The 57671-nt window shown below is 41.9% G+C and carries 41 protein-coding genes and 2 pseudogenes (1 of these 43 running past the window's edge); 15 read left to right on the top strand and 28 right to left on the bottom strand.

The window, feature by feature from the left end:
• Nucleotides 1-412 precede the first annotated feature (412 nt).
• The 3 genes from PBV53_RS02695 to PBV53_RS02685 form a co-directional block, all read right to left on the bottom strand.
• On the bottom strand, nucleotides 413-1084 hold the full coding sequence (locus PBV53_RS02695; RefSeq protein ID WP_270095631.1) for a hypothetical protein: 672 nt from the start codon (nucleotides 1082-1084) through the stop codon (nucleotides 413-415).
• Nucleotides 1085-1164: 80 nt separating this feature from the next.
• On the bottom strand, nucleotides 1165-2886 hold the full coding sequence (locus PBV53_RS02690) for a hypothetical protein (RefSeq protein WP_270095630.1): 1722 nt from the start codon (nucleotides 2884-2886) through the stop codon (nucleotides 1165-1167).
• Between the two features lie 66 nt (nucleotides 2887-2952).
• Complete coding sequence (locus PBV53_RS02685; protein WP_270095629.1) at nucleotides 2953-5196, bottom strand: hypothetical protein; 2244 nt, start codon at nucleotides 5194-5196, stop codon at nucleotides 2953-2955.
• A gap of 435 nt (nucleotides 5197-5631) precedes the next feature.
• Between PBV53_RS02685 and PBV53_RS02680 the strand changes: the two are divergent.
• Nucleotides 5632-5787, top strand: a pseudogene (locus tag PBV53_RS02680) (IS5/IS1182 family transposase); the annotation flags it as partial.
• A 576-nt stretch (nucleotides 5788-6363) separates the two neighbouring features.
• Here the strand turns inward: PBV53_RS02680 and PBV53_RS02675 are convergent.
• The 6 genes from PBV53_RS02675 to PBV53_RS02650 form a co-directional block, all read right to left on the bottom strand.
• Nucleotides 6364-7074, bottom strand: coding sequence for a hypothetical protein (locus PBV53_RS02675; RefSeq protein ID WP_270095628.1), 711 nt, complete (start codon nucleotides 7072-7074; stop codon nucleotides 6364-6366).
• Between the two features lie 80 nt (nucleotides 7075-7154).
• Nucleotides 7155-8900, bottom strand: coding sequence for a hypothetical protein (locus PBV53_RS02670; protein ID WP_270095627.1), 1746 nt, complete (start codon nucleotides 8898-8900; stop codon nucleotides 7155-7157).
• 63 nt (nucleotides 8901-8963) lie between these two features.
• A complete protein-coding gene (locus PBV53_RS02665) occupies nucleotides 8964-11183 on the bottom strand; it encodes a hypothetical protein (protein WP_270095626.1) in 2220 nt (739 codons plus the stop codon).
• Nucleotides 11184-11656: 473 nt separating this feature from the next.
• Nucleotides 11657-12052 (bottom strand): Mov34/MPN/PAD-1 family protein, encoded by a 396-nt coding sequence (locus PBV53_RS02660; protein ID WP_270095625.1) that lies wholly within the window; start codon nucleotides 12050-12052, stop codon nucleotides 11657-11659.
• A gap of 95 nt (nucleotides 12053-12147) precedes the next feature.
• Nucleotides 12148-13560 (bottom strand): TIGR00297 family protein, encoded by a 1413-nt coding sequence (locus PBV53_RS02655; protein ID WP_270095624.1) that lies wholly within the window; start codon nucleotides 13558-13560, stop codon nucleotides 12148-12150.
• 53 nt (nucleotides 13561-13613) lie between these two features.
• Complete coding sequence (locus tag PBV53_RS02650; RefSeq protein WP_270095623.1) at nucleotides 13614-14351, bottom strand: NAD-dependent protein deacylase; 738 nt, start codon at nucleotides 14349-14351, stop codon at nucleotides 13614-13616.
• A 160-nt stretch (nucleotides 14352-14511) separates the two neighbouring features.
• On the opposite strand from PBV53_RS02650, the gene PBV53_RS02645 reads away from it, so the two are divergent.
• The gene (locus tag PBV53_RS02645; protein WP_270095622.1) at nucleotides 14512-15774 is read left to right on the top strand and encodes a diaminopimelate decarboxylase; all 1263 of its coding nucleotides are present in this window, start codon (nucleotides 14512-14514) and stop codon (nucleotides 15772-15774) included.
• 137 nt (nucleotides 15775-15911) lie between these two features.
• On the opposite strand, the gene PBV53_RS02640 is transcribed toward PBV53_RS02645, so the two are convergent.
• From PBV53_RS02640 to PBV53_RS02625, 4 genes are all read right to left on the bottom strand, one after another.
• The gene (locus tag PBV53_RS02640; RefSeq protein WP_270095621.1) at nucleotides 15912-19052 is read right to left on the bottom strand and encodes a tetratricopeptide repeat protein; all 3141 of its coding nucleotides are present in this window, start codon (nucleotides 19050-19052) and stop codon (nucleotides 15912-15914) included.
• 289 nt (nucleotides 19053-19341) lie between these two features.
• Nucleotides 19342-19638, bottom strand: coding sequence for a carboxymuconolactone decarboxylase family protein (locus PBV53_RS02635; protein ID WP_270095620.1), 297 nt, complete (start codon nucleotides 19636-19638; stop codon nucleotides 19342-19344).
• Between the two features lie 223 nt (nucleotides 19639-19861).
• Nucleotides 19862-20143 carry an Sso10a family chromatin protein gene (gene sso10a / locus PBV53_RS02630; RefSeq protein ID WP_270095619.1) on the bottom strand — a complete coding sequence of 94 codons (282 nt, stop codon included), beginning with the start codon at nucleotides 20141-20143 and terminating at the stop codon, nucleotides 19862-19864.
• Complete coding sequence (locus PBV53_RS02625) at nucleotides 20140-20916, bottom strand: hypothetical protein (RefSeq protein WP_270095618.1); 777 nt, start codon at nucleotides 20914-20916, stop codon at nucleotides 20140-20142. The genes sso10a and PBV53_RS02625 overlap by 4 nt, the downstream gene beginning before the upstream one ends.
• Before the next feature lie 100 nt (nucleotides 20917-21016).
• Between PBV53_RS02625 and PBV53_RS02620 the strand changes: the two genes are divergently transcribed.
• From PBV53_RS02620 to PBV53_RS02610, 3 genes are read left to right on the top strand one after another with little or no spacing between them, the layout of a single operon-like run.
• On the top strand, nucleotides 21017-21745 hold the full coding sequence (locus PBV53_RS02620; RefSeq protein WP_270095617.1) for an ABC transporter ATP-binding protein: 729 nt from the start codon (nucleotides 21017-21019) through the stop codon (nucleotides 21743-21745).
• Nucleotides 21746-21762: 17 nt separating this feature from the next.
• The gene (locus PBV53_RS02615) at nucleotides 21763-23022 is read left to right on the top strand and encodes a COG1361 S-layer family protein (protein WP_270095616.1); all 1260 of its coding nucleotides are present in this window, start codon (nucleotides 21763-21765) and stop codon (nucleotides 23020-23022) included.
• A 26-nt stretch (nucleotides 23023-23048) separates the two neighbouring features.
• Nucleotides 23049-24356: an ABC transporter permease gene (locus PBV53_RS02610; RefSeq protein WP_270095615.1), complete on the top strand. Its 1308-nt coding sequence runs from the start codon at nucleotides 23049-23051 to the stop codon at nucleotides 24354-24356.
• Nucleotides 24357-24776: 420 nt separating this feature from the next.
• Here the strand turns inward: PBV53_RS02610 and PBV53_RS02605 are convergent, their stop codons facing one another.
• Nucleotides 24777-25646 carry a DMT family transporter gene (locus PBV53_RS02605; protein ID WP_270095614.1) on the bottom strand — a complete coding sequence of 290 codons (870 nt, stop codon included), beginning with the start codon at nucleotides 25644-25646 and terminating at the stop codon, nucleotides 24777-24779.
• A gap of 116 nt (nucleotides 25647-25762) precedes the next feature.
• Here PBV53_RS02605 and pncB point away from each other — a divergent pair, with 116 nt between their 5' ends.
• Both pncB and PBV53_RS02595 read left to right on the top strand, forming a co-directional pair.
• Nucleotides 25763-26974 carry a nicotinate phosphoribosyltransferase gene (gene pncB, locus PBV53_RS02600; RefSeq protein WP_270095613.1) on the top strand — a complete coding sequence of 404 codons (1212 nt, stop codon included), beginning with the start codon at nucleotides 25763-25765 and terminating at the stop codon, nucleotides 26972-26974.
• Between the two features lie 247 nt (nucleotides 26975-27221).
• The gene (locus tag PBV53_RS02595; protein WP_270095612.1) at nucleotides 27222-29753 is read left to right on the top strand and encodes a bifunctional aconitate hydratase 2/2-methylisocitrate dehydratase; all 2532 of its coding nucleotides are present in this window, start codon (nucleotides 27222-27224) and stop codon (nucleotides 29751-29753) included.
• A gap of 217 nt (nucleotides 29754-29970) precedes the next feature.
• Here PBV53_RS02595 and PBV53_RS02590 read toward each other — a convergent pair whose 3' ends face one another.
• Nucleotides 29971-30300 carry an aconitase family protein gene (locus PBV53_RS02590; protein ID WP_270095611.1) on the bottom strand — a complete coding sequence of 110 codons (330 nt, stop codon included), beginning with the start codon at nucleotides 30298-30300 and terminating at the stop codon, nucleotides 29971-29973.
• Between the two features lie 39 nt (nucleotides 30301-30339).
• On the opposite strand from PBV53_RS02590, the gene PBV53_RS02585 reads away from it, so the two are divergent.
• From PBV53_RS02585 to tnpB, 5 genes and pseudogenes are all read left to right on the top strand, one after another.
• Entirely contained in the window at nucleotides 30340-30732 is a 393-nt protein-coding gene (locus tag PBV53_RS02585; RefSeq protein ID WP_270095610.1) for an alpha-hydroxy-acid oxidizing protein, read from the top strand.
• A gap of 205 nt (nucleotides 30733-30937) precedes the next feature.
• Nucleotides 30938-31309 carry a VOC family protein gene (locus PBV53_RS02580; protein WP_270095609.1) on the top strand — a complete coding sequence of 124 codons (372 nt, stop codon included), beginning with the start codon at nucleotides 30938-30940 and terminating at the stop codon, nucleotides 31307-31309.
• A 46-nt stretch (nucleotides 31310-31355) separates the two neighbouring features.
• Nucleotides 31356-33080, top strand: coding sequence for a 2-oxoacid:acceptor oxidoreductase subunit alpha (locus PBV53_RS02575; RefSeq protein WP_270095608.1), 1725 nt, complete (start codon nucleotides 31356-31358; stop codon nucleotides 33078-33080).
• A 1-nt stretch (nucleotide 33081) separates the two neighbouring features.
• Nucleotides 33082-33936 carry a 2-oxoacid:ferredoxin oxidoreductase subunit beta gene (locus PBV53_RS02570; protein WP_270095607.1) on the top strand — a complete coding sequence of 285 codons (855 nt, stop codon included), beginning with the start codon at nucleotides 33082-33084 and terminating at the stop codon, nucleotides 33934-33936.
• A gap of 144 nt (nucleotides 33937-34080) precedes the next feature.
• Nucleotides 34081-35192 (top strand): annotated as a pseudogene (tnpB, locus tag PBV53_RS02565) (IS200/IS605 family element RNA-guided endonuclease TnpB).
• A 92-nt stretch (nucleotides 35193-35284) separates the two neighbouring features.
• Here the strand turns inward: tnpB and PBV53_RS02560 are convergent.
• Both PBV53_RS02560 and PBV53_RS02555 read right to left on the bottom strand, forming a co-directional pair.
• Nucleotides 35285-35929 carry a LysE family transporter gene (locus tag PBV53_RS02560; protein WP_270095606.1) on the bottom strand — a complete coding sequence of 215 codons (645 nt, stop codon included), beginning with the start codon at nucleotides 35927-35929 and terminating at the stop codon, nucleotides 35285-35287.
• A gap of 106 nt (nucleotides 35930-36035) precedes the next feature.
• Nucleotides 36036-36869 (bottom strand): hypothetical protein, encoded by an 834-nt coding sequence (locus PBV53_RS02555; protein WP_270095605.1) that lies wholly within the window; start codon nucleotides 36867-36869, stop codon nucleotides 36036-36038.
• 112 nt (nucleotides 36870-36981) lie between these two features.
• On the opposite strand from PBV53_RS02555, the gene PBV53_RS02550 reads away from it, so the two are divergent.
• Together PBV53_RS02550 and PBV53_RS02545 are read left to right on the top strand one after the other, a co-directional pair.
• On the top strand, nucleotides 36982-37107 hold the full coding sequence (locus tag PBV53_RS02550) for a hypothetical protein (protein WP_270095604.1): 126 nt from the start codon (nucleotides 36982-36984) through the stop codon (nucleotides 37105-37107).
• A gap of 237 nt (nucleotides 37108-37344) precedes the next feature.
• Nucleotides 37345-37482: a hypothetical protein gene (locus PBV53_RS02545; protein ID WP_270095603.1), complete on the top strand. Its 138-nt coding sequence runs from the start codon at nucleotides 37345-37347 to the stop codon at nucleotides 37480-37482.
• A gap of 218 nt (nucleotides 37483-37700) precedes the next feature.
• Here PBV53_RS02545 and PBV53_RS02540 read toward each other — a convergent pair whose 3' ends face one another.
• A complete protein-coding gene (locus PBV53_RS02540; protein WP_270095602.1) occupies nucleotides 37701-40364 on the bottom strand; it encodes a cation-translocating P-type ATPase in 2664 nt (887 codons plus the stop codon).
• 314 nt (nucleotides 40365-40678) lie between these two features.
• On the opposite strand from PBV53_RS02540, the gene PBV53_RS02535 reads away from it, so the two are divergent.
• The gene (locus PBV53_RS02535; RefSeq protein ID WP_270095601.1) at nucleotides 40679-45187 is read left to right on the top strand and encodes a S8 family serine peptidase; all 4509 of its coding nucleotides are present in this window, start codon (nucleotides 40679-40681) and stop codon (nucleotides 45185-45187) included.
• A gap of 60 nt (nucleotides 45188-45247) precedes the next feature.
• Here the strand turns inward: PBV53_RS02535 and PBV53_RS02530 are convergent, their stop codons facing one another.
• The 10 genes from PBV53_RS02530 to PBV53_RS02485 all read right to left on the bottom strand — a co-directional run.
• Complete coding sequence (locus PBV53_RS02530) at nucleotides 45248-46069, bottom strand: ATP-binding response regulator (RefSeq protein ID WP_270095600.1); 822 nt, start codon at nucleotides 46067-46069, stop codon at nucleotides 45248-45250.
• A 177-nt stretch (nucleotides 46070-46246) separates the two neighbouring features.
• Nucleotides 46247-47557: a TldD/PmbA family protein gene (locus PBV53_RS02525; protein ID WP_270095599.1), complete on the bottom strand. Its 1311-nt coding sequence runs from the start codon at nucleotides 47555-47557 to the stop codon at nucleotides 46247-46249.
• A 1-nt stretch (nucleotide 47558) separates the two neighbouring features.
• Nucleotides 47559-48890, bottom strand: coding sequence for a TldD/PmbA family protein (locus PBV53_RS02520; RefSeq protein WP_270095598.1), 1332 nt, complete (start codon nucleotides 48888-48890; stop codon nucleotides 47559-47561).
• The gene (gene lonB / locus PBV53_RS02515) at nucleotides 48883-50796 is read right to left on the bottom strand and encodes an ATP-dependent protease LonB (RefSeq protein ID WP_270095597.1); all 1914 of its coding nucleotides are present in this window, start codon (nucleotides 50794-50796) and stop codon (nucleotides 48883-48885) included. Before lonB ends, PBV53_RS02520 begins: the two co-directional genes overlap by 8 nt.
• 473 nt (nucleotides 50797-51269) lie before the next feature.
• The gene (gene purE, locus PBV53_RS02510; protein ID WP_270095596.1) at nucleotides 51270-51659 is read right to left on the bottom strand and encodes a 5-(carboxyamino)imidazole ribonucleotide mutase; all 390 of its coding nucleotides are present in this window, start codon (nucleotides 51657-51659) and stop codon (nucleotides 51270-51272) included.
• A gap of 11 nt (nucleotides 51660-51670) precedes the next feature.
• Complete coding sequence (locus PBV53_RS02505) at nucleotides 51671-51958, bottom strand: chorismate mutase (protein ID WP_270095595.1); 288 nt, start codon at nucleotides 51956-51958, stop codon at nucleotides 51671-51673.
• A gap of 15 nt (nucleotides 51959-51973) precedes the next feature.
• Nucleotides 51974-52837, bottom strand: coding sequence for a shikimate kinase (locus tag PBV53_RS02500; protein WP_270095594.1), 864 nt, complete (start codon nucleotides 52835-52837; stop codon nucleotides 51974-51976).
• 48 nt (nucleotides 52838-52885) lie between these two features.
• Complete coding sequence (locus PBV53_RS02495) at nucleotides 52886-54817, bottom strand: hydantoinase/oxoprolinase N-terminal domain-containing protein (protein ID WP_270095593.1); 1932 nt, start codon at nucleotides 54815-54817, stop codon at nucleotides 52886-52888.
• A 266-nt stretch (nucleotides 54818-55083) separates the two neighbouring features.
• Entirely contained in the window at nucleotides 55084-57009 is a 1926-nt protein-coding gene (locus PBV53_RS02490; protein WP_270095592.1) for a hydantoinase/oxoprolinase N-terminal domain-containing protein, read from the bottom strand.
• Between the two features lie 149 nt (nucleotides 57010-57158).
• On the bottom strand, nucleotides 57159-57671 hold the 3' portion of the coding sequence (locus PBV53_RS02485; protein ID WP_270095591.1) for a HemK2/MTQ2 family protein methyltransferase. The gene runs 96 nt beyond the window's last position; the window shows 513 of its 609 coding nt (coding positions 97-609); the start codon falls outside the window, past its right edge; the stop codon is at nucleotides 57159-57161.

Genomic DNA, 57671 nt, shown 5'->3' with positions numbered 1-57671 from the left:
CCATGTGACTTTGCGATCAATTACACCAATGATCTTAATGGTAAAACAAATGTTTCCAATTCAGAGTATTTACGAGGACAAGGAAAAAGTCAACGACCTCATTCGATTCATATATCTCACTGTAAATTATTGACAAAATAAAAGGTTTACACCATCTGCTTTATCTATAAAAAAAGCAAACCAAAAATTGGTCCTCTCACTAATTCATTTATTTGATAATACAAGAAGTAAAAATAAACTCGCCTGTAAACTTATAACTGGAAAAGTAAATATCTGAATTTGTTGGATTTTCCATAGATCTTATCTGTCGGGTTTTTGGAAGATGTAGCATGATTTAGAAAATCGCTATCATCTTCCTTTCTATATGGAGCTTTATTTGTTTTACTTTTCTTTTTCAAATGAAATTTTTTATTTACTTTTTGCGTTTAACAATGATAATTGCACCTACTAATGAAACCAGTATCAAACCGAATATCCCAGTAACAAGTGCAGAGGACTCTGCTTCTGATGACGGTACATTCTCGTTTGTAGTTTCAATTTCAGCCCCATCTCCTGCTAAAGCAATGCTCTCAACTGAATTTTCCTCTGAGACATCCTGAATTCCAGAGTTATCCTGGACTTCTGAATCACCAGAGTATCCGCCCATTGATCCGGATGAAGCTTTTTTCTCAGGTGTTGTCTCAGGTACGACAGGAACTGATGATGCAAGGATTGTAGTTACTGTGGCACCCGGGACTGCACTTGTGAGGTCAACAAGGTCTGTTTCGACAGCATTCACATAGAACTTAAGATTCTCATAATCATCGGGTTCACTGGTTATTAACAACCTGTTAGTAGGTAAATCGCCATATATTCCTTCAGATCCTACGGTGGTTGTACCAACTGTCTTTTCCCCAAGTTTGACTGTAATTTCAGTTCCCACAGGTGCTAATTCTCCATCAATTGTAACTTCTCCCCCCACACTTAACGGAAATGAAGGAATAGCTTCAGAAGCAGCACTTACAGGAATCGTTGCCATTGCAAATAATAATAAGAATATCTGTAAGATTATTGTGTATTTTGTAAAGCTCTTTTTCTGGATCATAGAATCACCCTTTAATAAAAAATAAATTAGGCGAGTTAAAAACTCACCTGTATTTTTCGACTTTCGGTCTCATACCTCCATTAGAACCCTGCAAGGAGATCTTCCTGAGTTACAAATACCCAGAATCCCTCGTATGGGCTCATATCGAAGACGTCTGTTCCTACATGGACACCAGCGATAACTCCAGTTTGACCATTGTGGCCTATCTGTTCATAGGTCGCGGTTGCAGGGTCATAAGGACCTTTGACCTGCGTGTAAGATTCGTCTATCGAACCAAGTGCAATTTCAGCTGGCAGAACAGTTATGGAATCGGTATAACCGATAGCATTCCATCCTGGATACACTGTCATTACAGGTGGCACTGATGGCGTAATTGGTTCAAGAAGTTCGCTTGAGATCAGCTGATCAGCGCTTTCGTTGCTCTCGATCCAGTATGCTTTCAGTGGCTCGAAGTCGGTAGGTATTTCCCAGATACCGCCTGAATTGTTCCAGTACATCAGATTAGTGTAGTTGATATCCGCAAGGACAAATTCAACACTGCTGTTGTTCAATGCGAATGGCACTGATATGAAGTTCCAGTTAGGCTCGATTACAATACCTAGTTCTGGTTCTGGAACTACTTCCTCCACTACATTCATCTGAGTGTCACAGTCAATTGCCTGGAGTCCAGGAGCTGCTACTGCAAGGTCGAACACACCATCAAAGGTGTATGTTCCTATTGCTGCAGCTCCAGGGATTGTGACATCATAGCTTAACTGTGTGACACCTGGTGCTGAGTTGATGAAAATCCAGTTTACTGTATTTGTGTCCTCGACTGCCCCACCATCAGATGGATTGCTTACTAACCATCCTGCAGGTACATTGTCCTCGATGACGGTCTTATCTGCACCAACTAATGTAAGGTCCAGAAGCACAGTTATTGTGTCACCTGGGTTGGCACTTGTTGGAAGGTCTCTGCAGACATTTAGATCGTCAACTGGTCCTGGTCCTGCTTCTTCGACATTCATCTGAGTGTCACAGTCAATTGTCTGGAGGCCAGGAGCTGCTACTGCCAGATCGAACTCTCCATCAAAGTTGTATGTTCCTGCTGCATCTCCAGGGATTGTGACATCGTAGGTTAACTGGTTGTCACTTGGTGCTGAGTTGATGAAAATCCAGTTTACTGTATTTGTATCCTCGACCGCCCCACCATCAGATGGATTGCTTACTACCCATCCTGCAGGTACATTGTCCTCGATGACAGTCTTATCTGCACCAACTAATGTAAGGTCCAGAATCACAGTTATTGTGTCACCTGGGTTGGCACTTGTTGGAAGGTCTCTGCAGACATTTAAATCGTCAACTGGTCCCGGTCCTGGTCCTGGTGCTGCTTCGACATCCATCTGAAGGTCACAGGTAATTGCCTGGAGGCCAGGAGCTGCTACTGCCAGATCGAACACTCCATCAAAGGCGTATGTTCCTGCTGCATCTCCAGGGATTGTGACATCATAGGTTAGCTGGTTGTCACCTGGTGCTGCACCTGTGTTTGCCCAAGTTACTGTATCAGTGCCAACAATAAATCCACCATCAGATGGATTGCTTACTACCCATCCTGCAGGTACATTGTCCTCGATGACGGTCTTATCAGCGCCATCTAATTCAATAATGTTCAGCTCCACAGTTATTGTGTCACCTGGGTTGGCACTTATTGGAAGTTCCCTGCAGACATTAGGATCTGCTGCTGCTGCGGAGATCATCGAAAGTGTAACCAGACACATTAAACTTAGGATCCCAAACAATTTGATAGTCTTTGCTATTTTCATATTGAACCCCCCATAAATCGAATGAGAGAGAGATTTCCTCTCTCCACACTCAATTTACAGTTTTATTTAACAATATGATCCACCTGTACGGTATAGATCAATTACTTCATTTACTGTTCCAATGTCTGTTTGTGCTGTGCGGTATGCATCGATTGTGGTGTTTACCTCTCCAATGGTGATTATACCATCTTCGTTTGCATCATATGCATGGTAGTCACATTCATCATCAGGTTCTTCACCATTCTCGCAGATAAGTTCTGGTGGAATGAAGAGTCTGATATCCTGGTGGGTCACAGCGAAGTCATCTTCACAGAACTGATCATTGATGCTCAGGTAAAGAGCGTCAACACAGGTCCAGTCACCACTGCAGTCGTTATCAAACATACTGACTGTGAATGGTGTGCTTTCGCATGGCAAGTCAACACATGGGTCATTGCCGTCAATATCTACGTATGGCACAACAGCCAAGAGGTCAAGATCAGACACTGTAACGTAGAGGTCTGAAGGCATCAAAGTGTCACCGAGGTCAAGATCGTGCTGTGTCATGACTTTAGTGTTGTTTGGATAGAATGCTTCCTTGATGCTAACATCAGTAAGTCTGACATCATAGAGAGTTACATCGCCGGATTCATCCATATCAATGTACACGTGGTCAACGCCTTCGGTGAATTCACCGTCATTGTTCCTGTCAACGAACATTATGAGATCATAGTTGCTGAATACAGGAGTAACTGCATACTCAACATCAATGTCAGCACATGTTACTTTGGTACCACATTCTGGCCAGTCTTCCATTCCAAAGAATGGACTGTTTGGATCATTTACAGGTACATAGAGTCTGAGGTCACCTACTGTTACACCAAGATCCATTATCTCGTCAGTGATCTGCTGGATGTATAGTTTATCTGGACAGGTCCAGGTTCCAGTGCAGTCAGAGTCAATGTATCCGAGGTAGAAATTCAGTGGGTTGTATGTATCGCCTATACCAATGCCTTTGAGTTCATCTCCAACATCAGCATCGTTGGATTCTACAACTGCCCATGCATCGTATACGAATGCGTTAGGGAATCCTGGAAGGAAAGATTCAACTTCAACCAGCCTGATATCACCTGCATCTACAACATCATTGTCGGCAACGTCAATGTAGACTGCGTCGCCGAGAGTGTATCCCTCGAGACCGTCTGTCTCAACATACCTGACAAGAGTCTGGTCTGACCATGTAAGGTCATGTCCAAGATCGAATTCATCACATACCTTTACCTTGGTGTTTGGTCCATAGTGTGTGGAGACTTCTGTGAGTCTGATATCACCGAAGGATACGAAATTGTCGGCATCCATATCAACATACCATTCAGTTTCGCCACCAAAGCTGTAGAATGCAAGCTTTGCGTCGAGGTTCTGCATTAACATGTAGGTTGCATCATGGTCACCCTGTACGACCTTTGTACCACATTCTGGGATACATTCATCATCTTCAGGGATGTAGACTCTGGTGTCACCAATTGTGACGCACTGATCAAATCCTTCTGCACCAAAGTGATTATTTACTTTTACTGTTGTTTCATTCACTGGTGCTGCTTCCTCTACAACACAGTGAGGCTGGATGAGGTAGAGTTTGTCATCAAGGCTCCAGTCGTTGCTGTCATCCGCGTCTACCCATTTCATGAGTTCAGATGCTACACCGTTACCGATTGAGAAAAGCTCCATTCCCTTAGCTGGGTGAGCAGCATTTACTCTGTCCCATGCATTTCCATATGTTCCCTGTGCCTCTACAAATTCACCGGCATCGAACTCTTCAAGGGAGTAGACATCGACTGCTGCGATATCTGTCTGTAGTATGTCACCGACAGAAACAAAACCATCATCATCAAGATCATAGACTACACCATCATAAAGATCATACATACCGTTGTCATTCACATCGACGTATGATATTGGAGCATCGTATACAGTCTCAATTACATCGAGGTTGTCCATGTCGTTTGGCATAACCTTGGTGTTAGGCTCGTAATTTGTATGCCAGTTGGAAAGACGGACATCATTAGCTGTAATGATCTCCTGACCCTGACCATTTGTGTCGAATTCCATGTCAACATATACATAGCCATGGAGTGTCTTTACAATCCGGGCCTCGGAATTATAAAGTACAAAAGTAGTTTCTTTGTCACATTGTTCAACTGGGGTACCACATGGCTTTGCCCAGCAACATACATCTTCTGCTGGCTCTTCCTCGCCAGTTCCTGGTGCAATTGCTATACCAGACATAGCAAGGCATAACATTGCAACAATAAGAATTGTTTTAATTTGCATTCCTTTTACCTCCAACTTGAGATTTCGTTTCGTTCAGAGCGGTCAAAATGGATGCAGTTTACCTGGACATATTATATGCCCTGGTGAAAGGTCTTTTTGATCCTCCAATAAGGAGGTTAATATATCAAACACAGTAAACACTCTCGCAACGTACCAAATTACGATAGCCAAACTGCACCATACCCGTACCACTACAATACTAAGTTGTCCAGCAGAGCATATAAACTTCAAAGAACACAGGATTCGGATGGAAAGTAAGTACTCGTGGTAAGTACTCGTGGTAAGTACGCATGGTAAGTGTTCAAAAATTTTATGTATGACGAATCCCAATTGCAATTGGATGGAGGCGGAACAACATCTTTGTCTATTAAAGAGAATCCTGATAAATTCTCACAGGAAATACAAAGTTTATACATATTTGAATAAGCTACTATTATGCCCTTAACTAATTTTGATTTTAAAAAAGAGTACAAGCATCTTGAAAATCTCGGTAAGAAGCTATCTGAGATCGAATCTCCCATGGATTGAAGAACGTTTAGTTCGATTATAGCAGAAATGTATAACAGAAAAACGTCAGGTGCCAAACCAAATTCATTATTTCACTAAATTCAGTTCAAACCCGCATAAACGCAATCATAAGATACCTTGTGAAACATCACTCCGTTATTATATTCGAAAATACGATGTGGGACAACTCATAGACTCAAATAACAAGATCCTTATACAGCTACTTCTTTGAAATTCAAAATTTAGCCATAAATATGACTATACAATTGATTACACAAATAATCTTTACATGATAAAACAAATGTTTCCAATTCAAATTATGTACGATACATGAAAAAGTCAACAAACTCATTCTATTCATACATTTCACTTTACATCATTAACAAAAATAGATGATTTGAACTATCTACCCTACTGCAAAAAAAAGCAAAACAACAATTGGTTACGTCACTACTATATGTGTCTGATAATACAAGAAATAAATGTAAAATCACCTGAAAGGCTATAAATGGGAAGGTAAAGATCCGTATGTTGGATTTCCATAGATCTTATCTGTCGGGTTTTTGGAAGATGTAGCATGATTTAGAAAATCGCTATCATCTTCCTTCTTTTATGGAGCTTTATTTGTTTTACTTTTCTTTTTCAAATGAAATTTTTTATTTACTTTTTGCGCTTAACAATGATAATTGCGCCTACCAATGAAACCAGTATCAAACCGAATATCCCAGTAACAAGCGCAGAGGACTCTGCTTCTGATGATGGTACATTCTCGTTTGTAGTTTCAATTTCAGCCCCATCTCCTGCTAAAGCAATGCTCTCAAATGTATTTTCCTCATCTGAATTATCCTGGACTTCTGCATCATCCAATGATGATGATGATGAACTTGATGATGAACTTGATGATGGAGATGAACTAAAACTTGAGGATCCACTTGAGGATTCGGCAACTGTTTTATCAGCTGGTTTTTCACTTACAGCAGGGGCTGATGATGTAAGAATTGTAGTTACTGTGGCTCCCGGAACTGCATTTGTGAGGTCAACAAGGTCTGTTTCGACACCATTCACATAGAACTCAAGATTCTCATAATCATCGGGTTCACTGGTTACTAACAACCTGTTAGTAGGTAAATCGCCATATATTCCTTCAGATCCTACGGTGGTTGTACCAACTGTCTTTTCCCCAAGTTTGACTGTAATTTCAGTTCCCACAGGTGCTAATTCTCCATCAATTGTAACTTCTCCTCCCACACTTAACGGAAATGATGGAATAGCTTCAGAAGCAGCACTTACAGGGATCGTTGCCATTGCAAATAATAATAAGAATATCTGTAAGATTATTGTGTATTTTGTAAAGCTCTTTTTCTGGATCATAGAATCACCCTTTAATAAAAAATAAATTAGGCGAGTTAAAAACTCACCTGTATTTTTCGACTTTCTGTATCACACCTCCATTAGAACCCTGCAATGGTGTCTTCCTGAGTTACATATACCCAGAATCCCTCATATGGGCCCATATCGAAGATGTCTGTTCCTACATGGATACCAGAGATCACTCCAGTTTCACCATTGTGTCCGATCTGTTCATACATACCGTTTGCTGAGTCATAAGGACCTATGACAACCATGTATGATTCGTCTATCGAACCGAGCATCAGTTCAGCTGGCAGGATAGCCATGGAATCGGTGTAACCGATAGCATTCCATCCAGGATACACTGTCATGGTAGGTGGCACAGCTGGTGTAAGTGGTTCAAGAATCTCGCTTGAGATCAGCTGATCAACGCTCTCATTGCTCTCGATCCAGTATGCTTTCAGTGGTTCGAATTCGGTAGGTATTTCCCAGATAGCGCCTGAAGTGTTCCAGTACAACAGATTATTGTAGTTGATGTCCGCAAGGACAAATTCAACACTGCTGTTGTTCAGTGCGAATGGCACTGACATGAAGTTCCAGCAAGGCTCGATCACAATAGGATCATAGTCTGCTACTGGACATTCTGGTTCTTCAGGTACTTCCACTACATTCATCTGAGTGTCACAGGTAATTGTCTGGAGTCCAGGAGCTGCTACTGCCAGATCGAACTCTCCACCAAAGGTGTATGGTCCTACTGCTGCATCTCCAGGGATTGTGACATCATAGGTTAACTGTGTGACACCTGGTGCTGAGTTGATGAAAATCCAGTTTACTGTATTTGTGTCCTCGATCGACCCACCATCAGATGGATTGCTTACTAACCATCCTGCAGGTACATTGTCCTCGATGACGGTCTTATCTGCACCAACTAATGTAAGGTCCAGAAGCACAGTTATTGTGTCACCTGGGTTGGCACTTGTTGGAAGGTCTCTGCAGACATTTAGATCGTCAACTGGCCCTGGTCCTGCTTCTTCGACATTCATCTGAGTGTCACAGTCAATTGTCTGGAGGCCAGGAGCTGCTACTGCCAGATCGAACTCTCCATCAAAGTTGTATGTTCCTGCTGCATCTCCAGGGATTGTGACATCGTAGGTTAACTGGTTGTCACTTGGTGCTGAGTTGATGAAAATCCAGTTTACTGTATTTGTATCCTCGACCGCCCCACCATCAGATGGATTGCTTACTACCCATCCTGCAGGTACATTGTCCTCGATGACAGTCTTATCTGCACCAACTAATGTAAGGTCCAGAATCACAGTTATTGTGTCACCTGGGTTGGCACTTGTTGGAAGGTCTCTGCAGACATTTAGGTCGTCAGCTGGTCCTGGTCCTGGTCCTGGTCCTGGCACTGGTTCTTCGACGACATCCATCTGTGTTTCACAGGTAATTGCCTGGAGGCCAGGAGCTGCTACTGCCAGATCGAACACTCCATCAAAGGCGTATGTTCCTGCTGCATCTCCAGGGATTGTGACATCATAGGTTAGCTGGTTGTCACCTGGTGCTGCACCTGTGTTTGCCCAAGTTACTGTATCAGTGCCAACAATAAATCCACCATCAGATGGATTGCTTACTACCCATCCTGCAGGTACATTGTCCTCGATGACGGTCTTATCAGCGCCATCTAATTCCATGTTCAGCTCCACAGTTATTGTGTCACCAGGGTTGGCACTTATTGGAAGTTCTCTGCAGACAGTAGGATTTGCTGCTGCTGCGGAGATCATCGAAAGTGTAACCAGACACACTAAACTTAGGATCCCAAACAATTTGATAGTCTTTGCTATTTTCATATTGAACCCCCCATAAATCGAATGAGAGAGATTTCCTCTCTCTACACTCAATTTACAGTTTATTTAACAATATGATCCACCCATGCGGTATAGATCAATTATTTCATTTACTGTTCCAATGTCTGTTTGTGCTGTGCGGTATGCATCGATTGTGGTGTTTACCTCTCCAATGGTGATTATACCATCTTCGTTTGCATCATATGCATGGTAGTCACATTCATCATCAGGTTCTTCACCATTCTCGCAGATAAGTTCTGGTGGAATGAAGAGTCTGATATCCTGGTGGGTCACAGCGAAGTCATCTTCACAGAACTGATCATTGATGCTCAGGTAAAGAGCGTCAACACAGGTCCAGTCACCACTGCAGTCGTTATCAAACATACTGACTGTGAATGGTGTGCTTTCGCATGGCAAGTCAACACATGGGTCATTGCCGTCAATATCTACGTATGGCACAACAGCCAAGAGGTCAAGATCAGACACTGTAACGTAGAGGTCTGAAGGCATCAAAGTGTCACCGAGGTCAAGATCGTGCTGTGTCATGACTTTAGTGTTGTTTGGATAGAATGCTTCCTTGATGCTAACATCAGTAAGTCTGACATCATAGAGAGTTACATCGCCGGATTCATCCATATCAATGTACACGTGGTCAACGCCTTCGGTGAATTCACCGTCATTGTTCCTGTCAACGAACATTATGAGATCATAGTTGCTGAATACAGGAGTAACTGCATACTCAACATCAATGTCAGCACATGTTACTTTGGTACCACATTCTGGCCAGTCTTCCATTCCAAAGAATGGACTGTTTGGATCATTTACAGGTACATAGAGTCTGAGGTCACCTACTGTTACACCAAGATCCATTATCTCGTCAGTGATCTGCTGGATGTATAGTTTATCTGGACAGGTCCAGGTTCCAGTGCAGTCAGAGTCAATGTATCCGAGGTAGAAATTCAGTGGGTTGTATGTATCGCCTATACCAATGCCTTTGAGTTCATCTCCAACATCAGCATCGTTGGATTCTACAACTGCCCATGCATCGTATACGAATGCGTTAGGGAATCCTGGAAGGAAAGATTCAACTTCAACCAGCCTGATATCACCTGCATCTACAACATCATTGTCGTCAGTGTCAATATAGACTGCATCGCCGAGAGTGTATCCCTCGAGACCGTCTGTCTCAACATACCTGACAAGAGTCTGGTCTGACCATGTAAGATCATGTCCAAGATCGAATTCATCACATACCTTTACCTTGGTGTTTGGTCCATAGTGTGTGGAGACCTCTGTGAGTCTGATATCGCCGAAGGACACAAAATTGTCTGCATCCATATCAACATACCATTCAGTTTCGCCACCAAAGGTGTAGTATGCAAGCTTTGCGTCGAGGTTCTGCATTAACAGGTAGGTTGCATCGTGGTCACCCTGTACGACCTTTGTACCACATTCAGGGATACATTCATCGCCTTCAGGTATGTAGACTCTGGTGTCACCAATAGTGACTACTTCATCAAATCCTTCTGCTCCCCTTACTTTTACTGTTGTTACTTCCGCTGTTGCTGCTGCCTCTACAACACAGTGAGGCTGGATGAGGTAGAGTTTGTCATCAAGGCTCCAGTCGTTGCTGTCATCTGCGTCTACCCATTTCATGAGTTCAGATGCTACACCGTTACCGATTGAGAAAAGCTCCATTCCCTTAGCTGGGTGAGCAGCATTTACTCTGTCCCATGCATTTCCATATGTTCCCTGTGCCTCTACAAATTCACCGGCATCGAACTCTTCAAGGGAATAGACATCTACTGCTGCGATATCTGTCTGGAGTATGTCACCGACAGAAACAAGACCATCATCATCAAGATCATAGACTACACCATCATAAAGATCATACATACCGTTGTCATTGACATCGACGTATGATATTGGAGCATCGTATACAGTCTCAATAACATCGAGGTTGTCCATGTCGTTTGGCATAACCTTGGTGTTAGGCTCGTAATTAGTATGCCAGTTGGAAAGACGGACATCATTAGCTGTAATGATCTCCTGACCCTGACCATTTGTGTCGTATTCCATGTCAACATATACATAGCCGTGGAGTGTCTTTACAATCCGGGCTTCTGAGTCATAAAGTACAAAAGTAGTTTCTTTGTCACATTGTTCAACTAGGGTGCCACATGGCTTTGCCCAGCAACAGTCATCTTCTTCTTCACATGCTGTAACTGCTATACCAGACATAGCAAGGCATAACATTGCAACAATAAGAATTGTTTTAATTTGCATTCCTTTTACCTCCAACTTGAGATTTCGTTTCATTCAGAGCGGTCAAAATGGATGCAGTTTACCTAGACATTTTATATGTCTTGGTGAAAGTTTTAAGCCTCCACTAAGAGAGGAAAATCAAATACAGTAAACACTCTCGCAACGTACCAAATTACGATAGCCAAACTGCACCATACCCGTACCACTACAATACTAAGTTGTCCAGCAGAGCATATAAACTTCCAAGAACACAGGATTCGGATTGAAAGTAAGTATCAGTGGTAAGTACCTATGGTAAGTGTCAAAGCTTTTTTTTAATGATATGTCCAATTCAAATTGAACGAATGCAGAGCAACATCTTCTTTTGCTAGAGAAAATGAAAGCTAAAAACGATGTATAACAGTTGAATGTTGCAGATTGATGAGATCAAAAAAAGAAGTTGAATACTAATTAACTACTAAGATCAATTCAATTGTATAATTTGGAAATAATGATCAAAGAATACCTTCTTCATCCAGTTTAACATCCAGTACTGGAAGTTCTACAGGTTCACCATCTGCATTGTAGCACTGCCAGCTATTTTCATCGTATGGATAACCAACAATAATATGACAGTTGCCCGTTTTGCCAAATAGCCTCAGGTCTGCATCCGATGGTCTTATATTCGGTCCTGGATGGCTGTGAACCGAACCGACAGATGTAACATTGGGCATCATAAAGAGCTTTATGACAGCATTGATCTCGCTGGACTCTGTTCCGGGCAGTATGAGGATCTCTGTGATCACTCCGTCTTTTGCCTGCAACAAACCAGCAAATTCATTCGGCGAGGATGATTCGCTTACTTTTAGAATGAAATCCAGAGTATCCATTGCAATACCTTTTATTTTCATAGTTAGAAATTGTTTTAGAACATATTTGAACTTTGCTGAATCATTGTAAAAATATGATCCACTTAGAATACAAGTTCATTGTAAAATCGATATTTTTAGAAAAACAGCACATACAGTCCTGCAGAAATAATTGCACCTGCAAAAGTAGCAACGAAATTTACACCACTATTGGTCAACAAACCCCTACTCTGCAGTGTTGCTCCAAGCAAACTGTCGATGTTAGTGCCCAAAAATCCTCCAGCTACCGTTATGATCAAGGCTGCATAAAAACTGTCAACCATTCCGAAAATGATAGCGAAAATTGCGATTATTGCGGACCCGCCGATCGATGAGAGCTCACCAAGTAATGTCACCCCGCCATCGACCCCAGTTTTTACGGGTTTCAGAGTTGTTATCATCCTTGGCTGCTGTTGTGCCGTCGTACCGATCTCACTTGCAAGAGTATCACCAGCAGCGGTTGCTACTGTGCCAAGATATGCAAATATGATCAGTTCACCGTACTGAGGATAGATACCATATGCAATAGCAAGTATGAGAGCGGCTGTACTATTACTGAACACATTTTCGTATGTTCGAACCCCGCCCTTTCCTTCTGCGATGCCCATTGATTCCTTGAGCTTGTATTTATATTTGGTGAACATACCGCCAAGAATGAAAAATGTAAGAAGAAGTATGAACCAGTAGATGTTACTAAATGCGATTATCAGTACGCCAATGAGGGTTGCACTAAGGGAAGCAGAGATGTCAGCTATCTTTGCATAATATGCAAGATAACCGAGGAACATTGAAAAGAGGAGTGCGAACAGTATTTGGTTCGTTGGGATCGAATATCCAAATGAGAAGAACAACCACATTGCCATGCCTGAGCCAAGTGGAATAGATATGTTCTTATCTATCTTTGAAGGTATCGATTCGAACAATCCGGCAGTTATTGAACCTATCACTGCTACGAAAAATATCATATTATAGGATACATTTGCACCCTGCCAGTAGACTATCCAAAAACCAGCCAGTGATGCAAAGATTATTCCGACTATAAGCATCGTAATGCTTGAGGGTATGAAATTGATCATCTTCTCATCATTTTTGAGATCCCTTTCTGGAGATTCCCCCTTCATAGAGGACATGTATGTTGATTCCTTATGGCAGCGAACCAACGTTGCAGAACCTAATCCTATAGTTGAAATAGCAACGACCTGTCCTATAACGAATATCGGATAGTTGCAGGCAAAGGAATCAAGTACGAAACTTACCAGGAACAGTATTAGGATCGAAGCGACAAATGCCTGTGTTGATCTCGTCCTTAACATCGTATCAAGACTTTTCAATAGATGAGGTTTGATCTCAAGATACCTGAAAGCTATAAGAATGACCAGAAATATGATTATCAGAACATTAACCTCAATAAAAGGGAATGCAAGGAACGTGAACATGAAGATCATCGATAGTACCAGCTGATCGTGTGCACATGGATCGTTCCGTTTAATAAAATCCGGTATCAAATTCATCTTGGAGTTCTCTATTGCAGGTATATTATTATAGTTTATTGATTAAAATTTTATCAAAGGTCAATATCGAAATGTTCTGCAATAGAAATGAACACATCCCCAAGGTCTTTGTATAACTCTATTGCATATCCATCAAGGGGTGTTTCCATATTGTTCACAATAACAAGGTTTCCCCCATTTTCGATTGTATAAAGTGGCAAACTGGTAGCAGGTTGAACCACAAGGGTCGATCCGAGAACCAATAGAATATCAGCCTTTGAACTTTCTTCGATTGCTTTTTCAATTACATCCTGCTTTAGCATTTCCCCATAGAAAATAATGTCAGGCTTTATCAGTCCTCCACATTCATTACAGGTCGGGACATCCTCTGTTCTAAGCAGGACTGCAATATATTCGTAAGTATATTTCTTTCCGCAGACAAGACAGGAATACTCTTGTGGAGAACCATGGACTTCAATGACGTTCTTTGAACCAGCCTTCTGGTGCAACATGTCAATATTTTGGGTTATTATAGTTTTTATTATCTCTCGCTCTTCAAGTTCAGAGAGCACCCTATGTACGATACTTGGTTGTCTGTGTTCAAGATTATAGATGAGATCCTTTGAATGTCCGTAAAAATATGATGGTTCTTTCTTGAAGTGCTCGATCGAAAAAATGAGGTCAGCATCAAATTCATTATATATTCCGGAACTTCCCCGAAAGTCCGGTATACCTGAAAATGTTGATACTCCTGCACCTGTAAGGACAACACAATAGCTGGAGTTTTCCAGAAGGCTGAATAACTCTTTCATAGATAGATTCCAACTTTCATCATATAAAAATCATTATACCACCTGCATATGTTGTCCTATTACTTTCTCTCTTGACCGGAAACAATTTTCCTTATCGAAAATAGTATTAACTTTAAAGTTAGTAGAGTGCTTCAGAAACAATAAAGGAGACTTAAAGGACATGGTATCAAAGACACTTCCATTTACAAAAGAACAGATACTGGAAATAAAGGAGCAGTTTCCAACCCCATTCCATATCTATGATGAAAAGGCGATCATAGCCAATGCAAGAAAACTCAAAGATGCTTTTAGTATAGTAGAAGGCTTCCAGGAGTTCTTTGCTGTTAAGGCACTCCCAAACCCCTATATACTCAAGGTATTGAAAAAAGAAGGCTTTGGTGCTGATTGCAGTTCACTTCCTGAGCTTCTGCTTGCAGAGAAGACAGGTATTGTTGGCGAGGGTATAATGTTCAGTTCTAACGATACTCCTGCAGAGGAATTTGTCAAGGCCAAAAAACTTGGTGCGATCATTAATCTTGATGATATCAGTCATATTGAGTTCCTTGAAAAGGAAGCAGGGCTTCCTGAGCTTGTTTGTTTCAGGTTCAATCCCGGTCCACTGAAGGAAGGTAATGCCATCATTGGAAATCCAGAAGAAGCAAAGTATGGATTTACAAAAGAGCAGCTCTTTGAGGGATACAGAATTCTGAAAGAAAAAGGCGTCAAGCGCTTTGGTCTTCATACAATGGTGGCATCGAACGAACTCGAACCATCATATTTTGTTGAAACGGCAAAACTGCTCTTTGAAGTCATAGTTGAGATCTCAAAAGAGCTTGATATTCGTTTCGATTTCGTCAATCTTGGTGGTGGAATAGGAATTCCTTACAGGCCGGACCAGGAAGCTGTCCCTTATGACGTCATTGCAGAAGGTGTACGTGACGAATATGAGAAGAGCATCAAGGCGAACGGTCTTGATCCGTTGAAGATATACCTTGAGTGCGGCAGGACGATCACAGGTCCTTATGGCTACCTTGTCACTGAAGTAAGGCACCTTAAGCATATCTACAAGGATTATGTCGGTACCGATGCATGCATGGCAAATCTCATGAGACCAGGACTTTACGGTGCTTACCATCACATAACCGTTCTTGGAAAAGAGAACGAACCGGAAGACCATCTCTATGATGTTACAGGTTCTCTTTGTGAGAACAACGATAAGTTCGCAATTGACAGAATGCTCCCTGAAATAGAGCGGGGAGACCTTCTTGTGATCCACGATTCCGGAGCCCACGGACATGCAATGGGATTCAACTACAATGGCAAGCTCCGCTCTGCTGAATTACTGTTAAGAGAAGACAGCAGCGTTGTCCAGATCAGAAGAGCAGAAACAATTGAAGATCACTTTGCAACCCTTGACCTTGATGGTCTTGAGGATTTCAACTGAACTTAGATGTATTTATGCATATCCTGAAATTGAGTTTTCAGAATATGCCTTTTCTTTTTTGTTCTCTTTTATTTTAGTTATCAGAAAAAGTATTCTTTACTTTAAAAAAAAGGAATGGACCTTTGGATCTCATTCCTTTACTGAATTTGTTTCCACAGGTCTTTATCATCATACCACCTGCTTGGAAGTTCATACACGATCGCTGGATCATATTCATCCGGTGTAAAGAACCTTGTTCCCCTGTCTTCAAGCGCTGCTATGAAGTCAGGATCAAGTGCTTCCAGCTTCTTGCGTTCAGTTTCTGCAGAAACCGATTCTCCCACCCTATATTGTGCAAACCTTTTGTTATATAGTGCAGAAGCAGCATTCGGATCGATAGCCAGTGCCTTTTCATAGTATGTGATAGCCGTTTCCACATCCCCGTCTATATTAGAGATATATCCGAGGTTATACCACGCAGTGATACTATTTGGCTGCAATTCGACAGCTTTGAGGTAGAACTGTGTTGAACCTGTGGAGCTACTTGTCAGATAAGCCAAATTACCCTTATTGTACCATGCAGCAGCATCGTATGGATTTATGGCAATTACTTTATCGTAGTGGTCTATTGCACCAATATAATCTCCGAGCATGTATAGGTTAAAACCTTTCCTGCTCAATGCGAGACTGTTCACCGGTTCATTTGCCAGAACGATATCGTAGCACTCATTCGCATCCTTGTAAAGCCCAAGCTTTTCGTAAACATTGCCTTTCTTCATAAGCACCGATGAATCGTTTACTTGCAACATCAATACGTCATCATAGTTGGCGATCGCATTTTCAAAGCTTCCAAGACCCTCTAGTGCAAGAGACTGTTCAAGTAGCACTTCAATGTTCTGTGGATCTGATAAAAGGAACTTATCATAGGAATAAACAGCCTCCTCGAAATTTCCAAGATTATAGGAAGCAACTCCTCTCAAATACCATGCTTCGGTGTTACCTTTATCAATCGTTAGAAGTTTGTTGTAAGAGGCCAGTGAACTTGCATAAAGACCGATCTTATCATAAGCTTGACCTTTCTGGAGCAATGCAGTCTTGTTTTCCGGATCGATCTTCAAAAGGCTGTCATACGCCTGGATCGCATAATAATAATTACTTGACTTGTAGACGTTCTGTGCGAGAGCTAACCATGCAACTTTATAGCTACTGTCAATATCAACGGCTTTTTCGTAATCGTCTATTGCTCTGGACGTATCCCCAAGCATTTCATATGTTTGCCCTCTCATATACAAAGTGGTACTGGAGTTCGGCTTGATCAATATCGCTTTATTATATGATGAAAGAGCATCAATATAACTTCCTGTCGAAAATAAAGAACCGCCTTTGGCAACCCATGCATCGTGTCCATCGGGAACGACACCAATAAGATCGACCTCATTCTGTTCCATTATGGCTTTATCGTAATCACTAATACCTGAGATACTCTTCATCATCTCAAAAATGTCTATAATAGGACTTATATCCTGTTTTGGAATAGTAGATAAATGGTTTGATCTTTCAACTCGACTGAGATCAGCCTCCATCTGGAAACTTGCAGCAGAGTTGGAAGCATCTAATGAAATAGCAGTACTGTAGCTTCCGATCGCATCTTGATACGAACCGAGCTTATCAAGGGCCCTTCCCTTTCGATAGTAGGCATCAGCAAAAGTAGGGTTCTGTCCAATAACCTGATCATATGCAGCAATTGCTTCGCTATGTTCATCCATATGGGCAAGATCAAGACCAAGTGCATACCATGCAAGAGTGAACTGTGGGTCGAGTTCTACAGCTTCTTTGTAACAGGAAACAGCTTCTGAATACCTTCCAGTAGTATCAAGGTCATATCCTTTCTGATACCACACATTTGCACAGGATGAATCTCTTTTCAATGCTTCAGTGTAACATATGATAGCACCATTATAATTTTCTAGTTTGTCGAGTGTAATAGCTTTTTTATACCATACGATCGCATGCTTTGGATCATTTTCAAGAACTTTTTCAAAACTAAGGACCGCTTCATCATAGTCTTCTAGTTCAAGATAAAGAGTACCTTTGTCGTACCATATCTTTGCAGAATCACTATTAAATGAAGGGGGCGCCACAAATGATCCAGCAAGCTGACTGGTGTTCAAGCTTGCTATTGCTGGATTGGATGCATATATTTTAGCGATGTTGTCCGGATTGATCTTCAATGCACTATCATAACTGACCAGTGCTTCATCGAATTTTCCAATTTTATTGAGAACAAGTCCTTTTTTGTGCCATGCATCAAGATTGTCAGGATCGAGCAATAGAACCTGTTCAAAACTGTTTACTGCTTCGAAATAATTGCCAGTAGATTCAAGTGCAACCCCAAGGTTGAACCATGCTTCTGCGTTGTAAAGGTCAAGAACGAGTACTTCCTCATAAGAGACAATAGCATCTTCCTTTTTATCGAGCTTGTCATAGTCAAGCGCCTTGTTCCACCATGCGTTCACATCGTTGGGACCGAACTCTATCACTTTGTCATAGGATACAATAGCTTCTTCATAAAGACCAAGACTATCATATGCCTGCCCTCTTGAGTACCAGATGGTCGTATTATCAGGATCGGCCTGTAGTGCTTCATCATAAAGTGCAATAGCTTGTTCCGACTTAAAATCTTCTGCGAAATTAAGACCTTTTTCATAAAGGGTTGTTGAATGCTCAAGCTGTATCTCAATGAATTGTTCATAAAGTTGAATTGCTTCCTCATTCCTTCCAAGTCCTTCAAGAGACTTGGCTTTATGATACAGTATCATTGATTCGTCAACTCCAAGCTCTTCTATAATGGAAGTTGTGGAAGTTGATCCGTTCAATTCGCTTGTTTCATTCAGAGGAATATTTGAAATATATTTAGTAAGATACATAAGAGCTCTATCATATGTTTCAATAGCAGCTCCATAATCTCCTTTTTTTTCCAGTGCTATGCCTTTTTTAGTAAGAATCAGTGGAGATTCGGGTTGTAACTTTAGAATATGATCGTAAGTGATGATAGCCCCATCATAGTCTCCTAAAAGAAATTGGGCTGCTGCCTTATTTTCAAGTGCAACCAGGGAATCGGGATTGGATACAAGTGCAAGATCGTATTTCGCAATGGCCCTATCATAGGTTCCATTCAATGTCAGAGCTACTCCTTCATCATTGAAGGATCTGGCATCATACCCCATACATTGAGCAGGAATACTTGTTGTTAATATTATAAAAGTAATTATAACCAGACTAAATGCCGATCTATTCATTAGTGTACCACCCTAAGATAAAAATAAATCATAGGTATGTCTCACTTTTTCATATATAAATATTATTCTTGATCAAACGTTTTTACCTTACTAAATATCATATAAATTATATTAGTTCGATATTAAAAAGGTTATTAAGAATACACGCATATATAAATATAAATAAATATGTGTGTGCATACATATGTAATATTTATTTTATGAGTGTATACCAGAACTGCACAACACGATCAGACTCCACTAAAGCCTGATCATTTCATTAAAAATATGATCGTCCTACTTTTATTTTTCACTCTTCTGTGCCATCAAGTATTTCGTCATATGCATCTGTCCAGTTTAATTGTGATCCGGCTGCTATGAACATTGCAATGGAAATCGATTCGGCTATTTCGCTTTCAGTTGCACCGTTCTCTTTTGCCCTTTCTGAATGGATCTTCACACATTTTTCGCAACGCATAAGGACTGCTGATGCAACTGCAATCAGTTCTTTTGTTTTTATGTCAAGCGCGTTTGCCCTGAATATAGCAGATCGCAGATCTCCAAAGGCTTTAGAAGCTTCTGGCATTTTATCATCTAAGAATGTCATATATAGACCTCCATAATTACGATTGTTTCAATTATTGTTTTTTCGATAGTGAACATATGACTTTGCATATAACTTATACATAGGTTTTTCCACCATCATGTTTTGGAGATCATAATAATAGAAATATTGTATCTAATACTAGTACATGTTCTCAGAACTTTAATTTTTATGAAGGAGGATGCATAAAGACATATCAGAGTGATCTTAAAAAAGTATGTGTTATTCAGAGACCAAAATCTGCAAGGAAATTCACAAAATCCTGATATTTATCCAGAAAAGCCCTCCCCTTATCTGTAAGCGAATATATCTTCCTTTTTTCCTTATAGGGTTTGGCTTCAATAAGCCCCTTCTTTTCAAGATCGTTAACATATTCTTCGAACATCTGGAAAGAAAGATTGGAGAACCTTTGGAGTTTTGTTGGACTGATAGAGTTATTGGATTCGCGTATAACTTTAAGAATATCCCTTATGATCTCCAGACGGCTTCTTTTCTGAAAAGGTTTCATATTGTTAGAATGCGACTCCATTTTCTAATACCTTTAAGGATAATTATGTAAGCGGTAATTGTAAACCCATTTATAAAAATTGTTGCAATGCTAGACTCTGCTATGAGGTCTGCAAAAATCCCCAAAAAATTCAATGTAAAAAGCATGATAAGCCCTAGATAATATGGATTCTTTATTGACCCCATCCTTCCGGAAGACCTAAGATTGCTCTTAATTAATAATAGTATTAAAGCAAAAATTAAACCTTTATAGACCATTCCCACTGCAAATCCATATGCTTCGCTCAATAAACTATAGATTATCAGATCAATGAATACAAAGAACATCAGACCTATGAAAAATAATGCTTTGATTACCCTCTTTGTCGAGATGGAATCAAAATGCTTCCATGTAATTGTGTAAAGCAATTCAGACCTGGCTATCCAGAATCCAAATAAAGCAAGGACCAATGCAGGTACTCCCACAATAAGAAAAAAATATGTTCCTATTAAAATGGAGAATTTCAGCATTATAAATGAGATCACAACTGTAAGGAATGAAAGATTCCCTATTCCAAAGAATAAAAAAGCGTTCTTGAAATGTTTAAGTCCCTGATACTGACTGATAGAATATATCTTCGAGATCTCCAAGTATATCATCAGTGCAAGAATCGCCATCAATGGATATGAGATCAGATCAAGTACAATATCTGTTGCAGTATAGCTCGAATTGATCTCGGCAGATAGATCCAATAGCTCTTGTGGTATTGTTGAATTAAGAACACTTAGATCCATGGGTGTCACTATAATCTGGGTAATATATAAAGAAAATGTAGTTGAACTATATTTTTCAACTACCCCTTGCTTTTATACACGTACCATTATTATGCAAGATATGACAGAACCGCTGATAGAATTTCGTGATGTCTGGAAGATATACCAAATGGGTGAAGTGCAGGTAGATGCTCTGAAAAAAGTTAATATCGAGATCGAATACGGCGAATTCGCTGCTATCATCGGCCCTTCAGGTAGTGGTAAATCCACAATGATGAACCTGGTAGGATGTCTCGATGTTCCTTCCAAAGGTGATATTTTCTTAAAGTCCAGAAATATAGCAGACATGACCGAGTCCGATCTTTCAACGCTCAGGGGCAAGACCATCGGCTTTGTTTTCCAGCAGTACAACCTTATTCCCGGAATGACAGCTCTTGAGAATGTCCTCCTGCCATTGGAGATACAGGAAGTTGAAGATGACATTGCTCTGGAAAAAGCAACAGAAGCCCTTGAACTTGTAGGATTGTCTGACAAACTTAACAACAGACCAAGTCAGCTTTCAGGCGGACAGCAACAACGTGTTTCAATCGCACGTTCCCTGGCATGTGATCCTGAACTTATTCTTGCGGATGAGCCCACCGGGGCCCTGGACAGTAAGACCGGGCGTGATGTAATGGGAATCCTCTATCGTTTGTGGAAAGAGAAAGGTAAGACCGTAGTGATGGTGACCCACGACATGGACCTTGCACAATACGCTGCAAGACATATAGTTCTGAAGGATGGCATGATTGTTCGCGATGAGATAAATGATAATTCTTCGAAGATCGATGATCAAAATAATAATATTTGAAAAAAGGAGACCTTGTTATGAAATTAAAATTCATCCTTAAAATAATGATCCTCTGCATGGTCATTACAGTGCCTTTCGGGCAAAGTGCCATGGCCATAAATGTCCTTGATAAAGGAATAATGGTAGATATGCTCAACCAGAAACCTGATCCTGTAAAACCGGGTGATGTCCTTGAAATAAGGTATTCCATCCAGAACACTGGTTCAAGTGAAACAGGAAACCTTGTTGTTGAAGTGGTTCCAAAATATCCTTTCAGGAAAGTATCAGGTTCGAGCCTCATTGAAAATGTCGGTAAATTGGGAAGACGTTATGAGGATGATAGAAGCAAGGTCGTAAAATTCGAGATGCTTGTTGATAACAATGTCAATGCAGGCCAGTATCCTCTGGAAGTGCTGGTCTATGAACAGGGCAACAAAGATAATGTCTGTATTTCCCGTGAGTTCTACATCGATGTTGATAGTGAATCAAATGCTGAGATCGAATCCATCAGCCTTGAAAAACTGGTACCTGGCAAGAAAACGAATCTGTCATTCGTGGTAAAGAATGTTGGTAACTCTCCGCTAAAGAACGCAATGTTCTCCTGGGAAAGCACAAACGACCTTGTTTTGCCTGTCGGTTCAAGTAATGTGAAATACATCAATTTTATTGATATCGATGGGAATGCAACAATTGATTTCCAGGTCCTGACCAATGTTAACACTAAACCCGGATTGTATAAACTCGATATGACACTCACTTATGATGATGTCGAAGAACTACAAACAATAACACAGGCTGGAACACTTGAGAACCAGAAACGTAAGACCATTGAAAGTAAAGCAGGCATCTACATTGGCGGTAGAACGGATTTCGATATAGTATTCGTTGAACAGACAATGGGTGGGTCCTATTCGTTCTCAATATCCAACATTGGTAACAATCAGGCAAGTTCAGTTACCGTTTCCATCCCTAAGCAGGAGGGATGGAGTATGAGAAGTGGTTCTAATTCTGTAGTTCTGGGCAGCCTTCAGAAAGGTGATTATACACTTGCAGATTTTGGATTGATCCCTGACAACTATGGCGAGTCCTTGCCTTTGAAATTCCAGATAGCCTATACTTCAAGTGATGGCGAAAGAGAGATACAGGACAAGGAATTGTCAGTTTTTGCATCAAGGCCTGATGCATCACAAAGCACTGTTAAGAGCAATTCTTCAGGAGGTGTCAACAATTTACTTCTTCTGACACTTGCGCTTCTTGGTGGTGCAGGTTTTGTTCTATATAAGAAGAAAAAGCTCTGATAGGTCCGTTCCTGAGGTGTGGAAAAATGAAACCGAAAAAGATATTCAAAATCTCACTGAATATGGTCAAGGCCAACAAATTACGCAGTTGGCTGACCATTATAGGTGTTGTTATCGGCATAGCTTCTGTTATGACAGTTGTAACTACCGGCGAATATTTTCAGGATCAAGTAACGAAGACACTTGAAGATTTTGGAGGGGACACCATAACCATTGTTGCTTCAATTCCTTTTGAAATGAATGAGGATGAAGGTGTTGGCGAACCTGTGGTAGAGGATAAGGAAACGAACCAGTTCATTGATGATCCCGGTTCAGAATCTCAAGCACAATTGACAAAAAAGGATGTGCAGACCCTTGAAAGAATATCTGCTATCGAATACATCAATGTAAAAGTTGATTCTGGTGCCATGCTGAGCATGGGTAATGAAGAGACATCGGTATATATAAGCGGTGTTGACCCGAAGGTCTGGTCAAAAATGACCACCGAGGACATAGGTGAAGGACGATTGCTTAAAGCAGGTGACAAAAACGTGGTCGTTATCTCCGACAATCTTGCCAATGAGGCATTCAAGGATAAGAAGATAAGACTTAACCAGCTGATCCTGTTGAACGGAAAGTCCTATCGTGTTGTAGGCATTCTCGCAAAGGGTGATGGTCTTCTTGGTGGGATGGGAGGTCTTTTCGGCAGCAGTGTATTCATGCCCTATGAGGACATGTATGTAATGGCTCAGGATGATGAATATTCGAATCTGCAAAAGGACGTATATGGCTCCATAGAAGTTAAACTCTACAAGAATGCAGAGCTGCAACCTGCACTTGATGAAATGGATAAAAAGCTCAAGTTATCAAGACGTGTTGATGAGGACACAAAGGATTTCTATATATATTCACAGCAGGAAATGATGGAAAGCACAAATAAATTGATATCAGGTCTGACCGCATTCCTTGCGTTCATTGCAGGAATATCATTATTAGTGGGTTCTGTTGGTATTGCCAATACCATGTTCACTTCCGTGCTTGAAAAGACGAAAGAAATAGGCATTATGAAAGCCATAGGTGCCAGAAATGAGGATGTTCTTCTGATATTCCTCTGCAATGCTGCATTGATAGGACTTGTAGGCGGTTTAATTGGTATTATATTTGGAACCGCATTTGTACAAGTGATAGTGTATCTGATATCGATGCAATTGAAGATACCTTTCGTATTCACGTTGAGCGTTAAGGCTACAATTGTGGCTACCCTGGTTTCCATAGGAGTCGGTCTTGTCGCAGGTTACATGCCGGCAAAGAGTGCAGCGAAGTTGAATCCGGTAGATGCTTTGAGATATGAATGAGATAAATGAATTGATGATGAGAAGTTAAAACCGATATTATTTATTTCTCATCCCTTTTTTGACAAGTCTTTTATTTTGTATTTCGGTTCAGGCATGAGTTTCATTTATTTTGAATATTTTAAGAGTATACCTATTCCAATAATATGCCGTATTCCAAAGTAACTTCAAGCAAAAAACGATCTTGCAAAAAAAGGAAGATCAATACATCTGTATTGCAAATCCTGCAAAAGCTGCCAGAAGTATTGATACGAATAGAACAAATGGTCCATATGATGTTTGTTTTACTACTGATTCCATGGTATTACCTCCATTGTAACTGAAAGTAACCATAATCAAATCCCTCACCCCCATGAGTAATATATTATTAGTTCCGATGTCATATAAAATTAACTATATGTTCAAGCCGATGCATAATTGCTTTTAAGTCCTTTCTGAAAGATACACGCCTGCAAGAACCAATACCGCACCCACAAGAGCGTATATATTAGGTATGTTCCCAAGAATTATGCTATCTCCAAGAATGGCTATTGGAGGAATAAGATAAAGCCCATTGGTAGTTGTGCTTGAGCCTGTGAGATCTATTGCTTTGTTCCACAAAAGGAAGGCGAGAGCAGAAGCGAATATAGCCAGATACATGAGGGAAACAAGAGCTATTACAAGATCTGACTGGGAAACAATATCGACCCTCATGTCCCTTGCCTCGAAAAGTGCAAATGGTAACAGGAAGATCGTACCGAACAGAGTGATGTCACGGGAAAGGATGAGCATATCCTTCGACCTTAATTTATCTATTATGGTAGTGTAGAAGACCCATGAGAAGACCGAGCCGAACATTAGAAGATCACCAAGGGGATTAAGTGCAAGGTTGAATTTTCCGTTAAGTATCAGTAATCCGACTCCTGCAAAAGCAATGACTGCTCCCAGGTATTTGATGGGGCTTGAAAATGTACGCTTTAGCGTATCAACTGTGAGCAAGAAGAACACAGGCACGGTAGCACCGATTAGGGATGCGTTCGTGGCCGTTGTATAGGTGAGTGCCACATTCTCGAACATGTAAAAACTTGTAACTCCCAGAAATCCGGCGATCATGACGTATTTTAGTTGTTTTCTGGTATAATCCGCTTTTTTTCTGCAAATGGCAGACAGAAGTATTGTTGCAATGAAAAAACGTAAGAAACCTATGGTCGCAGGGTCCAGATAATTTAACAGGACCTTTGTACCTATGAAAGAGAAACCCCAGAAGATAACGACCATGAGCATGTAGATGATGCCTTTTGTCCGATCTTCCATTATTTTGTCCCCGTTATTTCCGTTTTTTAGCGAGTTCCTCTTGTGAGCCTGTCCTTTTATATATTGGTTTCGATATGTAGAATCCTATAGGTAATTCAAATAAGGGAAGACCTCAAGTGACCCGATCGATACTGGACAATGACCTTTATAAGTTTACAATGCAGATGGCAGTGTTAGAACTGTTCCCGGATGCACGTGCTGAATACCGTTTCATCAATAGGGGCGGTCAGAGTTTTACAGATGAGTTCGTGAATGAGCTTAGGCGTACCATCGATGAGGATATTTCCAAAATGGTACTTTCCGAGGATGAATCTATCTGGCTCAAAGACAATTGTCCTTTTTTTAAACCCTCATATATTGAATACCTGAAGAACTTCCGTTTCGATCCGGAAGAAGTGAAGATACTTCTGACAGAAGAGAATGAACTTGAACTCTGTATCGATGGCCCGTGGCATAGTTCCATATTGTGGGAGATCGTACTCATGTCAACCATTTCGGAACTTTATTTTACGGTAGTGGATACTAAAGGGGGAGAGACATCTGCGACCAATGGCAACGAAACTGAAAATGCTCTAATGGACGAGTATGGTAATTTCATAGGCGAGATGGGAAGGGAATTGGATGCCAATGGCTGTATATTCTCTGAATTTGGGACACGACGCCGAAGAGGGTTCAAATTACATGATAAAGTGGTCGAGGTCCTTCATAAACTGGATTCTTTTTCCGGCACCAGCAATGTATATTTTGCAAAGAAGTATGGTGTGAGACCGATAGGTACCATTGGCCATGAATGGATAATGGGAAATTCCGCCCTTGTTGGTCTAAGGAATGCGAACAAATTTGCTTTTGATAACTGGGTAAAAGTGTACAAAGGTAATCTTAGTATTGCCCTCAGTGATACTTTCGGTTCAAAACCATTCTTCAGGAACTTCAACCTTGGGCTTGCGAAACTTTATGACGGTGTCAGACATGACAGTGGTGACCCGATCAAGTTCGCAGATGATGTCATCGAACATTACAAGAAGCTTGGTATCGACCCTATGAAAAAAGTGCTCGTTTTCAGTGATTCCCTTCATGTAAGTGATGCTGTAAAACTGAAAGAATATTGTAATGGCAGAATAAATTGCAGTTTCGGCATTGGCACGACCCTGACGAACAATTCGGACTTCTTCAGTTACAACCCTCCTCTGAACATGGTCATCAAGCTCCACAAGATCGATGGTATCCCAGTGGTAAAACTTAGCGATTCAGTGGAAAAGGCTACCGGAGATAAGGATGCTTTGAGGGTGGCTAATTATATATTTGGCAGAAAAGGGCTTGACGATTAAATATTGTTTTTGAATCAAGCTTCTAGGAATATTTCAGGATAGCTGGAAGCTTGGAAGTTGCACTCTCGTCTTCGTTTCGTCTTATTCAAGAAATACATTCTTTTGTGCCCCGTTAATGTCATATACAGCAAAAACGATAATCAGCATCATATATCATAATTAATGCTTTTTTTCAAGGAAACAAGACAAGAAAAAGCTATTCAGCTGCCAATGCAGCAAAAACTCAATTTCTCATGGAGGATAAAAGATGATCGAAGCTTATCTAAAACACGAAGAAGAGAGGAAAGGTCAGGGTATTCCCGCACTTCCTCTGAATCCGGAACAGACCTCTGAACTTTGTGAATTATTACAAAATCCTCCTGCAGAACAGGAAGAGTTCCTGCTCCACCTGTTCACGGAACGAATATCTCCTGGTGTGGACCCCGCTGCAAAGGTCAAGGCAGATTTCCTTGGTAACATTTTAGCAGGAGCTGTCTCTTCACCGCTTATCGACAAAAATGAAGCGATCAGGATCCTGGGAACCATGATCGGTGGCTACAATGTAAAGTATCTTATCGAAGCACTCGGAGATTCCGAGGTCGCAGATGAGGCCACCTTTGCACTTTCAGGCATAACTCTTGTCTACGATGCTTTTGAAGACGTACTGGAACTGTCAAAGACAAATGATGCTGCAGGAAAAGTCCTTGACAGCTGGGCGAACGCTGAGTGGTTCACAAGCAGACCAGGGATCCCTGAGACCATCACTGTCAGGGTATTCAAGGTTGATGGCGAGATCAACACCGACGACTTCTCCCCTGCCAGTGCTGCGTGGAGTCGCCCTGACATACCCCTTCATGCACTGGAAATGGGAAATACCCGCTTCCCAGGAGGCATTGAAGAAATGGCAAAATGGCGTGAGGAAGGACACGAAGTTGCCTTTGTCGCTGATGTGGTAGGAACCGGATCTTCCCGTAAATCCGCTTGCAACAGTGTGCTCTGGCACATCGGTAAGGACATACCACATGTTCCAAATAAACGCCGTGGATGTGTGATCATCGGTACTGCCATAGCTCCTATCTTCTTTAACACAGCCGAAGACTCAGGTGCTCTGCCTCTGCAAATGGATATCAGCAAGCTCCAGCACGGCGATATCATTACCATCAACACCGCAAAGGGCGAAGTAACAGATGAAGAAGGCAATGTGATCTCTACTTTTGATCTCAAACCCAACACCCTTCCGGACGAATACCGTGCAGGCGGTCGTATTCCCCTAATAATTGGTAGGTCACTGACCACACGGACCCGCGAGGTACTGGGTCTGCCTGAGACAGACATTTTCGTTAAACCCGATAATCCGGTTCCAGAACCAGGACAGGCTTACTCCCTGGCACAGAAGATAGTTGGTCGGGCATGCGGTTTAGATGGAGTTCTGCCTGGAACTGCCTGTGAGCCGATGATGACCACTGTCGGCTCCCAGGACACCACTGGCCCCATGACCGCTGACGAACTCACAGAACTTGCCTGTCTCAAGTTCCAGGCTCCCATGTTCATGCAGTCATTCTGTCACACCGCAGCCTACCCCAAGCCTACAGACGTGAAGATGCAAAGGACACTTCCAGATTTTGTATCTGAGCGTGCCGGAGTCTCCCTGCATCCCGGGGATGGAGTGATCCACAGCTGGCTTAACCGCCTGCTGGTTCCAGACACCGTGGGTACTGGTGGCGACTCCCATACAAGGTTCCCGATAGGCATATCATTCCCGGCAGGTTCCGGGCTGGTAGCCTTTGCCGGAGCACTGGGTTTCATGCCTCTGGATATGCCTGAATCCGTGCTGGTGCGTTTCAGTGGAAAGCTTAATTCTGGAATCACCCTGCGTGATGTGGTAAACTCCATACCATACCATGCTATCAAGCAGGGTCTTATGACCGTGCCAAAGAAGAACAAGATCAATATATTCAACGGACGGATCCTGGAAATAGAAGGACTGCCCGACCTCACAGCTGAGCAGGCATTCGAGCTGACGGACTCCGCTGCAGAGCGTTCAGCAGCAGCCGGTTGCATCCAGCTTGATGAGAAGCCCGTATCCACTTTCCTGCGCTCCAACCTGGCATTGATGAAAAAGATGATCGAGAACGGATACACCGATGCACAGACTCTCCAAAAGCGCATAGAAGCTGTTGAGGAGTGGCTGGAAGACCCGAGCCTGCTCAAAGCGGATCCGAATGCAGAGTACGCCGCAGTCATAGAGATCGATCTTGCAGATATCAAGGAGCCTATCCTTGCATGTCCAAATGATCCTGATGATGTCAAACTGCTTTCCGAGGTTGCAGGCACCACTATTCAGGACGTCTTTATAGGCTCATGCATGACGAACATAGGACACTTCCGCGCTGCAGCCGAGATCTGGCGTGACCAGAAATTCAACCCTGATGTCCGCACCTGGATCTGCCCACCTACCCGAATGGATCAGGCAAAGCTCAGGGAGGAGTCAGTTTTCTCCATATACAGCCAGGTCGGTGCCCGCATTGAGATCGCGGGATGCTCACTGTGCATGGGGAACCAAGCTCGCGTACCGGATGCCTCCACAGTGTTTTCAACCAGCACCCGTAACTTCGACAACCGTGTTGGTGACGGAGCCCAGGTCTACCTTGGCTCAGCGGAGCTTGGAGCAATTACCTCCAACCTTGGTAGGATACCCACTGTAGATGAGTACATGGAAGTTTACATGGAAAAGATCGAGCCAAAACTGGACGAGATCTACAGGTATCTTCAATTCGATGAAATGGAAGACTACCTGTAATACAAACTATAAAACCAACTGTGGAGTATTATTAAATGTGTAACTTCAAAGCGCATTTAGCAATAATGGGCGCACAACGCCCATTCTCCATATTTTTTTCTTCGTACCTTATTTCTATAAGACCCCATCAAATTAGAATGGGTGATCTATAAGCTAATTTGATGATCTCACCTTGAAAGGTTCAGGGAAGGAAGAAGTTTCAACCTATAAGAAAGGATCAAGGAGATTGTGCCCAGTGGAGCAGTTCATATCTTTCCCTGTTCCTCTGGAACTCAAGCTTCTCGTTGTATGAGATAACCTTAGATGAACCGTAGCAATCGGTCTGCACAGAGTGGTCGATAACAAGATCTGCAGGAATGAAAGGGTTGATATCCTTTGGTTCTCCACCAAGCCTCTCCATTGCTGATCTGATCGCTGCAATATCAACAACCGCAGGAACTCCTGTAAAGTCCTGTAGAAGCACCCTTGATGGGATGTAAGGAACATCGGTTTGCGGCACATCATTTGGTTTCCAGGAAGCAAGGTTCTTTATATCCTCTTCCGTCACTACCTTGCCATCAACGTTCCTTTCATGGTCAAAGGGATAATGTGCGAAGAAGATGCGCTGTCGGCACTGGAAACGGGTGCAGATATAATAGGAATCTCAAACCATGGCGGACGTGTTCTTGATTCTACTCCCGGAGTTGCTGATGTTCTTCCTAATATAGTGAAAGCTATCAGGAACACTAAAAAAGGCAAAAAGGTAGTGATAACTGCCGATGGTGGTGTAAGAACCGGGTTTGATGTTGTGAAGATGCTTGCTCTGGGAGCAGATCATGTATTGACAGGTCGTCCAATAGTACGTGAGGCTGTACCCCATGGTGCGGAAGGTGTCAGGAGTTTGATAGATTATATGAGATCAGATATTGAAAAAGCAATGATAATGACCTCCTGCAATACTCTTGAAGATATAAACAGCGATATTCTTTATGATATCTGAATTACTGATAAATTCTAAAAAAGGGGAATACTGAATTTCAGGTTTCTCTTTTGCGATATTCAATAAATGTAACTCTGATAATACCCAGGCCCATCCTTACTGGATTGATATTTTCGGTTCTTTTTTTGCTTTTTAATTATATATTCTTATCTACCCAAACCTTAAATCGATTAACTGTCATATTAAATTTGGGAGTGATGTATTTATGCCAGCTATTGCACATTTTGACTTGCCCGTAGACGATATTGACAGGGCAAAAGAGTTCTACACCGAGTTATTCGATTGGAAATTTGAAAAGGTGTCGGGACCTATGGACTACTATTTCATAGAAACAGAATCCCTCGATGGTGAGAAAGGGGTCGGTGGTGGCATGGGACTTCGTGGGAGCCCTGAACAGAGAATAACCAATTTCATCGAAGTTGCATCGGTTGAAGACTATTGCACTCGTGTTGAAAAGCTCGGAGGGACAGTATTACAGCCAAAGATGCCTGTTCCAGGTTGGGGTTATCTTGCATTTTGTATGGATACCGAAGAGAACACCTTCGGATTGTGGGAAGTTAATGAGAACGCAGCATAAGAGAAGTTTCTGATCAAAACTATCTTATTATCAAAGGGGACAAAATATGAACACAGATCTTGTGATAAAAGTAGGCGGAGCCGCAGGCCAGGGTTTACACACCATAGGTGTGGTACTTGCAAAGACCTTCAAGAAAAGTGGTTTCAACGTTTTTACTACTCAGTTCTATCTTTCAAGGGTAAGGGGTGGACACAATACTTACCAGGTACGTATATGCAATGAACCGATAAGGGCAATGACCGAGAAGGTCGACATCCTGATAGCTCTTGATGAGGCATCTATCAACGAGCACCTGAACGAGATATCTGATGGTGTTGTACTAGTTGACACTGATGTCATCAAGATAGAACAGATGAATGAATCTATTTTTCATGTTCCAATGCTGAAGATCGCAAAGGATGTTTGCGGGAATAAGATATATTCCAACACTGTCGCAATCGGTGCTGCGCTAGGCCTTATGTGCTTCAATTTTGAGTATCTCGAACGTGTATTGACTGCGACCTTCCAGAAAAAAGGCGATGAAATAATTGAGAATAACATAAAAGCAGCACGTGCAGGTTATGATCACGCCAAAAAGAACTTCCCTTCAGCATGTAAGTTTGCCGTAAAAGAACCTCTGATAGAGGATGGGAGGATGCTAATTGCAGGAAATGATGCCGTTGCCCTTGGCGCTCTTGCAGCAGGCGTTCAATTCCTGGCAGCCTATCCCATGACACCTTCAACGGGTGTTATGACCTATATAGCTGCAAAGGCCGATGAGTTCAATGTCGTCGTAGAACAGGCAGAAGATGAGATAGCGGCTTTGAATATGGTACTTGGTGCATCCTATGCAGGCGTTAGAGCCATGACCACCACATCAGGTGGAGGTTTCTGCCTCATGGCCGAAGCACTGGGCCTTGCAGGGATAACCGAAACACCTGCTGTGATCTTCCTTTCACAGAGGCCGGGACCTGCCACAGGTCTGCCTACAATGACCGAACAGGGTGATCTCCAGTTCGTTCTGACAGCTGCTCAAGGCGAGTTTCCAAGATGCATACTTGCCCCGGGAACACCTGATGATTGTTTTTATCTGACGGCAAAAGCGTTCAATATCGCTGAGAAGTTCCAGATCCCGGTTTTTGTAATGAGTGACCAGTACCTTGCAGACTCTCTTTTCACCTGTAAGAAGTTCGACACTTCAAAGATAGAGATAGACAGGCATCTGCTTTCTGATGATGAACTTAAAGGCAAGAATGAGTACAACAGATATGAACTAACACCCACCGGCATATCTCCAAGGGCTATTCCAGGTCAGGCAGGATTTACTGTTGTTGTTGACAGTGATGAACATAATGAGACTGGTCATCTTGACCAGACGATCGACAACCGTATCCTGATGAACGATAAGAGAATGAAGAAACTAAAGCTTCTGGAACAGGAAATGGAAGCTCCACAGCTTTACGGTAATAAGAAAGCCGATATCACTTTGATCGGTTGGGGTTCTACATACGGCCCTCTTCTGGAAGTTGTGGATATACTCACAAGCGAGGGGCATTCGGTCGATCACTTGCATTTCACCAATGTATATCCGTTACCAGTAGATGCAATAAAAAATATGATGGCTGATGCTGGAAAGATAGTTTGTGTGGAGAACAATGCGACCGGACAATTCGCGAAGCTCTTCGAGTGTGAGACCGGATTGCGAGTTGATGAGAATATATTGAGGTCTGATGGGAAACCCTACACTCCCGAACACATAATAAGAGCTCTTGAACAGAAGAAGGTGATCTGAGATGGTAAGCGTGGAAGATTTTGGTGAGTACGAGACCGAATGGTGTCCCGGTTGCGGTAATTTTATGATATTAAAAGCGATCAAGCGTGCTCTTGCAGAGCTTGGGAAAGAACCGCACGAGGTTTTGCTGACATCGGGTATAGGGCAATCGAGCAAACTCCCGCATTATCTCAAATGCAACGTTTTCAATGGACTTCATGGACGTTCACTACCTCCTGCCATTGGAGCGAAGGTAGCGAACCATGAATTGACAGTTCTTGCTGTGACCGGTGACGGGGATTGTTATGGAGAAGGGGGGAACCACTTCGTTCACAACATACGAAGAAATCCGAATATTACCCTCATTGTACATGATAATCAGATATATGGTCTGACCAAGGGTCAAGCATCTCCCACCAGTGAGTTAGGCATGAAGACAAATATCCAGAACCATGGGGTCTTCAATACACCTTTAAACCCCCTATCCCTCGCAATCTCCCTTGATTGCTCTTTCGTGAGCAGGGGATTTGCAGGAGATGTGGACCATCTTACGGAGCTTATCAAAAAAGCGATACAGCACAAAGGGTTCTCCTTAGTGGATGTTCTACAGCCATGTGTTTCCTTTAATAAACTGAACACTTTCAAATGGTATTCAGAAAGGGTCTATAGAATGGAAGAAGAGGACCATTCACCCAAAGATCGTGTTAAAGCGTTTGAAAGGTCCCTTGAATGGGATGAAAGGATACCCCTAGGTGTATTTTATGTAAATGAGAAGCCAACTTTCGAGGACCATCTGGAGATTCTTGCTTCAGGACCTCTTGTAAAGAACAAGGCCGATCCTGAAAAAGTCGATGAGCTACTGGATAGTTTCATCTGACTTTTTTATTTTTTTGAGATATCCGGATTTATCATAATAAGCAGAACACCCCTTGCGTAAGCTAGGGGATGAATGCGTACTGACATGATGATAACTGTTATTTAACTCAAAGCATAAGTACGGTTAAGTCGTATAGGGACAAGTATGTTAAAAGCTTTCAAGTATAGAATGTATCCTACAAAAAAGCAGGAAGAGATGTTTTTTCAACATTTCGGTTCATGCAGGTTCATCTATAATTGGGCTTTGGATAACAAGATTAAATCTTATCAAACGGAAGGCAAGTCAACATCAAGGTTCACGTTGAACAAAATGTTGACCGAGTTAAAGGTAGAACATGAATGGTTGAAAGATGTAAATTCTCAATCGCTACAAGGTGCTACCCTTAATCTTGAAAATGCTTATACAAAGTTTTTCAGGGAAAAGACTGGATTTCCTAAGTTTAAATCGAAGAAGAACCCTATGCAATCGTTTTCTGTACCACAACATTATAAAGTGGACTTTGATGATAATAAAGTCTATCTTCCAAAGATAGGGTTTGTCAAGACTATTTTACATCGTAATTTTACAGGTAACGAAAAGACTGCTACGGTTTCCAGAACATCTACTGGAAAATACTTTATCAGCATTCTTGTTGACGATGGTAAAGAAGTGCCTGTTAAATCCTCTTTCGATGAAAGTACAACAGTTGGCGTTGATGTGGGGATTAAGGATTTCGCTGTTATCTCCAATGGTGAAAAAGTCGAGAATCCTAAGTATCTTAAAAACTCTATGCAACGCCTGAATGTGCTACATCGAAGGATGAGCAAGAAACAAAAAGGTTCAAAAAATAGGACAAAAGCTAAACTTGCATTATCAAAACTCCATGAGAAAGTCAGCAACCAGATAAATGATTTCCAACACAAACTCTCTTCTAAACTATTAAGCGAGAACCAAGCTATAGCGTTGGAAACATTGAATGTTGAAGGGATGATGAAAAATCACAACCTTGCTCAACATATTGCAGATGCTTCGTGGAGTTCCTTTGTATCCATGCTCGAATAAAGGCAGAATGGTGTGGAAAGACCGTTCTCCGCATCGGACAATTCGAACCATCAACTAAAATCTGTAACGTGTGCGGTCACTACAAAAATGACATGACACTTGCGGTTAGAGAATGGGAATGTCCCGAATGCAATTCGATTCATGATAGAGATATTAACGCCGCTATCAACATTAAGAAATTTGCACTTAATAAACAGAACTTAATTGGAATTTGAAGCACCTTCGGAACGAGGGGAAGAGCCTGTGAAGTTGCGTTCGATGGAACGAGCTATGAAACAGGAAGTTCCATGCGTAAGCGTGGAGTAGTTCACACAAATGAAGATAGGTTGTTGTAGTTCGATATGAACCAGACCCCGAATATCATGAGGAAAACACTGCAAAAATATAGTATCCTTCTGTGTGTCCTTTCTGAGAAGAGGTATTTTCCTTTAGATGTCGATGATGCAACAGTTAGAAGGAAACTGAAGTCTGCAAGCCAGTGACCGATCATGAACGCAACTATGGCCAGTATACCAAAGAGATATTCTTGCAATATAATAGCACTTCCGGCAGTGAGCCACCATAAAATAAATGCAGGATTTAGTGCTGTGGTAAGGATGCCCGCAGACACCGGACCTACTGATTTGAATTTTTTGGCAGATTCAGCGATATTGATATTTGAAACGCTTTTGGCACTTTTTAGAATGACAAGCCCAAAAATGATCATTACAATACCACCCAATATTGATATGTAGCCAATTGTAGAGTCACTTATGAAAGAAGAAGCTCCTGCAATGACCAATAGGATAACTGCCAGTTCTACCATTGAATGCCCAAGAAATACAAATGGACCTGCACGCCATCCTTTTTCGAGTGATATGCCAACAGTGGCGAACATCATTGGACCAGGAATTAGTGCAGCTGAGATCCCTATCGTAAATCCCAGTGCCAGAGCTTTGAGAAGTTCTATCATAACATCACCCTAAATAAAATAAATTATATAATATGACGATAAATATAATATATGCACTATGTATAATGCATGCCATATTAAGCTGTTGTCATCATATTATAATGCTTTATGTTCGCATCTGCTTTTTCTCCAGTAATACCTTGTACAGACCAGCACTTACTGGTATGGTCCATACGAGCGGCCAAAGCCCATCACTGGCAGTTGAGAATAGCATAAATGCAGCTACGCTGAATAAAGCCAGCAGTTGCGTTGCTTTTATCCTCTGTCCATCCAGTCTTTCTCCTGTCCTGTCACCGATACTAATGATAGGAGCTTTGTTAGTGACCAGCGGTAGAGCAAGTAGGATCATAACAGTGAAGGTAACTATTTTCAACAGGGATATGTCCATGACCACATCAGTACTTTCGTGCATCAGGGCAAGACCAGAACAGAGGAGCAATAGTACTGCAGGTATGAGGTGACTTCTGTATGGCGGGGATAGCTTTCCGTCAAGAAAAAAACCGAGTGCTGAGATCGTCCCAAATACCCAGCTTAACTGATATGTAAGAAAAGCTCCAATGGAAAGAATGGCTAAAGAGTCTATAATACCAGCCTTTGCACCTGTAGATCTGTTTACCAGTCTTAGTAACAATAAGAACCAAGTTAAAGGAAAGATTGGGTGTAGCCCGTAAATGATCACATGCAGCAGGGTAAATATAACCGGAATGAAAGCTGCCGACTCATGGTCAGGATCAATTTCCCTTGAGATCGCCCAGAGCAGGAATGTTGTTATCCCTGCTTTTATGCCATAGACAAATGAGATAGAAATTTCTCTGGTTATGATGAGGTAGAATACAAGAGCTGAAATTGTTACAAGAGTTGCTAACTGGATTATCAGGCGATTATTTGGATATTCCAGGTCCAGTTTTCTACCAAGTGTAGTGATCTCATATTTATTCACATTATATATTGCCAGTTTTTGAATTATAAGGCTTCTGAACGTTACATCCTTATTAATTCTCTACTGGCATCATTTTATATAGTATAGGCTGCAAAAAAGAGCTTCTATGGCAATGTCTAAAAAGGATATAGCAAGGAAAAGTGGCAAGAAAAAAGAGAAAATAGAAGGACTTGAAGCAAAGGCATCCTCAGGCGATGCTGCTGCAAAGAAGAAACTTGCAAAACTAAAGAAGAAGTAATTCTCTTTTTTTCAGAATTATTGAGTAGATGGCATATTAGATTTATCTTACTGCCATCCTCTTTTTCTGATATTCATCTCTATTTTAGACAATATCTTATTGTTTTACTTTAAGTCTTTTTATTTTATTCAGCACGATTTGATCATTTTTTCTTTTAAGTGCCCTTAAGTTTCATTTTCATCCGATGTTCTGGTAATATCAGAACATTAATGCAAAAATGTATGGATGTGGATCGAAATGAGAATGTTAGAAGAATTTTTCCCGGAATTTACGGAAAAGCTGGATGAGATCGATAATTTGTATGCTGAAAATCGAACGATAGATGAGAAAACATACCAGTTCATCTGTTTTGCCCTTTCCAACAAAGCAAGGTAAAAACCATGTGTCCTAAAGCACTTTAAAGATGCTCTGGAAGCGGGAGCTACAGCTAAAGAATTATTCTACATTTTCGCTCTTGTTATGAGGGAGGCAGCAGGGGCGGATGATTGTTGGACACATGATGTCCTGGGAGACTGGAAAGGATCATGAAAGGAAATATTTCCTGTAGCTGCTGTGGTGATGAGGATTGAGGGTCAGACAACCCTCTCATTTCATTATTTCTTGATTTGTTTCTTATCCCTATTTTTCTGTATGAATTTTTCCAGTTCTATCAAAAAGAAGATGGAACTTGCAATTATTATTATCACAACCCAATCAATAAGCCTGATAGGACTTGTTCTCATGATAATGTTCATCGTAGGGTTGTAAGTGATGAACATCTGTAAACCGATCACGATAGAGATCCCAAGAAGCATATATCTATTTGAGAACATCTGGCCAAAGACATTCTCATAAATGGATTTGCAATTAAAAAGGTAGAATATCTCGAAAAATACGATAGTATTCAACGCTATTGTCTGTGAAGTATTGATATCCATACCATTATTGATATTGAAGATGTATAGCAGGAAAGTAGCAGTGACCACTAGTAATGCAACAGTGATTATCCTTCTTTTGATAATTGGAAGAAGCAGTGGCTCTTTTTGTGGCCTTGGTGGTCTATTGAGGAGTCCCTTCTCCATAGGTTCGACCGTCATAGGAACTCCAAGCCCCAACGCCGTTACGGTATTTATCCACAGGATGTGTAATGGCAATAGTGGTGGAGCTGCAAAACCTAGTAGAACCGCAGCTAAGATCACCAATCCTTCTGCAGCGTTCGTGGGTAATGTCCAGAGGATCACCTTTTGTATCTTGTTATAGACATTCCTGCCTTCTTCTACCGCATTCACAATGGATGAAAAATTATCATCCGCAAGGACCATGTCAGCTGCTTCTTTTGCAACTTCGGTCCCAGAACGTCCCATTGCAACCCCGATGTCAGCATTTCCAAGTGCAGGCGCATCATTGATACCGTCCCCTGTAACTGCGACAACTTCGCCTTCCTGCTTTAATAACCCGACTATCCGAGATTTATCTTCAGGAGAGGTTCTTGCAAAAACAGAGACTGACCTTAATACTCTTATAAGCTCTTCATCGGTCATTATTTCAATATCACTGCCCGACAATGCTCCTTCTGTACGTATTCCAAGCTGTCTTGCAATGGTGTGAGCAGTTTTGATATGATCTCCCGTGATCATTATAACTCTGATACCAGCATTATTACACTTGAAGATCGACTGCTTTACTTCTTCCCTTGGCGGATCGATCATACCCTGCAATCCGAGGAAGATGAGTTTATCAATATCAGCATCTTCAAGTTCGGTCTTCCCTCTTTCAAGCTTCCGATATGAAGTTGCAATGACCCTAAGACCTTCAGATGCCATGTCTTCGGCAACAAGAAGTATCTTTTCAGAATCCATCCTTGAGAAGTCCTTTCCATTGAATTGCATACTGGAAAGTTTGGTGATGATCTCAGGAGAACCTTTTACATATACCCACGAGTTTCCAGCATCATCCTGATGAAGTGTTGCCATGAACCTTTTTTCGGATTCAAAAGGGATCTCATCGATCCTGGGAATATAGAACTTATCAGCCTTGGATGCTGAAACCAGAAGTGCTCCTTCAGTAGGATCGCCGTCAATACCTCCCTCTTCACGCAGATAAGCATCATTACAAAGTGCACCTGCTTTTAATGTTCCAAGCAATGCCCGATGATCAAAGGGATCTATTTTCTTCCCATTAAGTTCGATATCACCCTCTGGCTCATATCCGAGACCAGTAACACTGAACATACCTTCATCCGTGTATATCTTCCGGACGGTCATCTCGTTCTTTGTGAGTGTACCTGTCTTATCCGAACAGATCACCGTTGCTGATCCAAGACTTTCGACAGCTGGCATTGCACGAATAATGGCATTTCGGTCTGCCATCTTTTTTATTCCAATAGCGAGTGTGATCGTGATGAGTGCGGGCAATCCCTCTGGAATTGCTGCTACTGCCAGGCTCACAGAAGCAAAAAAGAGATCAAGATTATCAAGTCCCTGAAGCTTACCAATTACAAATGTCAGTATCGCAACCAAAATAATTACGAAAGCAAGGTTTTTGCCCATATTGTCTATCGTTCTTACAAGAGGCGTGGAGAGCTTTTTTGTCTTTTTTATCAGCTCCGAGATCTTTCCGATCTCACTGTCAGAAGCAGTTGCTATTACAACACCTATGCCGTTTCCCTGAGTTACAAGTGTGCCTGCAAAAGCGATATTTTTTCGTTCGGCAAGTGGTAGGTTCTTAGTTTCAATAGCATCTGTATATTTCTCAACAGCTGTGGATTCTCCGGTAAGCATTGATTCATCGATGTGAAGATTTTTTTTATGTATAAGTCGAAGGTCAGCAGGAATTCGGTCTCCTGTGTCCATTAGAACGACATCACCCACTACGAGTTCCCTGCTGGGCACTATCAGTCTTTGCCCTTCCCTTAGTATACTTGTCTCAGGGACCAGCATCTTTGCAAGGGATTCAAGGGCATTTTCTGCTTTTCTTTCCTGAATAAATCCGATGACACCATTTGCGAGAACCACTCCGAGTATTACACTCGTATCAGCATACTCCCGGAGCAAAAAAGTGACAAGTGCTGCCAGAAGCAGAACATAGATAAGAGGGCTTGCGAACTGCCTTGCAAAACGATGGATAGAACTTTCCTTTTTCTTTAGTTCGACCTCATTAAAACCATATTTTGAAAGACGAAGTTGTGCCTCTTCGGCAGTAAGTCCCTCTCTATCGGTCTCAAGTAATGCAAGAACCTCATCCACAGGTACATGCTGCCATTTCACTTCCCCACTCATAACTATTCATGTGTATCTGTCATGTAATATTCTTTTTGGTTTTGTTTTAAAAGCTCAATGAACACAAATAAAGATGAGAATTTTTGATTACTTAAGACAAATTGTATAAATTTGTGAAGAAGTATATAAATTAATGCATACTACATCATCATGAGTATAATCATCTGTATATATTTTTATAGTAAGTTATATATAAGCTATTGACTATATAAGTAATTAGCTAAGAAGACTGATTTTTGATAATATAGAAAAAACTTCAAATTATATGTGTGAAAAGGTTTGAAGGCTGAAAAAGTGGTGTTAATTTGTCTGGCATGATCATAAAAATTATAATCGTTACGTTAATTACAGCAATGCTTTCAGTTTCGGCATTGGCATTAGATGTATCTTTGCAAGAACATTCCAGTGGAGATCATATCTTACTTAAGAATGCACAATTCAGTACAGATACACTACCTTCGTCTTCACATTCGCCTTCAAGCATCAGTTCAATTGAATCGCCATCCAATGAAACAGAAGACTACTATATTGTTCAGTTCAAAGGATCTATCCTTGAAGAGTGGAAAAGAGATGTGAGCAGGACAGGAGCTACTCTTTTCAGTTATGTTCCGAACAATGCTTTTATCATACGAATGAACACTTCAGTAAAAGCAGAAGTTGAAACTATAGATTCCGTTCAATGGATTGGATATTACGATACATCTTACCGAATTAACCCAGGTCTCTCTTTAATTTCTGAAAAATCCAGCCAGGTAGACGTGGTTGTGATACTCTTTGATGAAAATGAAAGTGATCGAATATTAAATGAAATCAGCAATCTTGGTGGTGAAATTGTTGACGATTCCGGTGATCATATTAGAATTATTATCGCGAATACGAAAGTTTCTGCTATTGCATCTTTGAATGGTGTAAGCTGGATTGAACAATACTCTCAGCCTGTTCTATTAAACGATATTGCTGCCAATGTTACTAATGTTTCCTATGTACGCAATACACATGGGTTAACGGGAAGCGGACAAATCGTGGCAGTTGCAGATTCTGGCTTGGATTCCGGATTTAATAATGCCTCTATGCATGACGACTTTGAAGGACGCATTGTTTCCATTCATTCATGGTGGGATAGCTACAATGACAGTGGGGGAGAAGATAACCATGGTCATGGAACTCATGTTGCAGGTTCGGTTCTGGGGAATGGCTCCCTCTCAAGTGGTCTGTATGCAGGAATGGCACCAAAAGCACAGCTTGTATTTCAATCAATGCAATATGATGGCCCCGGTCCTTTTACGAATGGAGGGCTTTATTTCCCTGTAAATCTGACATTGGTCTTCCAGCAAGCATATGATGATGGTGCACGGATTCACAGCGATAGCTGGGGTAGTGACAGTTCAGCAGATTATGGTAATTATACTTCACAATCTCAATATGTTGATGACTTTATGTGGAAAAATCCTGATTTTCTGATATTATTTGCTGCAGGAAATGAAGGAGGATCTTCCGGAACATGCACTCCACCTGGAACTGCAAAAAATGCACTCACAGTGGGTGCTTCCGAAAACTATCGTCCTGCTCTGGGACCAATAGCTGATAACATCAATGACATTGCATCCTTCAGCAGTAAAGGACCTACTGATGACGGAAGGATAAAGCCGGATATTGTTGCACCTGGTACATATATCATTTCTACAAGATCGAGCATGCCCAGTGCCAGCTACTCATTGGGTGTTGTAAATGCTTATTATGCAAATAACAGTGGCACAAGTATGGCAACTCCTTTAACGGCCGGAACCGCAGCTCTTGTAAGGCAATATTATGTTGATAATGAGTCGATCTACCCAACTGCAGCCTTACTGAAAGCAACATTAATTAATGGTGCAGCTAATACAACTCAGTCGACCAATTCACAGGGATGGGGGCGGATGGATGTGGAAAAATCACTCTTCCCAACATCGCCTCAAAAGGTACAATTCCATGATAACATCAGTCTGAATGTGGCTGATTCGTGGAATGTAAGCTATCATCTTAATAACAGCTCACATCCTTTGAAGGTCACTTTAGTATGGACTGATAAACCATCTGCAACGTTTGTTGGTAAGAATCTTGTCAACGATCTTGATATGGTGGTCACCGGTCCTGATGGCACTTATTTAGGGAATGGTGGAGATGATACAAACAACGTTGAACAAGTAGAACTTTCATCCCCTTCAACTGGATGGTACACAGTAACAGTAAATGGTACAAATGTACCTAATGGATCACAACCATTTGCGATTGTTTTATCCGGCCCTTTTAGTAATGATGAGATCGCACCACTCAGTGTAACTGATCTTGCTACATCAGACAGGGGAACAACATGGATAAACTGGACATGGAGCAATCCAATTGACCCTGATTTCAATCATACGATGCTCTACCTTGACAATATGTTCAAGACAAACGTATCTAACACGACCAATTTCTATAATGTAACAGGACTTACTGCCAACACAACATATGGGTTCAGTACTAAAACAGTTGACCTGACTGGCAATATCAATTTATCGTGGACAAATGATACAGCAAATACAATTGTTGCCCCTGATGAAATTGCACCCTTCAGCATATCCAGCCTATCAGAATATACCACCGGACCTACATGGATCAACTGGACGTGGACTAACCCACTTGATAGTGACTTCAGCCACACAATGATCTATATGGATGGAGTGTTTAAAGCAAATGTGACCGGCACAGCGTACAATGCTACAGGATTTATCGACAATACAGGCCATATTATCAGTACACATACTGTGGACAATGTCGGAAATATAAATTTGACCTGGATAAATGATAGTGCCAGCACAATGAACACCCTCCCTCCAGCCAGTGTAACCAACCTATCAGAATTTGCCAGAGGACCCACATGGATCGCCTGGACATGGACCAATCCATTAGATGACGATTTTAATCATACGACAATTTATGTTAACAATGGATTCATAGCTAATGTGTCAAAGGATACAACATTCTATAATGTTACCGGACTAACTACCAACACAATCTATGAGTTCAGTACTAAAACAGTGGACATTGTAGGCAATATAAATTCATCGTGGACAAAAGATACAGCAACTACTAAAAATCCTCCAAATGCAAATTTCACGGCTGATAAAAGAGAAGGCAAAATGCCATTGGTTGTACAATTCACTGATACATCTACAGTGGCTGAAACATGGGCGTGGAATTTTGGAGATGGTAATTGGTCCTTTGTAAAAAATCCTATACACACTTATTCAATCTCAGGTAGATATGAGGTTAGCTTGGCAGTGTCCAACGATGGATATAGCGATATTGCCATCAAGACTAATTTCATTAATGTGATAGCACCCATACCCCCAGTTGCAGATTTTACATCCAACGTAACTAGTGGTACAGAACCACTTTCGGTTAAATTTGAAGATAACTCTTCAAATGCAAAAGATATAGAATGGGACTTTGGAGATGGTAACACTTCAATCGAAATTGGTCCAGTTCATACATATACAATTCCAGGTACTTACAACGTTTCATTGAACGTGTCCAATGATGATGGCACAGACTACATTCTCATAGAAAATTACATAACAGTCATTGCTCTTTCAAAGCCAATAGCCAGTTTTGTAGCGACTCCAATGACCGGAAGCTACCCACTACCAGTATCCTTCACGGATAGATCCATAAACGCTACCAAATGGTTCTGGAACTTTGGTGATGGTAATACTTCAGCAGACCGCCATCCATCCCATACATATCTAGCTGCAGGAACTTATAGCGTATCTCTGAATGTTAGCAATGCTAAATATGACAACTTTACCTCTATTTCAAACTTCATCACAGTATCAACACCTACTACTGATACAACCAGTTCGAGCAGCTCAGGCGGAGGTGGAGGTGGAAGCAGTGTCACCAGTGAGAGTTATGAGAATATCATAGAAAAAGCTGTTACAAGCATGCATATCATTAAAGATATAGAAAAAAGCTTCACATTTACCAATGAAATGATAGATATTACTTACATCAATGTAACAGCTGATCTGAACGTTGGTAATGTTAAGGCAATAGTCGAATCACTTAATACAACCTCAAGTCTTGTTTCCAAACCACCAGAAGGAAGGGTATATAAAAATACCAATATCTGGTTAGGAGATTTCGGATTTGAAAAAAGGGTTACTGATTCATCCATTGGTTTCAGAGTAGAGAAAACTTGGCTTAAAGAGAACAGTGTACCTGAATTTTCAGTAAAGATGAGCGTATTTAAAAATAAGAAATGGGATATTTTGCCTACCGAAAAAAGAGGTGAAGATGAAACATATGTCTATTACGAAGCTACACCTTCTGGAGAAATATTTTCTCCATTTGCAATAATCGAACCTGTTCAAAAAGGAACAGACATTACAGATACTCAAGCTTCTTCTTTAACTGAAGGAAATGTTGCATCCGATGCAAGCAAAGCCTCCCCATCCCTTGAAGTTTCAGATGACATAGAAGGTACTTTGTCAGGATCCTCTGTTAGATTCCTCTTATTTGCAATACCACTCCTCATTCTGATCTCGCTTTCCTATGTTGCAATAAAAAGAGGCTATCACATCGAAACAAGAGCAAAGGTATCAGCCTTAATCGAAGAAATGAAAGCTGAAAACATCAATGATGTAGGAAATGGCAGAGGGAGATCACCAATTGCAAATCGCTCAGCAACTGAAACACTTATTCCAAAAGTAGAGATTACAAGGTCAGATGTGTCTGCAAAAATAAAGAAATTGGAAGAATCCGGCATTCTCTCAAATGTGGATAAAAAAGATAGAAAGTAATAAAATTGCCGAAAAATAAAAAGGGATATGGATCCCTTTTGGCATATCTTATAACTAAAATTAAAAACCAGACTCTGATGCTTTTGAATAAATAAGATTCTCAATGCGTTTTCGATCAGAGATATCACAGAAAGTTATCAGTATTCCCATAACATTTTCATTCTCGCCTTTTATCGGAGAACCAATGATATCAACAGGAACTCTGGTATTATCTTTTGTAACGAGAAGCGTATCGTTTGCAAGTCCATAGAACATACCTTCGCGGATCACTTTCTCCACAGGATCAGCTACAATAACTCCGGTTTCCTCACTTTCGACACAAAAAACATTATTCAGCGGCATACCAAGGGCATCGATCTGTTTCCTACCGAGAAGTGCTTCTGCAAAGGGATTGATGAATTTTATCAAACCATCTTTGTCAGTTGCGATCATAGCATCGCCAGTATTGTTCAAAATTGCAGTGAGCCATTTCTGGCTTTCCTTAAGCTTACTTTCCATCTTATGCTTATAAAGTGCAATTTCTATGTTCGTGCGGAGTTCGCTTTCCTCGAATGGTTTGAGTATATATCCAAAAGGCTCTGTTAACTTTGCCCTTTGCATAATATTATCATCGGCATAAGCCGTGATATAGACTACAGGGAGGTCATATTTGAGATGAATCTGGTTAGCAGCTTCCACTCCATCCATACCATCTTTTAGCATGATATCCATCAAAACAAGGTCAGGATAGACTTGATCGGAATTTTCCAGTATTTGAAGAGCTTCGTTCCCACTGTATGATGGAACTATATCGTAGTCATACGATAGATATGCAGTAAGCAATTCGACATTATCAGGTTCATCGTCGACTACGAGTATTCTTATTCTGTCATTCTCAGCCATATTACCACCTTAGGAGCAGAACATTTGCTCGTTATCTTCAATATTGGTCATATCATCCCTACCAAACTATATCGATTACCGGGTAACTAAAATTTAAGTTATCATTTCATTATTGTAATGATGAATATATAATGATTACTATAGTATTTAAGCACACTTCTGTGATCAACATATATTTCAACCTACAATGCTCATTTCCGCGATTCTCAAAGACGGTACCACAGTACCTCCCACTTTACGGACATCACTTCCTGCACCTGTGATCTTGTTCAGCATCTCGAATATATTGCCTGATAACATCAGGGACTTTATAGGCTTATCAAGCTGCCCATCCTTGATCGTAAATGCATTTCGGGCCTCGACCGAGAAATCTCCCGAGATCGCATTTGCCGTATGTGCTCCGATGACCGTATTGATGAATACACCTTCATCTGTATCTGCGATCACATCACTGGAAGGATATTCCACGAGAAGGTTTCTGGGACCCACTGAAGGAGTCGATACATAAGAATGCCTCATCCCGTTCCCTGTGCTGGAGGTATTATCTTTTCCTGCTGTATAATTATCATAGAGGAACGACTTAAAAATACCATTTTCAATTATCGGGGTCCTCTGAGATGGTGTTCCTTCTTCATCGGATATGGAGGTATCAATTCCACCCTCAAGCAATCCATCATCAATAATGTTCAGATCCGGTGTAGCAATGGTCTCTCCTTTCTTGCCTATTAGTGAAGAGCGTTCTTTTTGCATATTATCCGCATCTATGGATGGTTCGAATGTGTTCTCGAAAATATCGGAGAACGCAAACGGATGCAGAATGACATTCGTCTTCTTCGGCTCTATGGAAATACCGTTCTGTGACCTGATGGCAAGACTTGAAGCACTTGCGCCTATGCCAAAAACATCGATATCAAGTGATCTCGAAACTTCAAAATCATAAGCTGTTGAGATATCTCCTTTAGTAGTGATGACATCCACAAAACCAGAAACGCCCGTACCTTCATCAACGATCTCCACACCATTTGTATTCATAATGAGGTGCTTGTTGCACGATGTTGAAAAGCTTCCAGAGGTAGTATTAACATCAGGTACTGATAGTGCACCTTCGATCATCTTTCCTGTAAGGCCTATACAATCATCCAGTCCGATCTCACTTATTCTTTTATCGTATGTACCTGATACCTCAGGATATTTCGCGTTTGATGGGAGTGATGTCCATTCAGGATCACTGTCCCTCACTTTTGCAGAAGAAACGGAGATATTTACTATATCCTCGATACGGCTTACGTTGTTCGTACTTGCAAAACCAACCGCACCGTTGATTATCGAACGTATACCAATACCCTGGCTGACATTCTCTTTTGCCGATTCAATAATGGTCTTCCTTATATCTGCAGAAATAGAGTGATTATAGGAAATATATACTTCTGCTTCATCAGCACCCAGTTTTTCAGCAAGCTCAATAGCTTTCTGTGCATGTTCGAACATATCAGACTCCCCCTACCAATGCCTTTGAGATAGATATATGAGGCGAACCATCCGATACCGGCGCAAGCTGACCGCTTTTCCCACACCTTCCAGAGTGCATCTTGAGATCATTACCTACTAATGTAACATTGTTCAATATCTCAAGTGTCTTGCCTGAAAGAGAGACATCACGGAGCAATCTTGTAACTTCCCCATTCTCAATAAGATAGCCTTTCTCAGCGTTGAACTGGAAGATACCCTCCCCAGTATTCACCTGACCGCCTCTAGAGCCTGTCAGGTACATTCCATTTCCAATCTCTTCAAGCATTTCATCAAAATTCGAATCGCCATTATCAATATAAGTATTGCTCATTCTAACAACCGGTTCAGAATAACCCTGTGCTCTACTGTTTCCCGGAGTTCCACCAAGGACCTGTGCGGTCTCCCTTGAATGCAAATATGAATTGAGTACTCCATCCTTTATTATCGTGGTCTTTGAAGACATGACACCTTCGGAATCAAAGGGATAGTATCCATATTCATGTAATGTAGGATCATCAATGATATTGACCAAAGGAGATGCTATCTGTTCTCCCAAACGGTCTGCGAGAATGGAACTTCCTTCAAGCACGAGGTCTGCCTCTGATGCATGGCCTACTGCCTCATGTGCAAATACGCCTGCAAGTTCGGGGTCAAGTATGACCGGTAATGTGCCTCCCTTTGCCTGTTCTGCTCCAAGTAGCTCAACTGCGGTCTCACCGGCAGATCTTGCAAGTGCAAGAGCATCGTTCTTTTCAAAAAGTTCAAAACCACATACTCCAAAGCGGCTTTCCCTTCCAACCTGATATGAACCATTCTCAGTAGCAACAGCGCTTATTGCAAAACCGGTTCTGATAAGACTGTATTCGCAATCGATCCCTTCGGAACTGATATAATGAACTTTTACGGAAGCTTCGGAATAAACTGCTGAAGTACTGCTGACACCATCCATCTTTGCATGGTCTTCAATATCCTTCAATAACTGTACCTTTTCCTCAATAGGAACATCTGCAGGATCGATCTTTGCAGTAGGGATGTTCTTTATAACAGGCTTTTCCACGGGCTTAAGCTTTACTTCATCCTTTGGAGAGATACTATTCATTTGTGCTGCAAGCTCTGAAGCGGAATCGATTGCCGCTTTAAGGTCGAACTCACCTTCTGCAGTGGTAAAGCCCCATGACCCACCACATAAAGCACGAGCACCACAACCTTTGCTGTAATTGACCGATATTTCCTCGATATTGCCATTGTCAAGGACGATCGATGTGGATGTTGCATCGATCATTCTGACATCGTAAAACCCAACTTCAGACATCGTCACTACCTGCGATATTCTTGCTCCTTGCTGCAAGATCGATCTTTTTGTCGCTCATGTTCTTGAGCTTTTCAACAATACCGGCCTTATCCTCTCCCACAAGACTGTGTTCGATAACTTCCGCTATTGTTGTAACTGGGATTATCTCGACCTTATCCTTATAGTAATCCTCGATAAGGACATCCGCTTCATTGGACTTAGGTATGATCACTTTCTTGATACCTGCTTGAGCTGCTGCCTCTATCTTGTAGGTAGCCCCACCGATAGGGAGTACATCGCCTCTTACAGATAGTGAACCTGTCATAGCAACGGTCTGGTCGATAGGAATATTCTCCAGTGCAGATATAACGGCGGTTGCGATAGATATCGATGCACTGTCACCCTCCACACCTTCATATGTGCCTATGAACTGTATGTGGATATCATGATTGGAAATATCCTCACCGGTCACTTTCTTGATAACAGCTGAAACGTTCTGGACAGCTTCCTTTGCAATATCCTTCAACATACCTGTTGCTATCACATGACCTCCGGCGGAAGATTGCGTCGGCGTCACTTCAGCCATGATCGGAAGGACGATACCAGAATCACCACCCATGACAGCAAGACCATTGACCCGTCCAACAGCAGCGCCCAGCTTGTCAAAAAGCTGGTAATCCTTACGCCTTTCGAGATAACTGTCTGCAAGCTGCTGTTCGATGGAACGTGCTATCTTCTTTGCTGCGAGAACATGTGTTGCAGTAGTGATCTCTGCATTCTCGGAATGAGCAATGTCTCCAGCGACCCTTACAAGACCACCAAGGTCACGGAACTTCAGAGTAAGATGACCTTTCCTGCCTGCCCTTCTTCTCGATTCTCTGATAACCTCTTTAACTGCACCCTTATCGAATGGCGGGATGTGGCCATCACGTACGACCTCCTGTGCCACGAAACGAACGAGTGACTTACGGTTCTCAAGTGTATCTTCCATGGAATCACGCATGAATACCTCATATCCGTATCCCTTTATACGTGAGCGAAGTGCAGGATGCATTTTCTCCACTGCATCAAGATTACCTGCTGCCACCATGATAAAATCACATGGCACAGGTTCGGTCTTTACCAAAGCACCTGAACTGCGTTCTGACTGCCCGGTGATAGCATACTCATTCTCCTGTAATGCTGTTAGAAGGCTCTGCTGGGATTCAAGTCTAAGGGTATTGATCTCATCAATGAAGAGAACTCCCTTATGCGATTTGTGAATATCACCGCTCTCGACCCTGTCGTGTGCAGGTGTTTCAAGACCACCTGACTGGAATGGATCGTGCCTTACATCACCGAGGAGTGCACCTGCGTGTGTTCCGGTCGCATCGATGTATGGAGCCTGCTCTTTCTGATAATTGGAAACAATGAGCTTTGGTATCATGAGCTCTTCTTTTGGCATGAACTGGCGCGTCAGCATAAGTATCATGATCGCAGCGATGATGCCCCAAAGTAACTGCCCTACGTAGAAAGAGTACATGACAATACCCAATACAAGGAACATCATCATCATGTTACGTGACTGAGCCTTTTTGCGAGCCTCCATCTTGTGGGCCAGGACGATCTCCCTTCCCTTTCCAGCAGGCACTTCCCTTATCTTTGGGTTGTTGTTATCCTCCAGGTTGGGGTATGTCATTATATCTTCAAGCTCTTCCTTTGGTAAAAGTTCAGCCATTGCTTTTGCAAGCATTGATTTTCCGGTACCCGGAGTACCTATCATCATGACATGACGTCTCTGGCTGGCTGCCTTTTTCACAACTTCGACAGCATGCTCCTGCCCGATGACCTGATCGATCATAAGTTCAGGTACATCTATTGAACTTGTAGTGTTAAAATCATCACCGAAAAGTTCGGTTTCTTCCGTAGCAGTCATTTCGTCTTCCATGGTTTACTCACATTTAAACAGTATGATATGAAGTCTTTACATGAATTATGATAGAGAGTGATATTTTAGAGAATACTACTAGACTATTTTATTTAATACTATAGTAGAGGCATTCAACTAAATATATTTAACTCTTTTTGGCTACCCGATACATGCTATTCATTATTTTAAACATATATATTAATGAAACAATACATATTGGAATTGCATAGGAAATTTGTTGATAGAGGATAGATAAAAGAAGATAGAAATAGAGCAGTATGTTGTGATTATTTTTAGCCAGTATCGTTAAAAGATAGGCATCGATATTTATGTGTCCAATGTTTTGTTAAGCAAAATATCTCAGATTGAATTCTTGAAAAAAGTAATAGGGCCATAGCGAGAGAGTCTCGAAAAACTCAACCCCCCATAAAGAAAAAAGTCAGGTCGAAATGGATGGAAAAAGGTAGTTCCATCTTCCGCCACGTTCTTTTTCATTTAAGAAGATCAAGTATTCTTATGGCAAGTTTTGCAGCATTGGCACCATTATCGATACCTACGCTTGCGACAGGAACTCCAGGTGGCATCTGAACTATGGATAGAAGTGCATCAAGTCCACCAAGTTTTGCACTAACAGGCACACCAATAACAGGTTTCATGGTCTTAGAGGCAATGACACCAGGAAGTGCTGCAGAAAGACCTGCGATCGCAATGAAGACGTTGGCATCGCTCTTAGCAATGTATTCTTCAAGTTTTTCAGGGTCACGGTGTGCTGAGATAACTTCTACGTCAAAGGAGTAGTCGGTACCTTCAAGGACACTCGTGACTCGGGTTGCTATTGCGTGATCTGATTCAGACCCCATTAATATTGAAATATCTACCATTTTTACCTCCTTCAGGGAAGATTACCTTCCCCACTAAGTTCATGTTGGTGCTCAATGCTCATTCTTATAAGGATCTCGAAGATCTCTTTCACTGCGCCTGAATCAAGGTTCCTTTCGGTTGCTGCATTTGTGGCTCTGTCGAGTACCACATGGTTCTGCGTACCATCATTGATGGACATATGCTCTTTCTTTTTTATATCAAGAACATCAGTCGCACAACCGATACGCTCTTCAATAAGTTTTATGATCTCGTAGTCGATCTGTTCGATCCTATTGCGGACTTCTTCTATTGCGGTCATGGTTTCCACTGCAAATTAAGGTTTAGTTAATCCATCATTATTAATCTTGGTATTTATCACTTTTCCGCTCGTTCCAAGATCACCCCAAACTTTCGTCAGAGTGTCTGCCATCTTCCGGTCAACAAGAGCAGAATATGCAGGACCAGTACCTGATAAACTGACCCCCTTAACTCCACATTTCAATGCTTCCATCATGATATCAGTACTAAAACCAAGAGCACCGCAATATAGGAAACCGTTAAGCGTCATGGCCTTTTCATACTCCCCTTCAAGTGCGAGATCGTATGCCATATCTACCCAGGGAGCCAGCAGTTCAGAATTATGCACATTCGTCTGTGAACTGAAGGACTGCCTGTCCGGTGCAAAGATAACCACATCCATCTCCTTTTCAGTGCGTTTGACCAGCTCGTTCTTCCGGTTGTCCGTCACAACGATCCCACCAAAGAAGGAAGCACAGGCATCATCAAAAGCTCCGGTGATAGTAACACCGGCATCCTTTGCGGCCCTGACACCCATATTAACTGCATCCAGTGGTTCAAGGGTTTCACCAAGAGCATCCAGTGTAGCCAGAATAGTAGCATTGGCAGCAGCACTGCTGCTTTTCAAACCGCTTGCAAGGGGCACCTCACTTCTTGTAACAACGGTTCCGCCCATTTCAATACCAAAGTGCTCAAGAACAAGCTCCATGGACCTTTCAATAAGCGTAGTGTCCCCCTGAGGCACACCTTCAATAGTACCAATAAAAGAAGAACTCTCTTTTGTCAGTTCAACATCAGCAAATGTTTTCAGGTCAACTCCAAAGGCCGCCCCTTTCCAGGTAGCGATGGCGTTTATGACCGTCCCAGCACCTAGTGCATAAGCTTGTCCTGTAAATGTCATATCAAATTCCCGATAGTATATATGGGAATTTGATATTTAAGAATTGACTTATCTTTTAAGGTCAGCAATGCCCAAGAATGCATATCTTGTTTCCAGAGGTATGCCAGTGTTCATCGGATTTATCTCTCTCTTGCTGACCTCGATCTTTATTTCCCCATCATCAAGCTGGGCATCTTTCATGTACTTCATGACAATATCATTACCAAGCTTTTCCGCAAATTGGACAGCTTCCTCGTAATTTTTCATTTCATGCTTGCCCTGTGGTGAAAATACGCTTATAGAAGTAGGTTTCAGATTATATTTTGATTCACCAAAGGTGACCCTGATGAGTATCTCGATCCGCTTCACACCTTTTCCTGCAAGCGCACCCACAGCATTACCGACCTCTGCATACTCAGGCAGAAGGATATTCGCATCAACGAACTTCCTGATATCTTCAGTATATGCACGAACAGGGCCACCAAGCAACACCACAGGCACATCTGTCTTGAAGCCTGCAAGATAATCACCGTCAAGACCTTTTTCAATTTCAGCAGGAGCTACGTTTTCCATCAAGTAGGAAAGCAGATTCAGAGCCATGTTCTTTGCAACCTTCTTCTTGACATCAAGACACAGATCTTTTACTTCCATATCAGCGAAGATACACATCTGCTCAGCACCCAGGATAGCTGCTTCAGTATTCCATTCATCATAGACCCCAAGGACATGCAGTGCATCAGTTGGAGTGAATCCTATGGCCTGAATAAGCCTCTTCTGAATGAGGCTGTCAAGGAGCATAGGGGAAGGCATCATCCTGCTTTCCCAGTATATGTCGGCTACATGAACAGGCTCATCGCCGATCCTGTTGAGAAGTTCTTCTTCCCTTTGTGTGATCTCAATGGGCTTCTGTTCCGTCCTGATGAAGAACTTAGTAGGCTGGAGATTTTCACCAAGCTGATTACGCGTAACGGGTTGCCCCTGTTTTAGCTTACTAATGATCTTCGGATGCTTGGAAGCAGCTACACACAACGGAACTACCCTTCTTGGTCCAATGTTTATCACATGGTTACGTACCCAGACATGGCTGTCCCCCCCCATTGCCGAGGTTTCCATTTTTATAGCTTCGACCTTCGTCTGCCATCCACCGACAACAGCACCTGTATCGGATATCTGTGGCAATCCGTCAACGATCAATGAAACATCGGTACTGGTACCACCCACATCTATGACAACACAGCTTGGTTCCTTCGAAAGGTAAGCAGCACCAAGAAGACTTGCTGCAGGTCCAGTGAAAATCGACTCAATAGGATGTTTGAGAGCTTCAGACATCCCTACAATGGACCCGTCACATTTTAGCATCATAATCTTGGCATCGATGCCACGACGTTCTATTTCCGAGACAACGGTGTTCATGAACTGGTTAGTGATAGGAAGTAACTGTGCATTCAGGAATGCAGTGATTCCCCTGTCATAAGCGCCCAGTGATTGGGAAAGCTCATATCCGCAAATAGCAGGCATTCCGGTAAGCTCTGTGATGACCTCTTTCACTTTTAGCTCATGTTCCGGATTCCTTACACTGAAATATGAGGATACTGCAAAAGCTGAGACCTTTGCCTTTACACTTTCAACGAACTCCTTTACTGAATCTATATCGAGTGGTGCAGTCTCATTTCCGCCGGAACTGTGGCCGCCATCTACTGAAATAGAATATTTTATGGCGGAATTTTTAGGTATGTCAGCATTGCCCACAAGTATCAGACCTACGGGATACCCCGTTTTTTCAAGAATAGTATTTGTTGCAAGAGTAGTGGAAACTGAAACGAGCTTTACCTGTTGCAATATTTCCTGATCGACACCGTCAAGGGCATTCTGTATCCCCACAAGCAGGTCCGGATAGGTCGTACGTGCTTTTGTGGCTCCGATTACGCTTCCATCCCCATCGTTGATAAGAACGGCATCTGTATAAGTTCCTCCTGCATCAATACCAAGGCTATATTTCATGATCTGCTTCCTCTATGGATAAATTTTGATATTTTGGATAATTGCTATCCAGTTCTGTTTAATGATGATGTTATGATGGCTTTTTTATGAAATGGCCATCATGAATTGCTTCGTATGCCTTTAGGATTAATGTAGATGTATATGAACATTAGTATTTTGTTCTGCAATGCAGGAAGTGCATTGGCCATTTATGACCAATGCATAATTCAGGTCCAAACGTCCTGCATTCCATGAGACAGAACAAAAGCTGAGATCCAGTCTTAAAATTAGATATTGACCTCTCTTTTCGGAGTGCCGATACCCACAAAGACGAGCTTTGTCTCTATTGGCAAGCTATCACCATGCATAGCAATGTCATTCCTGGTAACTTCAATGCGTACATCGCCTGCATTAAGTCCTGATTCGCCCATGTAACTTAATACCAGTTCCCTTCCCAGGTTATCAGCATATTCGAAGGCTTCAAGGTGGGTCATGAAGACCTTTATCTCACCTGGTGCGAACATCGTGATGTTTGCTTTGGTCCTCTTCCTTACGTTCTTGATAAGGATCTCTATGCGCTTGATGCCCTTGCCCACAAGAGCACCTACAGCATTCCCGACCTCGGAATGTTCCGGCAAGATTATTTCAGCATCGATGATCTCTCTGACATCATCCACATATGCCCTGACAGGTCCTCCCAGAAGCACTACCGGAACATCGAGCTTGAACTTTGTGTGAGAATTTCCTTCAATGACCTTCCTTATCTCATCTGGATGTACATTTTCAAGCAGATAAGACATCAGGTAGATGACCATGTTTTTCACAACTTCCTTCTTTACCGTCTGGCAAAATTCTATTTTGCTCTGATGGGTCATTCTTCCAAGTGTCTTGGCAGCAATATTGGAAGCTTCAGAATTCCATTCGGTGTATTCGCCAAGAACGTGCAGTGCATCGGTTGGTGTGAATCCTATTCCCTGAATGAGTCGCTTTTGTATCAATATATCAAGAAATACCGGTGATGGGAGTCTGTCTATGAAGATCTCACTGATGGATACCGGTGTGTCCCCCATTTTGTCAAATATCTCTTTTTCAGAAGGACTTAGTTCATTCTGCGGCTCCCTTCCTGAACGTATAAAGTATTTAGTAGGCTGTATATTTTCACTTAAGAGCATCCTTGAAGGTATCCTTGCAAGTTTCAGCTTATCGATCAGCTCAGGGTACTTTGAAGCGGCAACACACAAAGGAATGACCCTCCTTGGACCGATGTTCGGGCGCTGGTTCTTTATCCAGATATGGCTGTCACCGCCCATGGCTGATGTCTCCATGCGGATCGCCTTGACCTTTGTCTGCCAACCACCAACGATAGCACCTTCATCACAGAGTTCAGGAAGCTCGTTGCTCATCATTGAAACATCTGTGCTCGTGCCACCGACATCGATCACAGCACAGGTTTTCGAACCACTCAGATAAGCCGCACCTACAAGACTTGCAGCAGGTCCGGAGAAGATGGATTCAATAGGTTTTTCTTTAGCTTCATCGATGCCAACAACGGAACCATCACATTTGAGCATAAGGACCCTTGCTTTTATGTGCCTTCTTTCCATCTCATTGATAATGGTCTCGATAAAGTGGTCTGTTATGGGGATGAGCTGTGCATTGAGATATGCTGTTATTCCACGGTTATAAGCACCCAGGTCCTGAGATAGTTCATGTCCGCAAACTACGGGAAGGCCAGTGAGGTCCTTTATCAGTTCCTTTATCTGAAGCTCATGATCAGGGTTACGGATACTAAAATAGGATGAGACTGCAAAAGCTGATACCTTGTCTTTGTTCTGAAGGACATAATCTTTGACACCATCGAGGTCAAGTGGCCTTGTTTCTTCGCCGTTCGGACCGTGGCCACCTTCAGCAATGAAATAATTAGTTATTGAATGAGTGTCAGGGATGAGATAATCACCTGCCATGATTAGTGCAACAGGATATCCGGTGCTTTCGAGGATAGTGTTGGTTGACAGAGTAGTTGATAGGGAGACGAGTTTGACATCTTCCAGATATGACTGATCAAGACCTTCAAGGGAGTTCTTTATACCTTCAAGAAGGTTCGGATAGGTCGTCAGTGCTTTATTTGAATCTACTATTTCACCGTCAGAGTCCCTGATTATAACCGAGTCAGTGTATGTTCCACCGGCATCAATGCCCATGCTGTATTGCATTTTTATCACTCCTTTGTTGCAACTCTTAAAAATCGTAATTCACAGATCAGATAAAAAGGTAAATTATGTAGTACCTTCTTCCTAAGATAAATGAGCAGGGCTTGTATATAAGAGTTGTGTGATGTTTATGCAAAACCTATTCGTTTATATTAAAGTTGATCTGAAGCTTTTAAAGTGCCTTTCAGTACGATCAGTTCTTCAAAAAAACAATCCCGGTCAATGTTGCAGATCTCGACTTCCAGTCCCTGCTTCAGCATACGCATTTTCACTTCATCCATGCCAGTAAGGGACGATATCAACATAAGGATAATTCCCCCATTACTTAGGAAGGGAGTCACCTCTTCAAAGAATCTATTGACTGCTTCGCGTCCGTCAACACCGCCATCAAAGGCATAGTTCAACCAGCCGGGGACCTTTTCATCTTCTGCCGTAGGAAGATACGGAGGATTAAAAAGAATAAGATCGAACTTTGTCCCGGATCGAAAGCATCCGAACATGTCTGCCCTGATAACCACGACACCATTGCGTTTAGCACATTCGGCTGCAAAGGGGCTTATTTCCGTGGCAACGAGGTCCACACCCACATTGGTTTGAAGGACCGCTGAAACAAAACCAGTCCCTGCACCAACCTCGAGTACGCTCATTCCATCCTGTGCCACATC

The organism is Methanococcoides alaskense (assembly GCF_027594145.1).
Classification (GTDB): domain Archaea; phylum Halobacteriota; class Methanosarcinia; order Methanosarcinales; family Methanosarcinaceae; genus Methanococcoides; species Methanococcoides alaskense.
Note: the sequence above shows the minus strand (reverse complement) of the source record. Positions and strands in the feature narration are given on the sequence as shown.

What these genes read in the sequence shown, in the direction of transcription:
- PBV53_RS02695 (WP_270095631.1), bottom strand. Translation starts at nt 1,084, where the DNA reads ATGATCCAGAAAAAGAGCTTTACAAAATACACAATAATCTTACAGATA.
- PBV53_RS02620 (WP_270095617.1), top strand. Translation starts at nt 21,017, where the DNA reads ATGACAGAACCGCTGATAGAATTTCGTGATGTCTGGAAGATATACCAA.
- PBV53_RS02545 (WP_270095603.1), top strand. Translation starts at nt 37,345, where the DNA reads ATGAGAATGTTAGAAGAATTTTTCCCGGAATTTACGGAAAAGCTGGAT.
- PBV53_RS02575 (WP_270095608.1), top strand. Translation starts at nt 31,356, where the DNA reads ATGAACACAGATCTTGTGATAAAAGTAGGCGGAGCCGCAGGCCAGGGT.
- PBV53_RS02585 (WP_270095610.1), top strand. Translation starts at nt 30,340, where the DNA reads ATGTGCGAAGAAGATGCGCTGTCGGCACTGGAAACGGGTGCAGATATA.
- PBV53_RS02635 (WP_270095620.1), bottom strand. Translation starts at nt 19,638, where the DNA reads ATGACATTCTTAGATGATAAAATGCCAGAAGCTTCTAAAGCCTTTGGA.
- PBV53_RS02625 (WP_270095618.1), bottom strand. Translation starts at nt 20,916, where the DNA reads ATGGATCTAAGTGTTCTTAATTCAACAATACCACAAGAGCTATTGGAT.
- PBV53_RS02690 (WP_270095630.1), bottom strand. Translation starts at nt 2,886, where the DNA reads ATGAAAATAGCAAAGACTATCAAATTGTTTGGGATCCTAAGTTTAATG.
- PBV53_RS02495 (WP_270095593.1), bottom strand. Translation starts at nt 54,817, where the DNA reads ATGAAATATAGCCTTGGTATTGATGCAGGAGGAACTTATACAGATGCC.
- PBV53_RS02500 (WP_270095594.1), bottom strand. Translation starts at nt 52,837, where the DNA reads ATGACATTTACAGGACAAGCTTATGCACTAGGTGCTGGGACGGTCATA.
- PBV53_RS02685 (WP_270095629.1), bottom strand. Translation starts at nt 5,196, where the DNA reads ATGCAAATTAAAACAATTCTTATTGTTGCAATGTTATGCCTTGCTATG.
- PBV53_RS02650 (WP_270095623.1), bottom strand. Translation starts at nt 14,351, where the DNA reads ATGAAAGAGTTATTCAGCCTTCTGGAAAACTCCAGCTATTGTGTTGTC.
- PBV53_RS02525 (WP_270095599.1), bottom strand. Translation starts at nt 47,557, where the DNA reads ATGTTCGAACATGCACAGAAAGCTATTGAGCTTGCTGAAAAACTGGGT.
- PBV53_RS02535 (WP_270095601.1), top strand. Translation starts at nt 40,679, where the DNA reads ATGATCATAAAAATTATAATCGTTACGTTAATTACAGCAATGCTTTCA.
- PBV53_RS02505 (WP_270095595.1), bottom strand. Translation starts at nt 51,958, where the DNA reads ATGACCGCAATAGAAGAAGTCCGCAATAGGATCGAACAGATCGACTAC.
- PBV53_RS02655 (WP_270095624.1), bottom strand. Translation starts at nt 13,560, where the DNA reads ATGAATTTGATACCGGATTTTATTAAACGGAACGATCCATGTGCACAC.
- PBV53_RS02540 (WP_270095602.1), bottom strand. Translation starts at nt 40,364, where the DNA reads ATGAGTGGGGAAGTGAAATGGCAGCATGTACCTGTGGATGAGGTTCTT.
- PBV53_RS02530 (WP_270095600.1), bottom strand. Translation starts at nt 46,069, where the DNA reads ATGGCTGAGAATGACAGAATAAGAATACTCGTAGTCGACGATGAACCT.
- lonB (WP_270095597.1), bottom strand. Translation starts at nt 50,796, where the DNA reads ATGGAAGACGAAATGACTGCTACGGAAGAAACCGAACTTTTCGGTGAT.
- purE (WP_270095596.1), bottom strand. Translation starts at nt 51,659, where the DNA reads ATGGTAGATATTTCAATATTAATGGGGTCTGAATCAGATCACGCAATA.
- PBV53_RS02560 (WP_270095606.1), bottom strand. Translation starts at nt 35,929, where the DNA reads ATGATAGAACTTCTCAAAGCTCTGGCACTGGGATTTACGATAGGGATC.
- PBV53_RS02605 (WP_270095614.1), bottom strand. Translation starts at nt 25,646, where the DNA reads ATGGAAGATCGGACAAAAGGCATCATCTACATGCTCATGGTCGTTATC.
- PBV53_RS02580 (WP_270095609.1), top strand. Translation starts at nt 30,938, where the DNA reads ATGCCAGCTATTGCACATTTTGACTTGCCCGTAGACGATATTGACAGG.
- PBV53_RS02610 (WP_270095615.1), top strand. Translation starts at nt 23,049, where the DNA reads ATGAAACCGAAAAAGATATTCAAAATCTCACTGAATATGGTCAAGGCC.
- PBV53_RS02670 (WP_270095627.1), bottom strand. Translation starts at nt 8,900, where the DNA reads ATGAAAATAGCAAAGACTATCAAATTGTTTGGGATCCTAAGTTTAGTG.
- PBV53_RS02640 (WP_270095621.1), bottom strand. Translation starts at nt 19,052, where the DNA reads ATGAATAGATCGGCATTTAGTCTGGTTATAATTACTTTTATAATATTA.
- PBV53_RS02675 (WP_270095628.1), bottom strand. Translation starts at nt 7,074, where the DNA reads ATGATCCAGAAAAAGAGCTTTACAAAATACACAATAATCTTACAGATA.
- PBV53_RS02645 (WP_270095622.1), top strand. Translation starts at nt 14,512, where the DNA reads ATGGTATCAAAGACACTTCCATTTACAAAAGAACAGATACTGGAAATA.
- PBV53_RS02550 (WP_270095604.1), top strand. Translation starts at nt 36,982, where the DNA reads ATGTCTAAAAAGGATATAGCAAGGAAAAGTGGCAAGAAAAAAGAGAAA.
- PBV53_RS02615 (WP_270095616.1), top strand. Translation starts at nt 21,763, where the DNA reads ATGAAATTAAAATTCATCCTTAAAATAATGATCCTCTGCATGGTCATT.
- PBV53_RS02660 (WP_270095625.1), bottom strand. Translation starts at nt 12,052, where the DNA reads ATGAAAATAAAAGGTATTGCAATGGATACTCTGGATTTCATTCTAAAA.
- PBV53_RS02665 (WP_270095626.1), bottom strand. Translation starts at nt 11,183, where the DNA reads ATGCAAATTAAAACAATTCTTATTGTTGCAATGTTATGCCTTGCTATG.
- PBV53_RS02520 (WP_270095598.1), bottom strand. Translation starts at nt 48,890, where the DNA reads ATGTCTGAAGTTGGGTTTTACGATGTCAGAATGATCGATGCAACATCC.
- sso10a (WP_270095619.1), bottom strand. Translation starts at nt 20,143, where the DNA reads ATGAAACCTTTTCAGAAAAGAAGCCGTCTGGAGATCATAAGGGATATT.
- PBV53_RS02595 (WP_270095612.1), top strand. Translation starts at nt 27,222, where the DNA reads ATGATCGAAGCTTATCTAAAACACGAAGAAGAGAGGAAAGGTCAGGGT.
- PBV53_RS02490 (WP_270095592.1), bottom strand. Translation starts at nt 57,009, where the DNA reads ATGCAATACAGCATGGGCATTGATGCCGGTGGAACATACACTGACTCG.
- PBV53_RS02570 (WP_270095607.1), top strand. Translation starts at nt 33,082, where the DNA reads ATGGTAAGCGTGGAAGATTTTGGTGAGTACGAGACCGAATGGTGTCCC.